Below are 55826 nucleotides of genomic sequence, written 5' to 3'. Positions count from 1 at the left end.
TCGAGGGTGAACGTGTCCCCCATGATCTTCTCGGCGATCTTGCGCGCCTCGTCCTCGTCGAACGCGGACTGGGCCTGCTCGATGAGCGTCAGCACGTCGCCGAGGTCGAGGATGCGGCTCGCCATGCGGTCGGGGTGGAACTGCTCGAAGTCGTCGAGCGACTCGCCCGTGGAGGCGAAGAGGATCGGGCGGCCGGTGAGCGAGGCGACCGAGAGCGCCGCGCCTCCGCGGGCGTCGCCGTCGAGCTTGGAGAGGACGACGCCGGTGAAGTCGACGCCCTCCTGGAAGGCCTTGGCGGTCGCGACCGCGTCCTGGCCGATCATCGCGTCGATGACGAACAGGACCTCGTCGGGGTTCGTGACGCGGCGGATGTCGGCGGCCTGCTTCATCATGTCGGCGTCGACGCCGAGGCGTCCGGCCGTGTCGATGATGACCGTGTCGTACTGCTTGTCGGTCGCGAAGCGGATCGCGTTCTGGGCGACCTTGACCGGGTTGCCGACGCCGTTGCCCGGCTCGGGCGCGTAGACCGCGACTCCGGCCTGCTCGCCGACGACCTGCAGCTGCTGCACCGCGTTGGGGCGCTGGAGGTCGGCCGCGACGAGCAGCGGGGTGTGGCCGTCCTTGCCGAGGTACTTGCCGAGCTTGCCCGCGAGCGTCGTCTTGCCCGCGCCCTGGAGGCCGGCGAGCATGATGACGGTCGGCGGGCGCTTGGCGAACTCGAGGCGGCGGGACTGCCCGCCGAGGATCGCGACGAGCTCCTCGTTGACGATCTGGACGACCTGCTGGGCCGGGTTGAGCGCCTTGTTGACCTCGTCGCCGAGGGCGCGCTCGCGCACCTTGCCGGTGAACTCCTTCACGACCTCCAGCGCGACGTCGGCGTCGAGGAGGGCCCGCCGGATCTCGCGGACGGTGCCGTCGACGTCCGACGCGGAGAGCTTGCCCTTCGTGCGGAGGTTCTTGAAGGTCTCGACGAGTCGATCGGAGAGGGTGCCGAAAGTAGCCATGATGCCCGGAATTCTACCGGAGGCCGGGAGGGTCGGCGGGCGGGGCCGCCGATCCGGTCGCGATCGGCGCGATCACCGCGAACCGGATTAACTGGTCCGGGTCCAAGAACAGGGTTAGGGTGGCCCGGTGATCGAGACACTGGTGGCGGGCGACTCCGCGGACCCCCTGGACTACGCCGACGGCTGGGAGCTGCAGCGCCGCCTGCACGCCGAGGTGGTGGCGGGCTCGAGGCCGGACACCCTCGTGCTCTGCGAGCACTCCTCCGTCTACACCGCAGGCAAGCGCACCGAGGCGCACGAGCGCCCGGACGACGGCTCGCCCGTGGTCGACGTCGACCGCGGAGGGCGGATCACCTGGCACGGTCCGGGCCAGCTCGTCGGCTACCCGATCGTGCGGCTCGGCGAGCCCGTCGACGTGGTCGCCTACGTCCGCTCGCTGGAGGGCGTGCTGATCGCCGCTCTCGACGACCTGGGGGTGCAGGGGCGGCGCGTCGACGGGCGCTCGGGAGTGTGGATCCCGAGAGACGGCGGCGCCGACAAGATCGCCGCGATCGGCATCCGCGTCGCCTCGGGCGTGACGATGCACGGATTCGCCCTCAACGTCTCGAACAGCCTCGAGCCCTACGCCCGCATCGTCGCCTGCGGCATCGCCGACGCCGGAGTGACCACGCTCGAGCGCGAGCGCGGCGAGGCTCCGCTGATGGAGGCGGTGCGAGCGCGGGTGGCGGCGCGCTTCTCGGAGGCGGCCCCCGCCTTCTCCGCCCGCATCGAGGAGGTCGCCGCGTGAGCGCCGAGGCCGGCGGCCGCAAGCTCCTGCGGCTGGAGATCCGCAACGCCGAGACGCCGATCGAGCGCAAGCCCGAGTGGATCCGCACGAAGGCCTCGATGGGCCCGGAGTACCGGCAGCTGCAGTCGCTGGTGAAGAGCGAGGAGCTGCACACCGTCTGCCAGGAGGCGGGCTGCCCCAACATCTTCGAGTGCTGGGAGGACCGCGAGGCGACCTTCCTCATCGGGGGCGCCCAGTGCACCCGCCGCTGCGACTTCTGCCAGATCGACACCGGGAAGCCCGCGGACTACGACGCGGACGAGCCCCGGCGCGTCGGCGAGTCCGTGGCGCGGATGAAGCTCCGCTACGCGACCGTCACCGGAGTCGCCCGCGACGACCTGCCGGACGAGGGCTCCTGGCTCTACGCCGAGACCATCCGCCAGATCCACGCCCAGGCTCCGGGCACGGGGGTCGAGATCCTGGTCCCGGACTTCACGGGCCGCGCCGAGCACCTGCAGCGGGTGTTCGACGCGGAGCCGGAGGTGTTCGCCCACAACGTCGAGACGGTGCCGCGGATCTTCAAGCGCATCCGGCCGGCCTTCCGCTACGAGCGCTCGCTCGACGTGCTCACCCAGGGCCGGGAGGCGGGGCTGATCACGAAGTCGAACCTCATCCTCGGCATGGGCGAGGAGCGGGAGGAGATCTCGCAGGCGCTGCAGGACCTCTACGACGCCGGCACCGACATCGTGACCATCACGCAGTACCTCCGCCCGACGCCGCGGCATCTGCCGGTGGACCGCTGGGTGCACCCGGAGGAGTTCGTGGCGATCAAGGAAGAGGCCGAGGACATCGGCTTCCTCGGCGTCCTCGCCGGGCCCCTGGTCCGCTCCTCCTACCGGGCCGGCCGGCTCTGGGCGCGCTCGATGGAGTCGAAGGGGCTGCCGGTCCCGGAGCACCTGCGCCACCTCGCCGACGCGGCACTGGGCTTCTCGCAGGCCGTGTAGCCCGCCACCGGGACGGCGCCGGCGCGTCGTCCCGGGCGGGGCCGCTCAGCTGACGAGCTGCTGGGCGAAGACGTGGGGGGTGAAGCCGGTGAGGTCGCCGATGCCCTCGCCCTGGCCGACGAGCTTGATCGGGATGCCGGTGCGCTCCTGGACCGCGAGGACGAAGCCGCCCTTCGCGGAGCCGTCGAGCTTGGTGATGACAAGGCCGGTGACGCCCGCGTGCTCGATGAACGCCTCGGCCTGGCTCAGCCCGTTCTGACCGGTCGTCGCGTCGAGCACGAGCAGGATCTCGGAGATCGGGGCCTGCTTCTCGATGACGCGCTTGATCTTCGTGAGCTCGTCCATCAGCCCGCCCTTGGTGTGCAGGCGGCCGGCCGTGTCGATGATGACCATCTCGACGCCGGTGTCCTTCGCGAACTGCACGGTCTGGAAGGCGACGGACGCCGGATCCTGGCGCTCCTGCTGAGGGCGGACGATCTGGGCGTCGGCGCGCTGCGCCCAGGTGGCGAGCTGGTCGACCGCCGCCGCGCGGAAGGTGTCGGCCGCGCCGACCACGACGCTCCGGCCATAGTTGCGGAGGAACTTGGCGAACTTGCCGATGGTCGTGGTCTTGCCGACGCCGTTCACGCCGACCACGAGGATCACGGCGGGGCGCTCGCTGAGCTTGAGGGTCGTGTCGTACTTCGACAGGCGCTCCTCGAGGGACTCGCGGAGCATCCGCTGCAGGTCGCGCGGGTCGGTGGTGGAGTAGCGGGCGACCTTGGCGCGGAGGTCGTCGACGATCTCCTCGGTGATGTCGGGGCCGAAGTCGGCGGTGATCAGCGCCGTCTCGAGGTCGTCCCAGGTCTGGTCGTCGATCGTGCGCTTCTCGAACAGGCCGCGCAGTGCGCGGCCGAGCGACCAGGAGGTGCGTTCTGCCATGGGTCCAGGCTACCGGCGGGCGCGCCTCCGAGCGGTCGGGGAGGCGGGTTCAGGCCGGGGGCGCGGCGACGCGCTGGCCGACGACGGCCGAGACGCCGTCCTGCCGCATCGAGACGCCGTAGAGGGCGTCCGCGATCTCCATGGTCCGCTTCTGGTGGGTGATGACGATCAGCTGGCTCGAGGTGCGCAGGTCCTCGAAGATGCTGAGCAGTCGGCCGAGATTCGCGTCGTCGAGGGCGGCCTCCACCTCGTCCATGATGTAGAAGGGGCTCGGCCGCGACTTGAAGATGGCGACCATGAACGCCACGGCCGCGAGCGAGCGCTCCCCTCCGGAGAGGAGCGACAGCCGCTCGATCTTCTTGCCGGCCGGCCGCACCGCGACCTCGATGCCAGTGGTGAGCAGGTTCTCCGGGTCGGTCAGGCGGATGCTGCCGGTGCCGCCGGGGAAGAGGACGGGGAACACGTCCGCGAACGCCGCCTGCGTGTCGTCGAATGCGGAGGCGAACACGGTCTGCATCGTCTCGTCGAGCTCCTCGATGATGGTGAGCAGGTCCCGCCGGGTCCCGGTGAGGTCGGCCAGCTGCTCGGTCAGGAACGCGTGCCGCTGCTCCAGCGCGGCGAACTCCTCCAGCGCGAGCGGATTGACGCGGCCCAGCTGCCCCAGCTGCTTCTCGGCCTTCTCGAGGCGGCGGCGCTGCTCCTCGCGGACGTAGGGCCGCGGCTCCTGCTCCTCGTCCGTCTCGTCGGGGACGCCGACTCCGGGACCGTACTCCTCCACCAGCACGTCCTCGGCGAGCCCGAGCTCGGACGCGGCGCGCTCGAGCAGACCGGTGAGCTGCAGCCTCTTCTCGTAGATCTGCAGCTCGAGGCCGTGGACGCTCTCGGTGACGGACTGGAGCCGGTCGCGCACGCTCGCCTCCTCGCGGCGGAGCCCCTGCAGCTCGGCGTTCTGCTGCGAGCGCGCCGCCTCGGCCGCGACGAGCTCGGCCCGGGCCTGCTGGACGGAGCGGTCGACGGAGGCGAGGACGGCGGGGAGCGCGGCGGTCACCTCGGCCGCGGCGTCGCGCTGGCGACGGCGGATCACGGCGCGGCGCGCGGCCTCGTCGGCCGCGGCGCGGTCGGCGGCCAGCTGGCGGGCAAGCGCCTCCCCGCGGGACTGCTCCGCCCGCACCCGCTCCTTGGCGGTCTCGACGCCGAGTCGCGCCTCGATCTCGCGCTCGCGTGCGGTGTCGACGTCGCTCTGCAGACCGTCGCGCGCGCTCGCGTCGAGCACCGGCCGGGGCCTGGCGCGCGCGGCGTCGAGCGCCGACCTCGCCTCCTGGGCCGCGCGCTCGGCGTCGCCGACCCGATCCGAGGCGACGGCCAGCGCCCTCGAGCCCCGGCCGTGCTCGGCGGTGGCCGCCTCGAGCTGGGCGCGCACGCCGCCGAGCCGCTCGGTGTGGGCGGCACGGGCGGCGTCGTGCTCGCGGAGGGCCGAGAGCGCGCTCGCGGCCTGCTCCTTCGCGCCGCGGAGCGCACCGGTCTGCTCGGCGAGCTCGAAGCGGAGCCGGTCGATCCCGCCCTCGACCTCCTCCAGCCGGGCGGCGGCCGAGTCGCGCTCGGAGACGAGCTCGATCCGGCTGCGCTGCCCGCCGGAGCCGGCGCTCTGCACGGCGTCGGAGACGGTCGCGCCGTCGCGGGTGACCAGGACGGTGCCCGGATCGATGCGCTCCCTCAGGCGCCGCGCCGCGGCGAGGTCCTCGACCACGAGGAAACGCTCGAGGAGCGAGAGGACCCCGGCCGGCGCCGTGACGAGGTCACCCGCGCGTTCCGCCCCCTCGGGAACGGTGAGAGCGACGTGCGGCCGGGCGGCGTCGGCGACCAGCAGCTCGACGCGTCCGAGATCGCGCTCCAGCGCGGCGTCCAGAGCCGCGTCGGCTCGGGCTGTCGACTCGACCAGCACGGCGTCGGCGACCGCGCCGAGGGCGGCGGCGATCGCGGCCTCGGAGCCCGGCCGCACCTGGATCCGCTCGGCGACCCGGCCGAGCACCCCCTCGATCCGGGCGGCGATCAGCTCGGCCGAGCCGTCCGAGACGTCGAGGGCCAGCGACAGGGCACCCGTGCGGGCGGCCAGCGCCTCACGCTCGCGCTCCAGGGCGTGCAGCTCCTCGCGCAGCCGCTCGATCCCGGCCTCGGCGGCCGAGACCGCGGACTGGGCGAGCTCGTAGCCCTCGTCGAGGCCGCCGTCGGGGCCGCGGCCCGCGTCGTCCAGCTCGGCCTCCAGAGCGTCGAGCGCCCGCCGCGCCGCCTCCTTCCGCCGGTCGGCCGCGTCGAGGGTGTTCTGCGCGCGCAGGACCTCGCCCCGGACGGACGCGAGACGGGAGGCGGCGGTGTCGGCCTGCCCCGAGAGGGTGGAGAGCTCGAGGTCGTAGCGCGAGACGAGGGCCGCCTGCGCGGCGATCTCCTCGTCGACCGCGTCGAGGGCGGAGCGGGCGGCGACGGTCGTGCGCTGCGCCTGGACCCACGCCGTCTCCGCGTCGAGGACGGCCTGCCGCAGGCGTTCCAGCTCGACCCGCGCCTCCTCCACCTGCGCCGGCGTCACGCGCGGTTGGATCTGCGGCTGCTCGGACTCGAGCTCGAGCATCGCGAGCCGCTGCCCGGCGAGGGCCGAGAGGTTGCGCAGCCGCTCCTGCACCGACTCCAGCTCGAACGAGGTGCGCCGGGCGTCGTCGACCGCGTCGCCGACCGCCTCCGCCTCGATCCGCGCTCGCCGGAGCGTCGCCTGCTCGAGCCGCTGCTGCAGGACCACCCGCTCGCTGTGCCGCTCGCTCTCGGTGCGGGCGAAGCCGTCCAGGGCGGTCCGGAGCGCGACCACGTCGTCCGCGAGCAGGCGCGCCCGGGCGTCGCGCACCACGGCGGCGATCGTCTGCGCCTGCCGTGCGACCTCGGCCTGGCGCCCGAGGGGCTTGAGCTGGCGCCGGATCTCGCCCGCGAGGTCGGAGAGGCGGGTCAGGTTCGCCTGCATCGCCTCGAGCTTGCGGAGCGTCTTCTCCTTGCGGCGGCGGTGCTTGAGGATCCCGGCGGCCTCCTCGATGAACCCGCGCCGCTCCTCGGGGGTCGCGTGCAGCACGGCGTCGAGCTGTCCCTGCCCCACGATGACGTGCATCTCGCGCCCGAGACCGGAGTCGCTCAGAAGCTCCTGCACGTCGAGCAGCCGGCAGCCGCGTCCGTTGATCGCGTACTCGCTGCCGCCGTTGCGGAAGAGGGTCCGGGTGATCGTCACCTCGGTGTACTCGATCGGCAGGGCGCCGTCCGAGTTGTCGATGGTGAGCGCGACCTCGGCGCGGCCGAGGGGTCCGCGGGTGGAGGTGCCCGCGAAGATGACGTCCTCCATCTTGCCGCCGCGGAGCGTCTTCGCCCCCTGCTCCCCCATCACCCAGGCGAGCGCGTCGACGACGTTGCTCTTGCCCGAGCCGTTGGGGCCGACGACGCAGGTGACCCCCGGCTCGAAGGCGAACGTGGTCGGCTGAGCGAAGGACTTGAACCCCTTGAGGGTCAGGCTCTTCAGGTACACCCGGCCGCCTCGCTCCCGTCCACAACGCCTCCACGGTAGCCGACGGCCGCGGCCGGGCCGGGAGGCGGAGCCCCGACCGGCCGACGGACCGCCGCGATCCCGCACCGGAACAGGCGCAGGAGGCCGCCGCGGGCGCCGGGACGTGCACACTGGGGTGGTGAACCGCACCTCCGACCCGGCGCTCCGGATCCGCGAGCTCGCGATCCCCGAGGCCGTGGGCGCCGACGGCTGGAGCGACTTCCTCGCCCTGACCGCGATCGGCGATGCGGTGGGGACCGCCCCGGACTGCCGGGCCGTCTACACCTGGAACGCCGAGGAGAACCGACCGATGCTCGCTGTGAACGAGGCCGTCGGCTTCACCCCCGTCGCCCACGAGGGCCAGTGGAGGAAGGAGCTCTCATGACCCCGCTCGTCGAGCCCGGACCGCCGCTGACCGCCGCCGAGCGCGAGCGGTTCGCCCGGCAGATCCGCCTGGCGCCCCTCGGGGAGCTCGGACAGCGGCGCCTCCGGAACGCGCGCGTGCTGATCCTCGGCGCGGGCGGCATCGGCTCGCCGGTGATCACGGCGCTCGCCGCGGCCGGGATCGGGCGGCTCGGCATCGTGGACGGCGACGTCGTCGAGCTCTCGAACCTGGCGCGGCAGACGGCGCACGACGACTCCTCGGTGGGCCGGTCGAAGGCGGAGTCGGCGGCGGCGACCGCGCGGCGGCTCTCCCCCGGCATCGACGCCCGGGCCTTCCCGGTGTCGCTGACCTCGGCCAACGTCGACGCCCTGGTGGCGGGCTGGGACGTCGTGGTCGACGGCTTCGACACCTTCGGCGCGCGCTACCTCGCCTCGGACGCGACGACGCGCGCCGGGATCCCGCACGTGTGGGGGTCGGCGCTCGGCTTCGACGGGCAGCTCTCGACCTTCTGGGCCGGCGCTCCGGGCGGAGGGGTGACCCTGCGCGCGCTGCACCCCGAGGCCGAGGACGCGGGCGACAGCTGCTCGACGGTGGGCGTGCTGGGCGCGCTCTGCGCGCTGATCGGCTCGGCCATGGCGGCCGAGGTCGTGAAGCTCGTGACCGGGGCGGGCGAGCCGCTGTTCGGTCGCGTCCTCGTGCACGACGCCCTCGACTCCTCCTGGGCCGAGCTCCCTCTCGAGCGGCGGGTGCCGCCGGTCCCGGAGCGGCGGGCCGCGGCGGGCTCGATCACGGCGGCCGAGCTGCGGGAGCGGCTGGCCGGGCCGACGCCCCCGACCGTCGTCGACCTCCGCGAGGACGACGAGGACCGGTCCGTCGCGGTGCCCGGTGCCGTGCGGATGCCGATGTCGCGCTTCGACCCCGCCGCTCTGCCGGCCGGTCCGCTCGTGCTGCACTGCGCCTCCGGGGTCCGGTCGCGTCTCGCGGCGGAGCGCGCGGCGGCGGCGGGCGTGGCGTCCGACTCGCTCGACGGCGGGATGGCGTCGTGGCGGGAGCGGTGACCCGCGCCGCGGCCTCGTGCGCCGCGGAACGGGAGGGGTGAGGCGCACCCAGCGCCCTGCCGATCGGCGACCCGGGATGTTCGGTGCTCGCAGCGGAGAGGATCCGTCCTTCTCCGCGGATCAGGGCGGAGCAGTGTCCGAAGCTGATCGGCGGTGGCGTGCTCGCGGCCACCGTTCCGAGGAGAGCACCCATGCCGACGCCTTCACCGCACTCCGCGCGGCAGGCGGCGCTGCTCGATCCTCCCGACCCGCTCGACCCCGGCGCGGAGGCGTGATGCCCGAGGTCTGGAGTCCCGCCGAGAGGCGGCTGCGTCGGCTCGGCTGGATTCCGCGGCGCCCCCTGCCGCGAGGTGCCGTCTGCGACGCGATCGTCTCGCCGCGCCTCAGCCTCAGCCGCGCCTGGCTGCAGACCGGGGAGTTCGAGGTCCTCCCCCATCCCGGAAGGCTCCGCGTGCTCTTCAGCCTCGACGGGACCGGCCGCCTCTCCGCCCGGGGCCGCGACCACCGGCTCCCGGCCGGCAGCGCTCTCGTGACCCGCGCCTCGACGGTGCAGTACGCGGCGGCGCTCAGTCCGTGGGCGCGCTTCGAGTGGCAGCTGCGCCCCTCGGTGCTCCGCGCGAGCGAGTTCGCCTCGCTCACGGACCGGGTCCTCGCCCTCCCCGAGGCCTACTGGCGCGCACTCACCGGTGCGGCGAACACCGTCCTCACTTTCGGCGTCGAGCCCTCGGACGCGGCCTTCGAGCACTTCGAGATCGCGAGCGAGCACCTCCTGGCCTCGGCCTTCTCGGCGCTGCTGCCCTCCTCCGACCGGGAGGACCGGTCCCCCGCCGCCGTGTATGCGAACGGCACGCGCCTGATCGAGCGGCACTACCGCGACCGCTCCTTCACGGTGGAGACGCTCGCGGAGAGTCTCGGCGTGTCGGTCAGCCACCTGCACCGGGCGTTCTCGGCCGCCGGCACCACCCCTCGTCAGCGGATCGAGCGCGCGCGGGCCTTCGAGGCGCAGCGCCTCCTCGACGAGCTCGGCCCGCGGGCGGCGACGGACCTGGACCGCGTGGCGCGGTCGGCCGGCTTCAGCTCGCGGATCCACATGCAGCGGACCCTCCGCCGGATCGACGACGCGGGCTGACGTGCGCCGCCGCGTCCCCCGCGCCGGACGGGCTCCCGGCGAGGAGGCGCCCTGAGCGGCTCCCCCGGCCCGGCGGCGCGACGGAACGTCCACGGTCGGGCATGGAATCTCGTCGCGGCCCGTTCCGCGTCGACCGGAGGCCGGACGTTCGGCAGGATCGGCGCGTCCACCACCCCTCGCAGGAAAGAAAGAAAAGGAACACCATGACGGACACCAACTCCCTGGACCCGACGGCAGCGCACTCGCGCTCCCTCCCCCCGCGGATCGACTCGACCCGCGGGGGGCCCGCCCGGCGGACGATCATGTCGGGTGCGGCCTGGTCCGTCCCCGTCGTCGCCGCGGCGGTCGCGACCCCCGCGGCCGCCGCGTCCACCGGCCTCACCCTCGCCTTCGACGCCCCGGCGTACTCCTTCCCCGCCTGCACCACGAGAACGGTCTCCGTCCTCGCCACGACCAACGGTGCTCCCGCTGCCGGCGACACGGTCACCGTCACTCTCCCCGCCGGCCTGACCAGCGGCGGCGCGCAGACCGTCAGGGCGACGACCGGCGCGGACGGACGCGTGAGCATCCCGGTCACGGCCGGGAACGTGGCGCAGAACGGCATCACCCTCTCCGCCGTCTCCGGCGCCGCGGGCGCGACGGCGACCGCGAGCACCACCGCGACCACGGGGACCGCCGTCCGGTACGTCACCGACGGCGGAGGGACGACGCCGGAGTCGAACGGCAACGTGCCCTCGGGAGCCAAGACCGTCGGACCCCGGTACTACCTGACGGAGTCGGGCGAGCTCTACCACGGCGGGGGGCGGATCGCGCGCGGCGTCACCAGCGTCCAGGGCTTCCGCGACGAGCAGAACCGCGACGTCGCCGACTTCGTGGTCGACGGCGTCTTCTACCGCTTCGTCACCGGAGACGCCGCGCCGAAGGCCATCGGGAGCGGCGTGCCGGCCGGATCGACGGTCCATGCGCCCGCCTTCTACGTCACACCGAACGGCGAGCTGCGGCGCGCCGGCGGAGCCCTCGTGACCACCGGAGTGACGAGCGCGGACTCCTTCCGCGACCAGAGCAACAACGACGTCATCGACGTGATCGTCGGCTCGGAGCTCGTCCGCTACATCAACTCCACGAAGAACCAGGTCTACGCCAGGAACGTTCCGGCAGGATCGACGGCCTTGGCGCCCTCGTACCACCTGACGCCGGACGGGCGCCTCTTCAACAGCAGCATCCTGGTCGCCACCGGGGTGACCAGTGCCGACGCCTACCGCGATCGACAGAACCGTGACGTCGTGGACGTGATCCAGAACGGCGCTCTCGTCCGGTACGGGGCGTTCGCGGACAGGACGCAGCCGCAGATCCGCGTCGCCTCCGGTGTGCCCTCCGACGCCACCATCTACGCGCCGGACGCCTACGTGACCCGGGACGGCCGGGCCTTCGTCAGCGGCGTGCTGGTCGCCACCGGAGTCTCCTCGGCGTTCGGATTCCGCGACGTGCAGAATCGCAACGTGCTCGACACGATGACCAACGTCCTGTGCCCGTGACGCACGGGATCGGCCACTGATCCGGTCCTGCCCCGCCGCACGCGGGTCCGAGGGAGGCGTCCCGCGGGTCCCTGTGCGGCGGGACAGGACCAGTGCGTCCTCGGGATGCTTCGTCCTCCAGAAGCGCGGACGCACCTGCTGCGGACCGCGCGGAGCGGACGCACCGGTCCGGTCGAGGACGGCTCGTCACGGAGGGCTCTTCGGGGTCAGCCGCCGGCGAACGGCGGCAGGACGTCGACCGCGGCATCGGGACGCAGCGGCGTGGCCCTGTCCGCGGTCGACACGCCGTCGACCAGGTAGGTGCACCGTGCGAGCACGTCGGCGGCCGAGGGCGCGGAGGCGACGAGTCTCTCCTCGAGAGCGCCCAGGTCGGGCACCTCGTCGAGCTCGTCGGAACCACGGCCGAGGGCGGCCTTGGCCGCCGCGAAGTAGCGGACCCGCATGCTCATCCGCCGATCGCGCTCATCGTGCGCTCGGGCTGCACGAAGCCCGCCCGGTTCATCTCGTGTCCCGCGGGCTTGGCCCACATCGCCCCGCGCCAGAGCTGGGCGACCTCGTGGTCGTCCGCGCCCGCGCGCATCGGGCCGAGCAGGTCCGTCTCCTCGTTCGAGAAGAGGCAGCTGCGGACACCGCCCTCGGCGGTGAGCCGGGTGCGGCGGCAGTCGTCGCAGAAGTTCTCGGTGACGGACGCGATGATCCCCACCTGGCCGAGCACCTCGGACCCCCCGGCCTCGCGGACGTCGAAGAGCTCGGCGGGGGCGCCGTCACGGGGGGCCGCGTGCGGGCTGAGCGAGAAGCGCTCCGAGAGCAGCGCCCGGATGTCCGCGGCGGTGATCATGGTCGCGCGGTCCCAGCCGTGGTCGGCGTCGAGCGCCATCTGCTCGATGAAGCGGAGCTGGTGGCCCCCCGCGAGGGCCCAGGCGAGCAGCTCCGGGGCCTCGTGGTCGTTGATCCCGGGCAGGAGCACCGCGTTGATCTTGGTCTGGTCCAGGCCGGCGGGACCGAGCGCGTCGATGCCCGCGAGCACGCGGTCGAGGAACGGGCGACGGGTGACCTTCGCGAAGGTCTCGGCGCAGATCGAGTCGAGCGAGACGTTGACGCGGTTCAGACCCGCGTCGGCGAGCGCCGCCGCCCGACCCGACAGGCCGATCGCGTTCGTGGTGAGCGAGATCTCGGGGCGCGGGTCGAGGGAGGCGACGTCGCGGATGATGTCGACGAGGTCCTTGCGCAGGAGCGGCTCGCCGCCGGTGAAGCGGATCTGGCGGACGCCGAACTGCTCCACGGCGATGCGCGCGAGGCGGAGGATCTCCTCACGGCTGAGGAGGGACGCGGGCGGCTGGAACGGCAGGCCCTCCGCCGGCATGCAGTAGGTGCAGCGCAGATTGCACTTGTCCGTCAGCGAGATCCGCAGATCGTCTGCGACGCGCCCGTAGGTGTCCAGGAGGAGCGGGGTGGCGGGGCGGTCGGCCGGGAGGACCGCGCTGCGCTGTCGGGGCCGGAAGCCCGGGATCCCCAGTGCTGTGCTCATCCGCTCACACTACGCCGCGGAACCGGGCGCGACCCGGCAAGATGGACTCGGTCCCGCCGCCGGTCGGGCTCCGCCGCTCGCGAGAGGACACGATGACCTCGATCGACCTGCACGCCGCCCGGGTGCGGGCGCTGCTCGCGCCGCTGGCCACGCGGGGTGCCCGCGAGACGCTGAGCCTGGAGCCGGCCGCCGTCGCCGCCGATCCGGGCGCGTACGACCGGCGGGTCCTCGCCCGCTCCGTCGACTCCCCGCTCGACCTGCCGCGCTTCGACAACTCGCAGATGGACGGCTTCGCGGTGCGGGCGGCCGACCTCGACGCGGCGGCGCCGGAGCATCCCGTCGCCCTGCCCGTCTCGGCGCCGATCCCCGCGGGCGACCGGGCGCCGCGGCACGAGCCCGGCACGGCGACACCGATCATGACCGGCTCGCCGCTGCCTGAGGGGGCCGACGCCGTCGTCCCGGTCGAGCGCGTCGATCCTCCGCGCTTCCCCGCGGCGGGCAGCGTCGCCTTCGCGCACCCGGTGGTGCCGGCGACCTTCGTCCGAGCCCGGGGCAGCGACGCCCGCCGCGGCGAGCTCGCCCTCCCGGCCGGCACGGTCCTCCGCGCGGCCCACTACGGACTCCTCGCCTCCCTCGGGCTGACCGAGGCGGAGGTGCTGCCGCGACTCCGGGTGCTCGTCGTCCCCACCGGCAACGAGATCCGTCCCGCAGGCGCCGTCCTCGAGGAGGCGCAGATCCACGACGCGAACGGCGCCCTGCTGGCCGAGGCCGTCCGCGAGGCGGGCGCGCTGCCCGTCGTCGCCGCCTGCACGAGCGATCGGGCCGAGGACCTCCTGTCGCTGCTCGAAGAGCACGCGGGCGCGGCCGACCTGGTGATCACGGTCGGCGGTGTCAGCGCGGGCGCCTACGAGGTCGTCCGCGACGCGCTCGGCCCGGCGGGCTCGGAGTTCGGCCACGTCGAGATGCAGCCGGGCGGCCCACAGGGCCTCGGTCTCGTGCGCGTGGCCGAGGGGCTGCACCTGCCGGTGGTCTCGCTTCCCGGGAACCCGGTGAGCGCCCTGGTCTCGTTCGAGGTGTTCCTCCGGCCCGTGCTGCGCTCGCTCGCGGGACGGACGCCCGCCGAGCGGCCGCGGCGCCGTGCGCGCCTCGGCACGGCGCTCGACTCGCCCGCGCACCTGCACCAGATCCGCCGCGGAGTCCTCGACGACGAGGGCCTCGTGCACCCGGTGGGCGGGCCCGGCTCGCACCTGCTGGCGTCCTACGCCCGCTCCACCGTGCTCATCCACGTCCCCGTCGGGACGGACCACGCAGCGACCGGCGACACGGTCGAGATCTGGAGGATCGATGACTGAGAGCGATCGGCTCACCCATGTGCGCGGCGACGGAGCCGTGCACATGGTCGATGTGAGCGCGAAGGAGGTCACGGCGCGCACCGCCGTCGCCGAGGGCTACGTCGAGACCTCGCCCTACGTGGTGCGGCTCCTCAAGCAGGGCGAGCTGCCCAAGGGCGAAGCGCTCGGCGTGGCGCGGATCGCCGGGATCCTCGGCGCGAAGGCGACCTCGACCCTCATCCCGCTCTGCCACCCGCTGGCGCTGGACGGCGTCGACGTGGACCTTGAGCCGCAGGACAGCCGCGTCCGGATCGAGGCGCGCGTGCGCACGACCGGGCGCACCGGCGTCGAGATGGAGGCGCTGACCGCGGTCAGCGTGGCAGCCCTCACGGTCTACGACATGATCAAGGCGGTCGATCGCGGTGCCGCGATCACCGGTATCCGTGTGCTCGCGAAGGCGGGCGGGAGGAGCGGCTCGTGGACGAGCGGAGGAACCCCGTGACGCGGCGGGCGGTGGCGGTCGTCGCCTCCACCCGTGCCGCCTCCGGCGTGTACGAGGACCGGACGGGACCGGCGCTGGAGGCCTGGTTCACCACCCGCGGCTGGGAGTCCCGGGTGGTCGTCGTGGCCGACGGCGACGCGGTGGGCGAGGCGATCGCCGACGCGATCGGCAGCGGAGTCGACGTGGTCGTGACCACCGGCGGGACGGGCGTCGCCCCGAGCGACGTCACCCCGGAGCAGACCGCCCCCCTCCTGGAGAGGCCCCTGCCCGGCCTCGCCGAGGCGGTGCGCGCCAAGGGCGCCGCCCACGTCCCGACCGCCGTGCTCAGCCGCGGGCTCGCCGGCGTCAGCGGCCGCACCGTCGTGGTGAACCTCCCCGGCTCCCCCGGCGGCGTCCGCGACGGGATCGACGTGCTCGACCCGGTGATCGGGCACCTCCTCGATCAGCTCGGAGGCGGCGACCATGCCCGCTGAGCCGGTCGCCCTCGCCCGGCTCGCGGCCGAGGCCATCACCGTCGACGAGTGCGAGCAGGCGGTCGACTCCCCGACGCACGGCGCCGTCGTGACCTTCGCGGGCGTCGTCCGCGACCACGACGAGGGCCGCGGCGTGCTCCGGCTGTCCTACGAGGCGCACCCGGACGCCCCCGCCGCACTCCTCGCCTCCGCCCGCCGCATCGCCGAGCGCTGGCCCGACGTCCGGATCGCCGCCGTGCACCGGGTCGGCGACCTCGTGGTCGGCGACCTCGCCCTCGCCTGCGCCGTGGCCTCGGCCCACCGCGCAGCGGCCTTCGAAGCCTGCGCGGCACTGGTCGACGACATCAAGGCGTCGGTGCCGATCTGGAAGGAGCAGTCCTTCGTCGACGGCAGCTCGGAGTGGGTCGCGAGCCTCGGCTGATCTTCCTTCGAGCCCGTCCCCGCCGGGCTCGACGCGGTCGGCCGGAGAGGGTGGTCACGTTTCGCAGAGCGGGGAGCGACCGCCTAGACCGATCCGCTGGCACGCGGATCGATCGTTCGGCTCGACCTTCCTGATCTCCGAGCCCGTCCCCGCCGGGCTCGGCGCAGTCGGCTTTCCGGCGTGGATGCGATTCGCAGAGCGGGGAGCGAGCGCCTAGACCGATCCGCTGGCACGCGGATCGATCGTTCGGCTCGGGGGGAGAGCGAGGGGGTGGCGGGTCGACATCGGGAGGTCGCCCACTGATCCGCAAGGTCGGGGCCCGGGGTGCGGCGCAGCGGATGGCGGATCCGCCGGAGGGACGGGGAGCGGAGCCGCCGGAGGACGGGGTGGGGAAACACGGGCGTCACACGGGTGGGGTTCACTGGGGGGAGACGCCCGACGGGCGCGGGACGGAGGCGCGGCATGGACCTGAACACGATCCAGCGCGTCCGGGTGGTGCGCGAGCGCTCCGAGCTGGCGGGCCGCGGGCCGCGCTCAGCGGTCATCGGAGGCGGCTCCTGGGTGTTCTCCCTCCCCCACGACCACCTCGACGAGCTCCTCGACCTGCAGGGATTCGCCTGGGAGCCGATCGTGCGCACGGACGCCGGGCTCTCGATCGCGGCGACCTGCACGCTCAGCGAGCTCGCCGCGATGCCCGACGCGGGCGACACCGCCCATCCGCTCTTCTTCCAGTGCTGCACGGCACTGCTGGGCTCCTTCAAGATCTGGAACGTCGCCACTGTCGGCGGCAACATCGCCAACGCCCTGCCCGCAGGACCGATGATCAGCCTCGCCGCCGCGCTCGACGCCACCGCCCTCGTCTGGCGGGCCGACGGCTCGGACGTCGCCGTGCCGGTCGCCGAGCTCGTGACCGGCAACACGACCACTTCCCTGGCCCAGGACGACGTCATCCGCTCGATCGAGATCCCGCTCTCCTCCCTCCGGGCGCGCACCGCGTTCCGCAAGACGGCGCTCTCCCCTCTCGGACGCTCCGGCGCCGTCGTCATCGGCCGCCTCGACACCGACGGCGCGTTCGTGCTCACGATCACCGCGGCGACCGTCCGGCCGGAGCGGCTCCGCTTCGCCGCCGTTCCCTCCTCGGCCGAGCTCGCCGCGGCCGTCGACGGCGTCGCGACCTGGTTCACCGACCCGCACGGAGCCGCCGACTGGCGCCACGCCGTCGTCCGCGTGCTCGCCGAGGAGATCCGCACCGAGCTGACCGGAGGCGCCCGATGAGGTTCACCGTCAACGGGGAGCCGGTCGACGCCTCCCCCCGCCCCGGCCAGGTGCTGCGCACCCTCCTCCGCGACCACGAGCACTTCGAGGTGAAGAAGGGGTGCGACGCCGGCGACTGCGGCGCCTGCTCCGTCCTCGTCGACGGGACGCCGTTCCACTCCTGCCTCTACCCCGCCCACCGCGTCGAGGGGCGGGAGGTGACGACCGCGGCCGGCCTCGGCACGCCCGAGGAGCCGAGCGCGGTGCAGGAGGCGTTCGTCGAGGCCGGCGCGTTCCAGTGCGGCTTCTGCACGGCCGGCATGGTGGTCACGGCCACGGCGCTCGACGGAATCCGCGCCGAGGACGTGCCGCGGCTGATGAAGGGCAACCTCTGCCGGTGCACGGGCTACCGCCCCATCCGCGAGGCCCTGACGGGCGCCTGCGCGTCCGGGCACGGCGCGCACGCGGCCGAGCCGTCCGGCGCGGATCGCACGGAGGCCCCGGCCCGCGGACGGCACGCGACCCCGCCGTCGGGTCTCACCCCCGTCCGCCGCACCGGTCGCCCGTCGGCCGAGGAGTCCCGGGTCGGCCGCTCGCTCGGCGCGCCCGCCGGCCGGCGGATCGTCCAGGGCCGCGAGCCGTTCACCCTCGACGTCGCCGTGCCCGGCCTGCTGCACCTGAAGGTCGTCCAGAGCCCGCACGCCCACGCGCGCATCCGCTCGATCGACACGACCGCCGCCCGCGCGATGCGGGGCGTCGTCGCGGTCCTCACCGCCGAGGACGTCCCCGACGTCCTCTACTCCACCGCCCGCCACGAGTCCCGGCTCGACGACCCGGACGACACTCGCATGCTCGACACCGTCGTCCGGTTCCGCGGGCAGCGCGTGGCCGTGGTGGTCGCGGAGTCGGTGGCCGAGGCGGAGGCGGCCTGCCGCGCCGTCGAGGTCGACTACGAGGTGCTGCCCGCCGTCTTCGACCCGGAGGAGGCGCGCTCGGCCGGCGCGCCGCTCCTGCACGCCGACAAGGATCCGATCGCCTCGCGCATCGCCCGGCCGGAGGCGAACGTCGTCGCGGAGCTCCACGGAGAGTACGGGGACGTGGCCGCCGGACTCGCGGAGGCCGACGTGGTCGTCGAGGGCCGGTACTCGACCTCCCGGGTCGCGCACACGGCGCTCGAGACCCACGGCACCATCGGCTGGCTCGAGGGCGGAGAGCTGGTGCTGCGGACCTCGACGCAGGTGCCCTTCCTCGTGCGCGACGAGATCGCGCGCCTGTTCGACCGCGATCCGTCGACCGTCCGCGTCTTCACGGCACGGGTGGGCGGCGGCTTCGGCGGCAAGCAGGAGATCCTGACGGAGGACGTCGTCGCCCTCGCCGTGCTCGCCACCGGCCGGCCCGTGCAGTTCGAGTTCACCCGGAGCGACGAGTTCACGATGGCCCCATGCCGACACCCGATGCGGGTCGGCGTCACGCTCGGCGCCCGGCGCGACGGACGGCTGACCGCCCTCGCCGTGGACGTGCTCTCGGACACCGGCGCCTACGGCAATCACGGACCCGGCGTGATGTTCCACGGCACCTCGGAGTCGGTCGCCGTCTACAGCGCGCCCAGCAAGCGCGTCGACGCGCAGGCCGTCTACACGAACAACCTCCCCTCGGGAGCGTTCCGCGGCTACGGCCTCGGGCAGGTGATCTTCGGCATCGAGTCGGCGATGGACGATCTCGCCCGCGAGCTCGGGATCGACCCGTTCGAGCTGCGGCGGATCAACGCGGTGCGCCCGGGCGAGCCGCTGGTGGTCACGCACGTCGAGGGCGACGACATCGGCTTCGCCTCCTACGGGCTCGACCAGTGCCTCGACCTCACCGAGGCGGCACTGGCCGGCGGCGGCGGCTCCCCCGCCCCCGACGGACCGGGGTGGCGGACAGGGCAGGGCACGGCACTGGCGATGATCGCCACCATCCCACCGCGGGGCCACTTCTCGGAGGCGACCGTCACCGTCGACGCCGCGGGCGTGCTGACCATCGGCGTCGGCACGGCCGAGTTCGGCAACGGGACCACCACCGTGCACACGCAGCTGGTCGCGAGCGCCTTCCGCGCCTCGGCCGACCGGGTGCGGATCCGCCAGTCCGACACGGACGCGGCCCGCTACGACACCGGAGCGTTCGGCAGCGCCGGCACGGTCGTCGCGGGCAAGGCCGTCCACTCGGCCGCGACGCGCCTCCTCGCCGAGCTGCAGGCGCTCGCCAAGCGGCTGACCGGGCACGACGAGACCTTCGAGCCCGACGACGAGGGCCTGCTCGCTCCGGACGGCACCCGGGTCGCGTTCGCCGATCTGGTCCGCGCGGCCGGCGGACCGGTCACCGCGACCGGGAGCGAGGACGGCGCTCAGCGCTCGCTCGCGTTCAACGTCCAGGGGTTCCGCGTCGCGGTGCACGAGCCGACGGGCGAGGTGCGGATCCTGCAGTCGGTCCAGGCGGCCGACGCCGGCTTCGTGATCAACCCGGCGCAGTGCCGCGGGCAGGTCGAGGGCGGAGTGGCGCAGGCGATCGGCTCGGCGCTGTACGAGGAGGTGATCCTCGACGGCGAGGGCACCGTGACCACGGCGATCCTCCGGAACTACCACATCCCGCAGATGGCGGACGTGCCCGAGACCGAGGTGCTCTTCGCGGACACCGCCGACGAGCTCGGGCCGTTCGGCGCGAAGTCGATGAGCGAGGCGCCCTACAACCCGGTCGCCCCCGCACTCGCCAACGCCGTCCGCGACGCGATCGGCGTGCGGCCGACCGAGCTGCCGCTCTCCCGCGACCGGATCTGGCGGCTCCTGCACCCGGACGCCGCCCCGGTCGCGACCGTCGCGGCGGAGGCGCCGCCCGGCTGAACGACGACGGGCTGAGCGCCGATCGGCCGCCGCAGCTCAGACGCGCGACGCGAGCTCCGTGCTCGCCCGGGCGACCTCGCGGGCGATCGCGTCCTCGTCCGCGTTCACCAGCCGTCCCTCCCGCACCGTCGGGCGACCCTGCACCAGGAGCAGGCTCAGCGGGGGCTGCGCTCCGAGTGCGAGGGCCGCGACCGGGTCGGCGATGCCCGCGTGCTCGATCCCGTCGATCCGCCAGAGCGCGAGGTCGGCGAGCTTGCCGACCTCGATCGAGCCGATCTCGTCCTGCCGGCCGAGCACCCGGGCCCCGCCGATGGTGGCGACCGAGAGCGCCTGCCGGGCGCTCATCCGGTCGGCGCCGGCGCGCAGGCGGTTCATCAGGACCGCGGCGCGGATCTCGGAGCCGAGCTGCCCGGACTCGTTCGACGCCGCGCCGTCCACCCCGAGGCCGACCGGTGCTCCTGCCGCCAGCAGCTGCGGGATCGGCGCGATGCCCGCGGCGAGCCGGCCGTTCGAGGACGGGCAGTGCGCGACTCCGGTGCCCGTGGCCGCGAACTTCGCGATCGCGTCGGCGTCGAGGTGGACGCAGTGCGCCATCCAGACGTCGTCGCCGAGCCAGCCGAGCGACTCCAGGTGGTCGGTGGGCGAGAGGCCGAACGCCTCCCGCGTGTAGGCGTCCTCCTCCACGGTCTCGGAGCCGTGGGTGTGCAGCCGGACCCCGAGCTGACGGGCGAGGACGGCCGACTCGCGCAGCAGGTCGGTGGTCACCGAGAAGGGCGAGCACGGGGCGATCGCGACCCGCACCATCGCGTCGGCGGAGGCGTCGTGGTACCGCTGGACCGCCTCTCCACTGGCCTGGAGCGCGGCCGCCGTGGTCTCGACGGCGAAGTCCGGCGGGAGGCCGCCCCGGGACTCGCCGAGGTCCATCGACCCGCGGGTCGCGTGCAGCCGGAGGCCGAGGGTGCCGGCCGCGTCGACGATGCCGCCGACGATGTCGCCGGAGCCCCGCGGGAAGACGTAGTGGTGGTCGGCGACGGTGCTGCAGCCGGACCGGGCGAGGACGCCCATCGCGCCGAGGGCGGCGGAGCGGGTCAGGTCGGCGTCGATGCGGGACCAGGCGGGGTAGAGCGCGACCAGCCAGTCGAAGAGGATCGAGTCCTGCGCCCAGCCGCGGGTGAGCCACTGGTAGAGGTGGTGGTGCGTGTTGACGAGCCCGGGTGTGAGCAGGTGGCCTCGGCCGTCGACCCGCGTGAGCGTGATCGCCTCCTGCGCCGGCAGACCCGTCGGCGACCGTCCGTCGAGGGCCCATGCCGGAGGGTCGCCGGCCCCGACGGCGACGATGCGGGAGTCGTCGACGACGACGTGGCCGACGGGGTGCTCGGTCCCGTGCGCGTCGACGGTGGCGACGTGGGCTCCGGTGAGGACGTGGCGCTGCATGCCCCGAGCATGGCAGCGCGGTGTTTCGCGGCCGTTTCCCGCCGGAGTGCGATCAGGCCGGCGCGATCACGACGGCGCGTGGTCAGGGAAGGACGTGCGGCTCAGCGCGCCGCGTGGATCGGGCCCGAGCGCCCCGCGAGCGGCTCCCCGGACGTCCCCGTGCGCGCGGCGAGGACCTCCGCGAGGATCGACACGGCCGTCTCCTCCGGCGTCGACGCGCCGATATCCAGGCCGATCGGCGAGTGCAGCCGGGCGAGCGCCTCCTCCGTCACTCCCGCCTCGCGCAGCAGCCGCAGCCGCCGCTCGTGGGTGCGCCGCGATCCCATCGCGCCGACGTAGGCGACCGGGAGCGCGAGCGCGGTCTCGAGCAGCGGGATGTCGAACTTCTCGTCGTGCGTGAGCACCGCGATCACGGTGCGCGAGTCGACCTCGGCGCGGGCGAGGTGGTCGGACGGCCACTCGACGAGGACCTCGTCCGCGCCCGGGAAGCGCTCGGCGGTCGCGAACACCGGACGCGCGTCGCAGACGGTCACGCGGTAGCCGAGCAGGGAGCCTGCGGAGCAGAGCGCGGCGGAGAAGTCGACGGCGCCGTAGATCAGCAGGCGCGGCCGCTCCGCGTGCACGACGTAGGCGACCTCGAGCTCGGCGCCCCGGCAGGCGGTCTCGACCGTGGCCGAGCGGCCGGAGGCCAGGCGCGCCTCGCGCTCGGCGAGGATGCGGCGGGCGGTGTCCTCGTCCAGGTGCGGGCCGACGACGTCCTGAAGGCGCGTCGCTCCGGTGAGGACGAGGCCGACCAGCTCCTCCGGGCCGCCGACGACGATCGCCAGCGCGGCCGAGCGGCCGGCGCGGGCGGCGCGCAGCTCGGCGAGGACCGCGGTGCAGCCGGAGTCGACGACCTGGCCGAACACGCGCAGCTGCCCCCCGCAGGACAGGCCCGCGGCGAAGGCCGCCTCGTCGTCGAAGCCGAAGTGCTCGGACGCGCTGCCCGAGGTGCCGAGCACCTCCTGGGCCAGCGCGTACGCCTGCGCCTCGACGCAGCCGCCGGAGATCGAGCCGATCGCGCGTCCCTCCGCGTCCACCGCCATCGAGGAGCCGAGAGCGCGGGGAGCCGAGCCGAAGACATGCGTGACCGTGACGACGGCGACGCTCCCGCCCGTCTCGACGCGCTCGAGTAGGGCGGCGGCGATGTCGAGCACGACGGCCTCCTCCTCTCGGACGGGAGGCGACGGCGCCGGGGCTGCGGGGAGGCCGGGCGGAGCCGCCGACGGGCGCTCACACGCAGGAAACATGCCGAGTATAGGGTCGATCCATGCCTGACGACGCTCCCTTCCTCGACCTCGTGATCCGCGCCTCGGACGTGCTGACCGAGAACGGCCGGCGTCCGGCCAGCATCGCGATCGCCGAGGGCCTGATCGTCGCGGTCGGCGAGCGGGACGCCCCCTGGCGGACCACGGAGGAGATCGTCCTCCCCGAGGGCCAGGTCCTGATCCCGGGGATCGTCGACACCCACGTGCACGTCAACGAGCCGGGCCGCACGGAGTGGGAGGGCTTCGCCTCCGCCACCCGTGCGGCCGCCGCCGGGGGCGTCACCACGATCATCGACATGCCGCTGAACTCGATCCCGCCGACCACCACGGTGGCGGGGCTCGAGGCCAAGCGCGCGGCCGCCGGGCCGCAGGCGCAGGTGGACGTCGGATTCTGGGGCGGGGCGATCCCCTCGAACCTCGGCACGCTGCGTGAGCTCCACGACGCGGGCGTCTTCGGCTTCAAGTGCTTCCTCTCGCCGAGCGGCGTGGACGAGTTCCCGCACCTGAGCCGGGAGCAGCTCGTCGAGGCGATGCGCGAGATCGCCGCCTTCGACGGACTGCTGATCGTGCACGCCGAGGACCCGGCCGAGCTGGAGGCGAGCGCGCTGGAGCCCGGCGCCTCCTACGGCGCGTTCGTCGACTCCCGCCCGCCCGCTTCCGAGCGCAGCGCGATCCTGCACGTGATCGAGGCCGTCCGCGAGACCGGCTGCCGCGCGCACATCCTGCACCTCTCCTCCGCCGACGCGCTGCCGCTCCTGCGCGAGGCCAAGGCCGAGGGGCTGCCGATCACCGCCGAGACCTGCCCGCACTACCTCACCTTCGACGCCGGCTCGATCCCCGACGGCGGCACGCAGTTCAAGTGCTGCCCGCCGATCCGCGACGAGCGCAACCGCGAGCTGCTCTGGAAGGGGCTGCTCGACGGGACGATCGACATCATCGCCTCGGACCACTCCCCCGCCACCGCCGAGCTGAAGCTCCCCGCCGGCGGCGACTTCGGCGTCGCCTGGGGCGGGATCTCGGGACTCGAGCTGAGCTTCCGCGCGGTCTGGACCGGGGCCCGCGAGCGGGGCATCCCGCTCGAGCAGGTCGTCGCCTGGATGTCCACGGCGACCGCCGCGTTCGCCGGGCTCGGCCAGAAGGGCCTGCTGCACGCGGGGTCCGACGCCGACCTGGTCGCGTTCGACCCGGAGGCGCAGTGGCGCGTGGACGTCGATGCCCTCTCGCACCGGAACCCCGTCTCGGCCTACGAGGGCCGCGTCCTCCGCGGCGCCGTCGCCGCCACCTGGGTGGGCGGCCGCCGCGTCACCGCCGCGACGGTCCCGCCCGCCGGGCGCCTCCTCACCCGCCCCTGACCTCGACCCGCCGATCCCCCGCCTCCCTGACGACACCTCGGGGAGCTCGACCGCTCACGCCGAGCGCCGCCGTGTCATCGGCAGGTTTCGAGCGTGTGAACGGAGGCGGGTCGGAGCCGCGGAGCGGGCGGATCGCACAAGACTCGGAGTCCCGGCGGCGGCTCCTCGGGATGCTCCGCCGGTGCGCGGAGCCCCCGGCAGGCGCGAGGCTGGCAGACGGGCTCGCAGGAGCCGCGAGCAGGACGGTCACCACCGCGTGACCGGGCCCGGCCGCACGGAACGGACAGGAGCGGACATGTCGATCATCCTCGGGGACCACCAGTACGGGAAGGCCGAGAACCGCGTCGTGCGGATCTACCGCGAGACCCCGCGGCACGAGATCCACGACGTCAACGTCTCCACGGCCCTCCGCGGCGACTTCGAGGCCGCGCACCGAGAGGGCGACCAGTCGGCCGTCCTGCCCACGGACACGCAGAAGCAGACGGCGTACGCCTTCGCCAAGGAGAAGGGCCTGCGCTCGATCGAGCCCTACGGCCTCGAGCTGGCCCGCCACTTCGTCGACGGCTACGAGCCCGTCCACGGCGCCCGCATCGAGATCGAGGAGTTCGCCTGGGAGCGCGTGCTGGTGGACGGGCGCGAGCACGACCACACCTGGGTCCGGAAGGGCCAGGAGACGCGGATCGCGTCGGTCACGGTCGAGGGCTCGGGCGACGAGCGGCGGATCTGGATCACCGGCGGCTTCAAGGACCTCACGATCCTGAAGTCCACGGGGAGCGAGTTCCACGGCTTCCTCACCGACCCGTACACGGTCCTGCAGCCGACGAACGACCGGGTGATGGCGACCTCGCTGGTCGCGAGGTGGCGCTTCGCCCTGAGCGAGGACGAGATCGCGGCGATGGACTGGGAGGCGGTCTACACGGGCGTCAAGGCGCTCATGACGAGCCGCTTCGCGACCGTGCACTCCCTCGCCCTCCAGCAGACGCTCTTCGAGATGGGGAAGGCGGTCCTGGAGGAGTACCCGCAGATCGTCGAGATCCGTCTCTCCGCGCCGAACAAGCACCACTTCGTCTACGACCTCTCGCCCTTCGGCGTCGAGAACGACAACGAGGTCTTCCACGCCGCCGACCGCCCCTACGGGCTGATCCAGGCGAGCGTCACCCGCGACGACGCGCCGCCCGCAGGATCCGCCTGGACCGCCTACACGAGCCTGGTGTGACCGGCGCCGGGGGCGTCCACCGGGGGCACGTGCTGCACGTCGCCGGGGGTGCGACGCTCGCGACCGCGCAGGAGTCGCTGGTGTCGATCCCGGACGGCGCTCTCGCTGTGGACGACGACGGCACGATCGCCTGGGTCGGTCCGTACCGCGAGCTGCCGGACCGCTTCGCGCTCCTGCCGGTCTCCGGCGACGCCGCGTCGATCCTGCTGCCCGGCTTCGTCGACGCGCACGTGCACTTCCCCCAGACGTTCTCGACCGACGGCTTCGGCGGCGGCCAGCTGCTCGAGTGGCTCGACCGGACGGTGTTCCCCGCGGAGGCGCGGCTCGCCGACCCGGAGTTCGCCGACGTCGTCGCGCGCGCCTTCACCCGGCGGCGGGTGGCCGCGGGCACGACCGCCGCGATGGTCTTCGGCTCCGCGTTCCCGGCCGCGCAGGACGCCCTCTTCGAGCGCACCCGCGAGGCGGGGCTGCGGATCGTGTCGGGGCGAGGGATCCAGACCACGGGCCCGGCCTCGGCGGCGCCCCTGATCACCTCCGAGGAGGAGGCGCTGACGCTCGCGTCGGAGGAGATCGACCGCTGGCACGGGAGGGACCCGCTCCTGCAGGTCGCGATCGTCCCGCGGTTCTCGCTGTCCGTCACTCCCCGGACCCTCGGAGCGCTCGGCGACCTCTACGACGACGTCCGCGGACGCGGCGTCTACGTGCACAGCCACCTCAACGAGAACGACCGGCCCGGCGACGGCGAGATCGCCGCCGTGCTCGGCTCGTACGGCACCCGCAGCTACCTCGACACCTACGACGGGCTCTTCCTGCCCGGCTCCGCGCGCGGCGGCTCCTCCCTCCTCGGGCCGCGCACGATCCTCGCCCACGCCGTGCACTGCCAGGACGCGGAGCTGCACCGGATGGAGGAGACCGGCACCTCGATCGCCCACTGCCCGACCTCGCAGCAGTTCCTCGGCTCCGGCACCATGCCCTGGCGCCGGACCGCCGCCTCGGGGGTCACCGTCGCCCTCGGCACGGACGTGGGCGCGGGCGACGAGTGGCTGCTGGCGCGAGTGGCGAACGACGCCTTCAAGGTGCACCTCTCGGAGCCCGGCGACGCGGCCGTCGCCCTGCATCCGGCCGAGCTCCTGTTCACGGCGACGCTCGCCGGCGCGCGGGCGCTCGACCAGGAGGAGCGGTTCGGCAGCCTCGACCCCGGGAAGGACGCGGACTTCCTCCGCATCGAGCCCGACCGGTGGGAGCCGCTCGCCGACGTCCTCGCCCACGGGATCCGCGCGGACGACGAGGAGGAGGCGACGGCCCAGCTGCTCTTCGCCCTGCTGATGACCCTGCGCGAGCCGGCGATCGCCGCGGTGCACGTCCGGGGCAGGCGGATCGCGCCTCCGGAGTGACGGGGCCGGCCCGGGCGGCGCGGTGCGGACCGCGCGCACCCGGCCGTCAGCGCAGGCGCAGCGCCAGGAACAGGTCGGCGCGGTCCGCGGTGTCCGACAGGTCGCGCTGCGTCAGCTCCTCCACCCGCGCGATGCGGTACCGCACCGTGTTCAGGTGCAGGTGCGTCTGCTCCGCCGTGCGCACCCACGAGCCGCCGCAGTCGAGGAACGCCGCGAGCGTGGCGACCAGCTGCGAGCCGTAGCGCGCGTCGTGCTCGACGAGCCGCCCGAGCACCAGCTCGACGAACACCGAGCGCAGGTGGTCGGGGACCGCGCTCAGCAGCTGCACGGCGGAGGTGACCTCCCCGGAGTCGCTGACCCGCACCGGAGCGTCGTCGCCCGGAGAGCCCGGCAGCAGCATCCCGTAGCGTGCCGAGCGGACGGCGCCGCCGAGCGCGGGCAGCGGAGTCGCGGCGCTCGTCCCGACGCGCAGCACGGCGCCCGGCCACGCGGCTCCCGCTCGTCGCAGCGCCGAGGTGACGACGGCGAGCGGATCCGCGCCGGTGGGGATCGCATCGGTCGCCTCGGTGGGCAGCACCGCCACCGCGCAGCCCTGGGCGTCGCGTCCGACCACGGCGCGGCCCAGGTGCGCGGCGGCGTCGACCAGGACACGGCGCGCCAGGTCCGGGGGCGCGTCGCCCTCGAACTCGGCGGCGACCACGGCGCACCGCCCGGCGCCGCCGAGTCCGAGCTGCCGCAGGTACACCGCGGCCTCGGGCTGCTCGCTGTCCTCCTCCACGAGCTCGAGCAGGCGGTCGGCGAGAGCGGAGTCGGCCGAGAGCGCCGCCTCCCGCTGCAGCCGGTAGACCCCCACGACTCCGGCGAGCTCCGTCACGGCGTCGAGTACTGCGGCGGGCCAGTCATTCCAGTCGCCCCCGACGACGACCAGCCAGGAGGTGGCGCGGTGCTCGCCCGCTCCGGCGACGGTGAGGACCGACAGGGCGCCGCCGCGGGCGTCCGCGACCACGACCGGGCTGCGCCGGGCCGTGAGCGCCGCGTGCACGACCCGCTCGATCTCCCCCAGGCCCAGGGGCGAGGCGGAGGCCGCGGTCCGGCCGGTGGCGGTCAGCACCGACACGGGGAGTCCGAGCTCGCGCGAGGTGCGCGTGACGAGCTCGTCGAGCTGCTGCCCCCGGTAGACCTCGGTCAGCAGCTCCCGCTGGCGGGCGAGGGCGGCCGTCAGCCGGGCCACGCGGTCGCCTGCGAGGGCGTTCGACAGGTGCGCCGTGATCGCGCCGAACGACACATCGGCCGGCACGGCGATCAGCGGGACGTCGTGCTCGCGGCAGGCGACGACGAGGTCGTCCGGCACGAAGCCCAGCAGCCCCTCGCCGGCGAGCAGAGCGCTGGCACCCGAGTCCGCGACCGCGGCGACGAAGGCCGCGCTGTCCTGGGCGTCCCGACGCCAGACCAGACCGGTCAGCACCAGCTGATCGCGTGAGATGTAGCGGCGCGGATCGAGGAGATCGGTCGTGAAGATGCCGTCGACCGGCCGCGCGAGCGCTCCGTCGCCGGCGACCAGCACGCGCAGCCGCAGCTGCGGCGCGTCGAGGACGTCCTGCAGCTGCATCAGCTGCCCCGGTAGGTCGAGTAGGCGAAGGGGCTGAGCAGCAGCGGGATGTGGAAGTGCGCCTCCTCGTCGTCGAGGCGGAAGGCGACGACGACCTCGGGGTAGAACGACTCGGTGCCCGAGGCGGCGAACCAGGCGCCGGTGTCGAAGACGACCCGGTGCACCCCGGCGGCCAGGCGCTCCGGCCCGAAGGCCGCCACGCGGCCGTCGTCGTCGGTGCGGGCCTCGGCGAGGCGCTCCCAGCCGGAGCCGACACGGGCGTCGAGAGCCACCGGGACCCCGCGCGCGGGGCGGCCGCGGACGGCGTCGAGCACGTGGGTGGTGACGCGGCTGGCGTGCCCGCTCATCGTGCGGTCTCCGCCCGGACGAGGCGCCCGTCGTCGAGGCCGCGGACGCGCAGCACCGTGATCTCCCGCAGCTGCTCCGCGACGATGCGGGCCTCCGTCTCGTCGTCGAGCCCGAGCCTCCGCTCCAGCTCCGCGACGACCTCGGCCCGGTCGCGGCCGGCCGCGCGGAGGAGGAACACGCGCCCGAACCGCTCCTCGTAGGCGCGGTTGCCGGCCAGCAGCCGCCGGGTCAGCTCCTCGTCGCCCGTGCGGCTCGCAGCCTGCTCCGCGGCCGAGAACGCGGAGGAGCGCCCCGCGCCCGCGTGCCGCTCGCCGATCCGGGGGTGGTCGGCCAGCGCCGCCTCCACCTCCTCCTCGGTGAGCGTGCGCGCGGCCCGCTCGGCCGCGTCGGCCAGCGCGTCGGCCGACGGGTAGGGCGCGCCGGAGGCGACCTCGTCGGCCCAGCGCGGGACGGCGAGGCACGCGAGCAGCACGTCGCGGGCGGTCTCGGATCGGATGTCTGTCATGCGGTCTCCTTCGTCCGGCGGAGCAGGGGCTCGGCCTGCGGCACGATGGTCGGATGGATCTGGTCGGGAGTCGGGACCTCGTCGGGCTGGTGCTCGCGGCGGGTGCGGGGCGACGGGCGGGCGGCCCGAAGGCGCTGCGGTGCGACGCGGCGGGAGTTCCCTGGGTGGAGCGAGCCGTCGAGAGGCTCCGCGCGGTGGGCTGCGGGCGGGTGCTCGTGGTCCTGGGCGCGGAGGCCGGACGGGCGCGCCTCCTGGTGCCGCCGTCCGCGGACGTGGTCGTCGCGGCGGAGTGGGAGACCGGCCTCTCGGCGTCGCTCCGCGCGGGTCTCGCCGCGGCCGAGGGCGTCGCCGCGCTGGTCGCCCTGGTCGACCTGCCCGAGGAGCCGCCGAGCGTGGGGGCCCGGCTGCTCGCGGAGGCGCCGGTCGCGCCGGACGTGCTCGCCCGCGCGGTCTTCCGCGGTCGGCCCGGTCATCCGGTGCTGCTGGGACGGGACCACTGGCCGGAGCTCCTCGAGGGCGTGCACGGCGATTCCGGCGCGCGCGACCTGCTCCGCGCGAGGGGCGCGCGCGGGGTGGAGTGCGGCGATCTGTGGTCGGGAGCCGACCGCGACGGGCCGGACTGAGCGGTTCACGCCAGGCCTGCGTCGTCGAGGGCGGCGGCCAGCGCCCGCCAGGCCAGCGTCGCGCAGACGGAGCGGACGGGGTTGCCCGCCACCGCGAGCAGCGCCTGCTCCTCGCCGGCGAGTGCACCCTCCCGGTGCGCCATCGCCGCGAGGAACGCGTCGATCCGCTCCCGCACGTCCGACGCCGGCAGCCCGTCGAGACCGTCCACGAGCAGCGACGCGGATCCCCGCGAGACCTCGCACCCCCGCCCGCTCCAGGCGAGGCGCACCTGCTCCGCACCGCCGTCGACGCGCAGCTCGATCCGGTCGCCGCAGGTGGGGGTGATCAGCTCGGCACGGCCGAGGGCCGGAGTCGGATCGGCCTGGCCGACGGGGTCCTTGGCGTGCGCGCGGATCAGCTCCGCCGCCTCGCTCACGGCCGGTCCTCCAGCTCGGCGAGCTCCGCGTAGGCCGTGCTGATCCCGGCGATCCGCTCGCGCGACTCCCTCGGGGACGCGCCGAGCACTCCGGACGCCACGAGCGCGACCGCGCTCATCGCCGCCGCGTAGCTGTCCAGCGCCGTGCCGCTGTCGACCGGGCACTCCAGCCAGACCGCCGCGTGCTCCGCGTAGCGCCGGGCGGGCGGATCCGCGAGGAGCACCACGGGCACCTCGCGCGCGGCGAGCGTCCCGATCAGGGCGGCGAAGGAGGCGGGGCGGCGGCGGAAGCCGACCAGCACCACGACGTCCTCGGCCCCGAGCCCCTCGAGCTCCTCACTGAGCGACTGGCCGGGCTGCGGGGCGATCCGGACGCGTCCGCGCGCCTGCGCGAGCTGCTGGCGCAGGTGCAGCGCCACCGGGTAGCTGTTGCGCAGTCCGATCACGACGACCTCGCGCGCTCCCGCGATCAGCCGCACCGCCTCCTCCAGCCGCCCGTCGCCGAACGCGGCGGCCAGCCGGGCCAGGTTCGCCCGCTCGCTCTCGAGGTGCGCGGCGAGCGGATCCCCCTGTCCCTGCGCGGGACCGACCGGCACACCGGAGGACCGCAGCGCCCGGGCGTGCTCGCGCACCTCCTGCGAGTTCGAGAACCCCAGGCGGCGGAACAGCCGCGAGACCGTGGCCTTGGACACTCCGCTGTGCTGGGCGAGCTCGGTCGCCGTGTAGACGGCCAGGTCGCCGAGGTGGTCGAGGATGAAGTCGGCCGCCCGCTGCTCCTGCCGCGACAGCGCGGCGTAGCCGGCATCGATGCGGTGGCCGATGCTCGGCGAGGGGGCCGGGGCGGGAGTCACGCGGTCGGCGTCCCGTCGGCGAGCGCCAGCACGGCCGCTTCGAACGCGTCGAGCGCGGTCGCGACGTCGGCCTCGGTCACGTTCTCGTCCGGGTGGTGGCTGACGCCGCCCTCGCAGCGGAGGAAGAGCATCGCGTACTCGGCGAGGTCGGCGACCGCCATCGCGTCGTGGCCGGCCTTGGAGAACAGCACCATCGGCTCCGCGTCCCCGGTCGCGCGGATGCCCGCCCGCACGACGTCCTGCAGCCGAGAGGAGGCGACGACCGCGGGGGCCGAATGGGTCTCCTCCACCGTCAGCGCGAGACGGCGGCGCGACGCCGACTCCGACATCGCGTGCTCGATGGCGTCCCACGCCGCGTCGCGCTGGGCGTCGGTCTCGGCGCGGAGGTCGAGGCTGAACTCGACCCGGCCGGGGATGACGTTGACCGCGCCCGGGAAGGTCTCGAGCCGGCCGACCGTGGCGATCACGCCCTGCTCCCGCGCGATGCGCTCCACCGCGAGCACGGCCTCGGCCGCCCCGGTGAGCGCGTCGCGGCGGCGGTCGAGCGGGACCCCGCCCGCGTGCCCGGCCTTGCCGGTGAGGGTGAGTGCGAAGCGGCGGGCGCCCGCGATCGAGGAGACCACGGCGAGGGCGCGGTCAGCCTCCTCCAGGTAGGGGCCCTGCTCGATGTGTGCCTCGAGGTAGGCGAGAACGTCCTGCGCGTCGCGCGCGGCGGTGCGGATGCGCGAGGGGTCCAGCCCGAACTCGTGGAACGCCTCGACGAGCGTCGTCCCGTCGGCGTCCTCGAGCTCCCACCAGTGCTCGTCCCAGGTGCCGGCGAGGGCGCGGGAGCCGAGGAGCGCCGTGCCGAAGCGGGTGCCCTCCTCGTCGCCGAACGCGACGACCTCGACGGCGAACGGCAGGCGCCGGCCCGCCCCGTGCAGGCGCGACACCACGGCGATCGCGAGCATCACGCCGAGGATCCCGTCGTAGCGGCCAGCGTCGGGGACCGTGTCGAGGTGGGAGCCGAGCAGGAGCGCCGGGAGTCCCGGAGTCGCGCCCTCGTAGCGGCCGCACTGGTTGCCGGCCGCGTCCTGCCAGGTGCGCATGCCGGCCTCGGTCATCCAGCGCGCGGCCATCGCGTTCACCCGGGCGTGCTCGGGCGAGAGGTAGACCCGCTCGATGCCGTCGCGGCTGGAGGAGACCGCGGCGAGCTCGTCGCAGCGGGCCATGATCGCGGCGGCGTCGAGGGCGGGGGCGGCGGTGGCGGCGGGGGGCGCGGTCGTGGTGGCGGGGTCCGTGGTGGTGCCGGTCATGCGCGTGCCGCCCCGTAGACCTCGTAGGCCCCCGCGACTCCGCCGCCCACCGGCACGGAGGCGCCCGCGCGGCGCAGCACCGCCTCCAGCGCCGCCAGGGTGGTCAGCACCGCGTCCGTCCGGGCGTTGTAGCCCATCGTGCCGATGCGCCAGACCTTCCCGTGCAGCGGCCCGAAGGACGTGCCGATCTCGATGCCGAAGTCGGCGAGCATCTCCCCGCGCACCGCGTCACCGTTCACGCCCTGCGGGATGCGCACCGCGACGACGTTCGTCATCTTGTGCCCGACGTCGCCGAACACCTCGAGGTCGAGGCCGCGGACTCCGGCGAGCATCGCCGACCCGTGCAGCGCGTGGCGGGCGACCGTCTCGTCCAGGCCCTCCTCGACGACGATGCGGGCGCACTCGCGCGCGCCATAGAGCATCGTGGTCGCCTCGGTGTGGTGGTTGAGGCGGCGCGGCCCCCAGTAGTCGAAGACCATGCCGAGATCGAAGTAGTTGGAGCGGACGCGGCGGGCGCTGACGGTGTCGCCCTCGTCGCGGATCCCCGCCTCGATGCTTTTGCGCGACTCGATCACCGCGACGGCCTTCTCCGAGAAGGTGACGGGAGCCGATCCGGACGGGCCGCCCAGGCACTTCTGGAGCCCCGCGGTGACCGCGTCGAGCCCGAGCTCGTCGGTCGCGAAGGCGTTGCCCGCGAGGGAGGCGGTGACGTCGGTGTAGAAGAGGGCGCCGTGCTTCTCGCAGAGGGCGCCGAGCTCCTCCAGCGGCTGCGCCATGGTGGTCGACGTGTCGCCGTGGACCACGGCCAGCATCTTCGGCTTCACCCGGGCCAGGGCCTCGGCGATCGCCGAGACGGGGAAGACCTGCCCCCACTCGGCCTCGATCACGTGCACCTCCGCGCCGCAGCGCTCCGCGATCTCCCGGAGGAGGTGCCCGAACCGCCCGAAGACCGGCACGAGCACGCGGTCGCCCGGCTCCAGCATCGAGACCAGCGCCGCCTCGATGCCCGCACGGCTCGTGCCGTCGACGAGCATCGTCTTCTCGTTGCGGGTGCGGAATACCTGCCGGTACAGCTCCTGCGTCTCCGTCATCGTCGCCGTCATGAACGGGTCGTACTGCCCGACCAGCTGCGCCGACATCGCACGCAGGACGCGCGGATCCGCGTTGATCGGGCCCGGCCCCATCAGCAGGCGCGGCGGCGGATCGACGGGGAGGAACGGTGCGGGCGCGGTCATGGGCCACCTCTTCACGAGCGGGAGAGAAACAGTCGTTTCACCCGGAGAGCCTATGCGACGGACGTTTCGCCGGTGTTTCGCGGTGTGGCGGGGGTCGTCGGGGAGGGTCGCGAGACGCTGGTCGGCAGGAGGGCCGTGATGGAGGGAAGGGCCTCCGGACGGTGATCGAGGACCGGATCGTCGCCCTCACCTAGGCGTCGATCGCGATCATCTTCGGTGTGGTGTTCATCACTCAGAGCGAGCGGATCTCTGCGCGGGCCCGAGATCAGCTGCGGAAGCACGGGCAACGGGCCCGGCCTTCGGGGCAGTCGCCGTTCCTGACGGCCGCGGGCGGAGCTCTCCTCGTCGTCATCGGCGTCCTCGTGGTCCTGCTGACGGCGACGTCGGTCCTGTGCGGATCGTCCTGATCCGGTTGATCGGAACCGGCTCGACGTCCGCTGGTGCGGCGAGCCTCCTCCACAGGGCCGTCCGGCGAGCGGGTCCTCCCGATCGGACGCACCTGCGGCCCGCGTGTCGGTGGTCACTGGTTCAATACGGGTATGGCGGTCGGGATGCGGCAGGGACTCGAGGAGGTCCGCGCCCTCGGCGACCGCGCGGCGCTGCTCGCCCGCTCGGCGGCTCCGCTCCACCTCGCCTCCGCCGAGGCGCTGCACGAGGCGTACACGGCTGCTCTGCGTCGCCCGGAGGGGTTCGCCCGCGGCGGGTCTCCCGCCGAGTCGCGCGACCTCGTGGAGCGCTCCGTCCGGGCCGAGCTCGCCGTCGCACTCGCCGTGTCCGAGCGTGTGGCCGCGCGCGAGCTCGAGCACGCCCGCCTGCTGGTCGACCACCTGCCCTGCACGCGCGCCGCGCTGGCCGAGGCGCGGTTGCGCTGGGAGGCGGGGCAGATCATCTGCGGAGTCGCGGCCACCCTGCCGCCGGCCACCCTCCCGGAGTTCGACGAGCGCGCCGCGGGACTGGCCGCCTCGATGACGCCGACCCAGCTGCGGCGATGCCTCGCCCGGCTGCGGGACGAACTCCACGAGAGTCCTCTGGCCGACCGGCACGCCCGCGCTCGGGAGGACCGGTCTGTCCGGGTCTCGCCCGAGCAGGACGGCATGGCCACGCTCTGCGCGACCCTCCCCGCTCCGGCCGCTTTCGGTGCGCTCGCGCGGCTCGACCGGATCGCCCGCACCCTCCGCGACGGGAACGGCGACGGGAGCGGTGCAGCGGAGGAGCGCACGCTCGCGCAGCTGCGGGCCGACGCCCTGGTCGACCTGCTCTGCGACGGCGACGTGTCCGGCACGGCGCCGGGCGACGAGCGTCCGCGCACGTCCGCTCGCGGCATCCGGGCCGAGGTGCGTCTGACCCTCGCCGCGAGCACCGCGGCCGGGCAGGACGAGACCCCCGCGGAACTGGACGGCTACGGCCTCATCCCGGCCGGCGTCGCGCGCGAGCTCCTTGGAGCCGACTCGGCCGTCACCCCGGTGCTCACCCATCCGAGCACGGGCGCCGTGGTCTCCGTCGGACGCACGCACCGCCTCCCTCCCCCGCGGATGCGCCTCGCCCTCCAGCTGCGCGACCGGACATGCCGCTTCCCCGGCTGCACCCGGCCCGCGGCGACCGCCGAGGCCGACCACACGCTCGAGTGGCGTCACGGAGGCGCCACCGCCCTCGACAACCTGGCGTCGCTCTGCGTCGCCCACCACCACGTCCGCCACGGCGACCGCTGGACCTACACGCTCCACCCCGACGGATCGGCCGACTGGACCACCCCCACGGGCCGCCGCGTGGTCACCCGTCCACCCGATCCGCCCGCGCCGCCAGCCCCGCCGCGGCGCAGGCCGAGCTTCAGCGATGCGCCGCCACCGTTCTGACGGCGGAAGGAGCCGCGCTCCTGCGGGCATGCTCCAGCGCGTGCTCCAGCGGGCGTGCTCGTGCACGCCCGCTCGCGCCGCGCGGGTCCGATCCACCGGCCTGTCTCAGCCGAGGGCCGAGCCGTGGAAGACGGTCGTCCGACGCGCCCGCCGACGAACCGGTCGACCGAGCCCGCACTCGCTGCACCCGGGCTCGTTCCACCCTCCGGGCTCGGCGCCCCTGCTCACCGCTGAGATCGCACTCGAGGACAGCGGTCAGCGCAGCGACTCGGCCACGACGGCGCAGCTTCCGCCTCGGATCCACGACGAGGGACGGAGGGACGGAGGGACGGAGGGACGGAGGGAGAGAAAAAGAAAAAGAAAGAGAAAGAGAAAGAGAAAGAGAAAGAGAGAGGCGGCGAGCGGGAGAGCGGGTCACGGCGTCCGCCTCGATTCACGACGAGGGAGAGAACGAGCTCCGGGCGTGGCCCCCCTCAGAGCGTGCCGGCCAGCTCCAGCAGCGCGAGATCCGACCCCCGCGGTCCCACCAGGCAGAGCCCCACCGGAGCGCCGCCGACACTCGATCGCGGCACCGACAGCGCCGGATACCCGCCGATCCCGGCGACGCAGGTCAGGCCGAGCGTCGCCGTCCGCGCCGCGTCGATCGCCTCGGCCGACGCATCGAGGGCCGGCGCCACCGACGACGTCGAAGGCAGGAGGAGCACTCGCCCCTCGAGCGCACGGTCGAGCGCCTCCCGGAACCCCGCGACCCGCGCCCGCGCGGCCGTCTCCTCCTGCTCGTCGACGAGCGAGGCCGCGTCGAAGCGCGCCTGCACGTCCGCCGCCAGCACTCCCGGATGCGCCGCGACCCACGAGCCGCTCGACCGCCACGCCTCCGCCGCCTGCACGAGCCGGAACGCCTCGAGCATCTCCGCCACGGGGGGCAGCTCGACCTCGTCGGTGCTCATCCTCTCGACGGCCGATCCGAACGCCGCCCGGACGGCCGCGTCCACTCCGCCCAGCAGTGCCGGCGCCACCGCGAGACTCCGCACCGGCGAGCCGGACGGCAGGCAGACCTCGGCCACCCGCCTCAGCGTGCCGAGGTCCCGCGTCAGCCACCCGACGGTGTCGAAGCTCGGCGCCAGCGGCAGCAGCCCCTCGACGGGCACCGCACCGTGGGTCGTCCTCAGCCCCCACAGGCCCTGATAGGAGGCGGGTACCCGGATCGATCCCGCGGTGTCGGTCGCCAGCCCGACGGCGGCCTGCCCGAGCGACACGGCAGTCGCCGGTCCGCTCGACGATCCGCCCGGGATCGCTCCGGGCACGGCTGGATTGGGCGGCGTCCCGTAGCCGGAGTTCCGGCCGGCGATGCTGTACGCGAACTCGTCGGTCTGAGCGATCCCGCGCACCGACGCTCCCGCTGCGAGCAGCTGCGCGACGGCCGGAGCGGTCGCCGCCTCGATCGGCGCGGAAGCGAGGCGGGCCGGCACTCCCGCGCCGATCCGCTGGCCCTCGATCGCGAAGAGGTCCTTGACCGCGACGTCCAGTCCGTCGAGGGTCCCGGAGCCGGCGGCCGGCACGAGCGGCGCGCCGACGGCCCGCCAGACACGGGGGTCCAGCGCGGGCGAGGGCGCCTGCACCTGCGCGGCGCGCACCCGCCAGGTCCCGCCCTCGCGCGACCACAGCTGCGTGACGAGCCCGCGCCCGCCACGGGCCGGAGCGTTCACGCTCACCACGAGCGCCGTGCCCGCATCGACCGCCCTGACGTGCAGCTCCACCAGCTCCCGCACCGGCGCCCCGCCGCGACGACCCCGGAAGCCGGTGATCACCGCGTGGCCGACGAGCAGTCCGGAGGCGTCGCCCCGGAGCGTCGTCGGCGCGTCCACGAACGCGTCGGCGAGCGCCGCGACGTCGTCAGCCCCGAGCGCCGCCTCGTACGCCAGGACCGCGTCCACCAGCCCGTCCGGCAGGTCGCCCTCGAGCGTCGTCACCCGCGGGTCAGTCATCGAAGTCGGCCGTCCGGACGCGGGCGTGCACGCCCTTCACCAGGTCGACGACCTGCGAGATGTCGAAGTCGGTCGCCGCGCTGAGGTAGGCGTAGGCGTGAGCCGGGTCCATCCCGTAGCGGGCCGCCAGCAGCGCGATGGCCGCGCGAACGCACTTCTGCACGGCGACGTCCAGGTCCTCGTCCATCCCGGTGGGCACGAGGAACTCGCCGGTCTCCCCCATCGGCCCGAGCAGCTTCCCGAACGCCGCGAGCGCCTCGGCGCGCGGGACGACCTCCAGGCGCACCCGGACGCGCAGGCTCGCCTCCATCGCCGTCAGCGCCACCTCGCCGTCGCCCTGCGCGAAGTGGGGATCGCCGACGTACGCGAGCGCGCCCGGGACCTGCACGGGAAGGTAGAGGCTGGTTCCGGCGGTCAGCAGTGCGATGTCGATGTTGCCCCCGTGCGCACCGGGCGGCACCGAGTGCGGGCGCTCTTCCCCTGCGACGGCGACGCCCATGATCCCGAGGAACGGCCGGAGCGGGAACCGGGCGGCCCGCTCTCCTCCCGGCACCAGCGGGATGACGCCGCGGAGACCGCCCTGCGCGTCCTCGTCGACGCGCGCGAAGACGCTGAACGGCCCCTCCTGCAGCGGGTACTCGCCCGGCAGCGCCCCGCGGCCGTGCCGGTTCGAGACGACTCCGTACGGCACGCGCGGCTCGGCCTCGAGGAGGGTCATCCGGAGCAGGTCCCCCGGCAGCGCTCCCCGGACGGCGATCGGCCCCGTGACCACGTGCGGCCCGTCCGTCTCGCCGTCGCGGAACGGCCCGTCCGCGGCGAGCGCGACCGCGTCGCGCAGCACCCCCTCCGGAGCGACTCCGTGGCGGCCGAAGTAGGCGACCGGATCGCGGCCCTGATCCTCCAGCACGCCCTCGTGGCTGAGCGTGTCGATGACGACCTCGGCCCCCGAGTCGACGGTGAGCACGGGCGCGTCCGCCGCGCACGGCAGGCGCCCCCACAGCACCGACCCCGGCTCGGCCGGCAGGTAGTCGACCCCCGGCGGCACTCCCTCACCGGGCTGCACCGCCCACTCCGTCCACCGCATGCGCGTCCGCCTCCCGCGCGGCCCGTCCGCGCCGTCCGACCCTAACCGCGCCGTGTTTCGAGCATGTGCACGCGTGTGCCACGATTCTCCAGACCCGCCCCCGACGACAGGACTCCCGTGTTCCGACGCCTGCGCACCCGCTCCGAGGGCGCGACCCTCGGCCTGATGCTCGCCCTCACCTTCTCGACCGGCATCATCGACGCCGTCGGGTACCTCGGGCTCGACCGCGTCTTCGCCGGCAACATGACCGGCAACGTCGTCATCCTCGGCATGGCCCTCTCCGGCGCGGCCGACCTGCCCGTGGTCGGGCCCCTGATCGCGCTGGGCGCCTTCATGATCGGCGCCGTGATCGGCGGCCGGGTGCTCCGCCCGGTGAAGAAGGGCTGGACCTCGCGCTCGACCTGGCTCTTCGCGGTGGTCGGCATCCTGCTCGGCGTCCTGGCGATCGTGCTCGCGGTCGTGCCTGAGCACCCCGAGCCGCTCGCCTTCACCGTCACCGGCGTGCTGGGCGGGGCGATGGGCCTCCAGGCCGCGACCGCCCGCCACCTCGCCGTCAAGGACGTCACGACGGTCGTCGTGACCTCGACGATCACCGGCCTCGCCGCGGACTCCCGCCTGGCGGGAGGCTCCGGTCAGCCGTGGTTCCGCCGCGCGGCGGCGATCGTCCTGATCGCCGCGGGTGCCGGAGTCGGCGCGCTCGCCCTGCTGGTCGGACTCTGGCTCGGCCTGGCGATCGCCGCGGTCATCACGCTCGTCGCGACGCTGCTGGGCGAGCTCGTCGTCCACTCCCGGTACGCTCCGGCGCCCGCCGACGCCGCCGCCTGAGGCGGCGCCTCCCGGCGCGTCAGCGCGGCAGTTGCTGGCAGTGCGGGCAGAGGTGCGAGGAGCGGTTCATGAACGGCACCCGCACGATCGCCGCGCCGCACCGGGCGCACGGCTTCCCCGTCTGCCCGTAGGCGTGCAGGCTGTGCGAGAAGTAGCCGGAGGCACCGTTCACGTTCACGTACTGCGCATCGAAGCTGGTGCCGCCCTCGGCCAGCGCCCGCTCGAGCACCGAGCGGACCTCGGCGAAGAGGCGGCGGATGCGCGCCTCGCCGAGCGACGAGCTCGGCCGCTCCGGGTGCAGCTCCGCCGCCCACAGCGACTCGTCCGCGTAGATGTTCCCGATGCCGCTCACGAGCGTCTGGTCGAGCAGCGCCCGCTTGATCCCGCTGCTCCTCCTCGCCAGCGATGCGACGACCGAGCCCAGGTCGAAGGAGGGGTCGAGCGGATCGCGGGCGATGTGCGCGACCTGCGAGGGCACGGCGCGCAGCCAGCCGCCTCCGCGGGCCTCCTCGCCCGCGTAGCCGCCCGGCGCTCCGTCCGGGGTCGGCACCAGAGCGTCGACCGCCATCGAGCCGAAGATCCGCTGGTCGACGAAGTGCAGGGCGAGCTCGCCGTGCTCGGGGTGCTCGATCCCGATCCGGATGCGCGCCAGCCGCGGCAGCGCCGCATCCGCCGTGCGCAGCAGCACCTGACCGCTCATGCCGAGGTGCACCAGCAGCGCTTCGTCGCGGCCCGCGGGCAGCCAGAGGAACTTCCCGCGCCGCACCGCCGCTTCGAGCCGGCGCCCGACGAGCAGGCGCTCGAAGGTCCCGTGCGGATGCACGTGCCGCTTCAGCGAGCGCTCGTCGACGATCTCGACGCCGGTCACCAGCGAGCCGGTGACCGCGGGAGCGAGACCCGCCCGCACCACCTCGACCTCGGGCAGCTCGGGCACGGTCAGTCCGAGACCGCGGGAGCGGCGGGTGCGCCGGGGGCCGCCAGACGCGTCCACGCGTCGAGCGCGGCGGCCATCTCGGCCGCCTTCTTGCTCGTCCCCTCGCCGCGGGCCGTGACGAGTCCGCCGACGATCACGGTGGCGACGAACACCTTGTTGTGGTCGGGGCCGGTGGCGGCGATCTCGTAGCGCGGGGCCGGCGCACCGCGCTCGGCGGCCGCCTCCTGCAAGCTCGTCTTCGGATCCATCGAGACGCCGAAGCGGAGCGGATCGGCCCGCAGAGGGGCGATCAGGCGCAGCACCAGGTCGCGGGCCGCGTCGGGACCGGTGCCCAGGTAGACGGCGCCGATGATGGCCTCGACGGTGTCGGCGAGGATCGACGCCTTGTCGCGGCCGCCGGTCAGCTCCTCGCCGCGTCCGAGGCGGAGGAACTCGCCCAGGCCGATGCCGCGGGCGATCTCGGCGAGCGCGACGGTCGAGACGAGGCTCGCCCGGCGCTTGGCCAGGTCGCCCTCGCTGAGGGCGGGGTACTCGGTGTAGAGCATGACGGTCACGGCCTGCCCGAGGATCGAGTCGCCGAGGAACTCGAGGCGCTCGTTGTGCGGGATGCCGCCGTGCTCGAAAGCGAACGACCGGTGCGTCAGGGCGAGCTCGAAGAGCTCACCGTCGAGGCTCACGCCGAGCGTGGCCTCCAGACGCGACCGGTCGTCGCTGGAGGGTCGTGCGGAGGTCTGGTTCACGATGGACCGCGGTCCGTTCGTCGAGGGGCGGTGCGCCCCGCGCCGTGCGGACCAGGAGCGGGATCAGACGTCGGCGACCTTGCGGCCCTTGTACTCGAGGAACAGCGCGGTGCCCGCGGAGTCCTCGACGACCTTGGCGCGGTGGGGAAGGCTGTAGACGACCTTGCCGTTCTCGATGGTCTTGACGAGGGTGGGGACCTCGGCCTTCCACTGCGAACGACGGGCGTGGGTGTTCGCGCGGGACTTCTTCCTCTTGGGAACAGCCATGATTCTCTCTTCTCTACCTCTAGTCGGATTCGGTGCGGGCGGTCGCGCCCTCACCGCTGTCTGCGGAAGCTCTGTCGGTGGAAGCTCCGGGCGCTGCGGCCCCGCCGTCCCCCTCGCTCAACCCTGCGAGCGCGGCCCACCGGGAGTCGCGCGGCGCCTCGGGTTCGGGCGTGGAGGAATCGGCCAGCCGCTCCCCCGTGACGGGGTCGAGGCCCGGACAGTCCGGCCGGCAGACCGGCTGGAACGGCAGCGACAGAACCACCGCATCCCTGACCAGAGGTTCAAGATCCACGTGGTCGTCGTGAACCTCATAGTCGAAAGCTTCGTCAGAAGAGTACGCGAAAAGTTCCTGGAACTCGACATCGACAGGCAGGGAGATGTCGGTCAGGCACCGGCTGCACTCGCCGTCGGCCCTCGCCGACACCTCGACACTGGCCAGGATCCCCTCGTGCACGGACTCGAGCCGGACGTCGAGATCGACGGCCGATCCCTTGCGGACCGCGACGATCCCCTCGCCGAACTGCTCCGGCGCCTCGAGCTCGAGGCGGTGCTCGCGCATCTCGCCCGGTCGCCTCACGAGGTCGCGCACGTTCACGGTGAACGGCGTCTTCTTGAAAGTAGTCACGAGGGTCCAGCCTACCCCTCCCGGCCCCCTCCGGGGCCGGAGGGGCCGGGAGAAGCCGGGAGGGGCGGAGTCCGGGCTCAGGCGCCGCCGGCCTCCAGCGTCACGTCGATCGGCGCGTAGTCGGCACCGCTCGTGTCCACTCCCTCGTCGGCGAGCTCCGCGAGCGCCTTCTCGACGTACTCGTTCGAGTAGGCGGTGGCGGGCGGGTCCGCGCTGATGATCGTCGCGCCCGTCTCGTTCTCCGTCTCCTTCGCGATGTCGACCGTCTGCTGCCACGCGGCCTCGTCGATCATCCCGACGCCGCTCGTCGAGGGCCAGATCAGCTTGTTGACCTCGTTGGTCATCCAGAGCTGGTGGCTGGTGCCGAGCGTGGATCCGGCCGCGGTGACGATGTCGGCCGCCGCCTGCGGGTCGTCCTTCGCGAAGATCCAGCCCTTGATCGAGGCCTTGATGAAGGCGACCGTCTGCTCGGCGTACGCGTCGTCGTCGGCGAGCCTGCCCGCGTCCGCCCAGATCGCGTCCTGGAGCATCGCGGTCCCGATGTCGTTCCAGCTGATGACGTTCAGGTCGTCCGGCTGGTACAGCTCGCCTGTGGCGGGGTTCACGGTCTCGAGGACCTGGGCGTACTCGTTGTAGGTCATCGCCTGGGCCGCGTCGATGTCGCCCGCGAGGAAGCCGTTCATGTCGAACTGCTGCTGCACCAGCGAGATGTCGTCGAGGGAGACGCCGTCCTTCTGCATGCCGGCGAACAGCTCCCACTCGTTGCCGTAGCCCCAGCTGCCCACGCTCTTCCCGGCGAGGTCGGCGGGCGAGGTGATCCCCTTGTCCTTGAAGGAGATCTGCGTGGTGGCGCTGCGCTCGAAGATCTGCGCGACGTCGGTGATCCCGGCCCCCTGCTCGATCGAGCCGAGGACCTTGGGCACCCAGGAGATGGCGTAGTCCGCGTCGCCCGAGGCGAGCACGTCCTGGGGGACGATGTCGCCGCCTCCCTCGGCGATCGTCACGTCGAGGCCCTCGTCCTCGTAGTAGCCCTGGTCGAGCGCGGCGTAGTACCCGGCGAACTGCGCCTGGGCCACCCACTGCAGCTGCAGGGTGACCGGCGTGAGGCCGCCGGAGCCGGAGTCCGACCCCGGGTCGGAGCCGCCGGAGGCGCTGCAGCCGGTGAGCGCGAGGCCCACGGCCGCGAAGGCGGCGGTCGTCGTCAGGGTGATGCGGGTGCGTCTGGTCACGGGTCCTCCTGGTGCGGTCTGCGGGGTCGCCGGTGCGGCGCGCCCCGTGGTGCGGCGGTGCAGGTGGTGCTGTGGTGCAGGTGGCGCTGATGATGCGGGCGGTGCGGATGGTGCGTCGGGTGGAGTCGGGAATCGGGAATCGGGAGGATCGAGGAGGGTGCGGGGACGCGCGGCGCCGCGCTCAGCGCAGCCGGCCGCGGCGCAGCGCGAACGCCTCGAGCGCGGCCGTCACGCAGTAGAACGCGAGGCCGACGAGCACAGCGCCCAGGACGTAGGCGTAGGCGAGCGCGTAGTCGCTGCCCGAGGCCGCCGTCGTGATCGACTTGCCGAGCCCGCCCACGGGTCCGCCGAAGTACTCGGCGACCAGCGCCGAGATCACCGCGAGCGAGGAGGCGATGCGCAGCCCTGTGAAGACGTAGGGCACTGCTCCCGGCAGCGTGATCGTGCGGGCGGTCTGCCAGGGGGTCGCCGCGTAGGCCTTCAGCAGGTCGCGGTGCACCGGAGCGGCCTGCCGCAGCCCGCGCAGCGTCGTCACGTACACCGGCACGAACACGGCGAGCGCCGCGACGAGCTGCCTCGCGGTCTCGGCGTTCGCTCCGAACATCGTGTAGAGCACCGGAGCGAGGGCGACGATCGGCACGACGGCGGCCGCGGCCACGATCGGCGCGACCAGTCCGTCGAAGACCCGCGCGAGCGCCGAGAGCCCGGCGACCACGACCGCCAGCACCGCGCCGACCAGCAGGCCGACCAGCGCGTTGCGGCCGGTCACCGCGCTGCCCTCGGCGACGGAGCCGAGGTTCGCGGCGAACTCCTGTCCGATCGCCAGCGGCGACGGGAGCACGAACGGCTGGATCGCCAGAGCGGTGACCCCGGCCTGCCAGAGCAGGACCGCGGCGATCCCGAGCACGAGCGGCGCGAGCACGCTGCGCGCCAGCGCCGTCGTGCTCACCGGTTCTCCACTCCGCGCGGCACGGCGGCGGGATCGCCGTGCAGCAGCTCGCGCACGGCGCTCACGTCGCGGAAGAACGCCGTGTCCTCCCTGACCGCCGCGTCGCGCTCGGATGCTCCGGGGAGTCCGACCGGGAGGACGTCGCGGATCCTGCCCGGCCGCGGCGACATCACCACGACGCGGTCCGAGAGGAACACCGCCTCCGGGATCGAGTGGGTGACGAAGACAACGGCGGCGCCGGTCTCGCGCCGGATCCGCAGCAGCTCCGTCTGCATCCGCTCGCGGGTCATCTCGTCGAGCGCCCCGAACGGCTCGTCCATGAGGAGCAGGCGCGGGCTCTCGGCGAGCGCCCGCGCGATGGCGACGCGCTGCTGCATCCCGCCGGAGAGCTGGTCCGGGTAGGAGTCGGCGAAGTCGCCGAGCCCGACCAGCGCCAGCAGCTCGTCGACGCGCGAGCGCCGGGCGGTCGCGGCGACGCCGTGCAGCTCCAGCGGCAGGGCGATGTTCGCCCGGATCGTGCGCCACGGCAGGAGGCCTGCCTGCTGGAACGCGATCCCGTAGTCCTGGTCGAGCCTCGCCTGCCGGGCCGTCTTGCCGAACACGGCGATCGAGCCGGAGTCCGGCTCGTCGAGGTCGGCGATCAGCCGCAGCAGCGTCGACTTGCCGCAGCCGGACGGGCCGATCAGCGAGACGAACTCCCCCGCGGCCACCTCGAGCGAGACGTCCTGGAGCGCCGTGACGCTCGCGGCGCGGGCGGTGGTGAAGGTCCTCGTGACGGAGTCGACGACGACCGCGGATCCTGCAGGGCTCATGCGGGCTGCTCCCCTCGGCGGTACGGACGGAGGAGGGTGCCGAGCAGAGCGACGGCGCCGGCGGCCGCGAGGCCCACCAGCACCGCCCCGAGGATCGGCGCCCAGGGCTTGGCGGGGTCGCCTCCGGCAGCGGAGGCGAACTCGATGATCATGCGGCCGATCCCGCCGCGCAGGCCGATCGAGACCTCGGCGACGATCGTGCCGACGACGGCGCTGACCGCTCCGAGCCGGAGGGCCGGCAGCAGGTAGGGCACGCTCGCCGGGAGCCTCAGGCGCACCAGCGTCTTCCACCAGCCGACGCCGTAGACGTGCATCAGCTCGACCTGGTGGGCCGTCGGCGAGCCGAGCCCGCGGAGCGCCCCGATCGAGACGGGGAAGAACGCGAGGTAGGAGGCGATCAGGGCCACCGACATCCAGTTCTCCCAGGTCACCGGTCCGAGCTCGAGCTGCGACCCCCAGCGCCGCACCAGTGGGGCGATCGCGATCAGGGGCACCGTCTGGCTCAGCACGATCCAGGGCAGCACCGCCGACTCCGCCGTGCGGAACCGCTGCATCAGGAGAGCCAGGAGCAGTCCGACGACGGTGCCGACGACCCAGCCGACCGCGGCGATCCCGAGCGAGAAGGCACTCGCCCCCAGGACGGCCGACCAGAGCGCCGGGGCGTTCCGCGCTCCGGTGACCGGCTCGCCGAGCCGGGCCGCGATCTCCCAGAGGTGGGGCATCGCGATGGCGCTCGTGCGCGGGAGCACCGTGACTCCTCCGACGACCACCCCGGCCTCGGGCCCGAGCGCCTTCCAGCCCTCCCACACGAGCGCGAGCAGGAGGAGCCCGCCGGCGCCGAGCACGAGCCCGCGCGCGAGGGCCGGTCTCATGCGCGGGCCACGATGTGCTCGCGCAGCTCCGGGATGACCCGCTCGCCGTACACGCGCAGCGTCTCCTCCTTGTTGTCGTGCTGGAGGTATCCCGCGAACTGCGTCACGCCGATGTCGGCGAGCGCCCGGAGCTTCTCGATGTGCTCGTCCGCCGTGCCCAGCACGCAGAAGCGCTCCACGATCTCGTCCGGCACGAAGGCGGTGTGGCTGTTGCCCGCGCGGCCGTGCTCGTTGTAGTCGTAGCCCTCGCGCCCGGCGATGTAGTCCGTCAGCGCCTGCGGCACCGCTCCGGAGGCACCGTAGCGGCCCACGATGTCGGCCACGTGGTTGCCGACCATCCCACCGAACCAGCGGCACTGGTCGCGCATGTGCTCCCGGTCGGTGCCGATGTACATCGGCGCCGCGACGCAGAACTGCAGCGACTCGGGATCCCGGCCGGCGTTCGCCGCCGCCTCCTTGACGGCGCCGATCATCCAGCGCGCGATGTCCACGTCGGCCAGCTGCAGGATGAAGCCGTCGCCGACCTCGCCCGCGAGCTTCAGGGCGAGCGGGCCGTAGGCGGCCACCCACATCTCCAGGGACGAGCCCCGGCTCCACGGGAACTGCAGCGTCTGGCCGTTGTACTCGACCGGACGGCTGTTGGCGAGCTCGCGGATGACGTGGATCGACTCCCGCAGCGTCTTGAGCGTCGTCGGAGCTCCTCCGGTCACCCTCACCGCGGAGTCGCCGCGGCCGATGCCGCACACCGTGCGGTTCCCGTACATCTCGTTGAGCGTCGCGTGCAGCGAGGCGATGACCGTCCAGTCGCGCGTGGCGGGGTTGGTGACCATCGGGCCGACCGTGATCCGGTGCGTCCTCTCGAGGATCTGCGAGTAGATCACGTAGGGCTCCTGCCAGAGCAGGTGCGAGTCGAAGGTCCACGCGTAGTCGAAGCCGTGCGTCTCCGCGAGGACGGCGAGCGCGACGGTGCGCGAGGCGGGCGGGTTGGTCTGGAGGACGACTCCGAAGTCCATGGGGTTCCTTCTGCTCGATCAGGTGCTGGCTCGGATCGGGTGCCGGCTCAGATCAGGTACTGGCTCAGACCGCGCGGGATGTACGCACCGTCGCCCTTCGTGCCGACGTAGGAGCCGTCGTCGACGACGACCCTGCCGCGGGAGATCACCGTGTCGACGTGGCCGTCGATCTCGAAGCCCTCCCAGGCCGAGTAGTCCATGTTCATGTGGTGGCTGCGGCCCTCGCCGATCCCGATCGAGGTGTGCCCGCTCGGGTCGTACACGACGACGTCGCCGTCGGCGCCGGGCTGGATGACGCCCTTCCTCCCGTACATCCCGAACATCCGCGCCGGGGTGGTCGAGGTGAGCTCGACCCAGCGCGGCAGGGAGATCTGCCCCGACACCACGCCCTGGTACATCAGGTCCATCCGGTGCTCCACCGAGCCGATGCCGTTGGGGATCTTCGAGAAGTCGCCGATCCCCATGTCCTTCTGGCCCTTCATGCAGAAGGGGCAGTGGTCGGTCGAGACCATCTGGATGTCGTTGGTGCGCAGCGACTGCCACATGTGGTGCTGATGCCCCTCCGCCTTCGAGCGCAGCGGCGTCGAGCACACCCATTTCGCGCCCTCGAAGCCGCCCCACTGCTCACTGGACGCGCCGAGCTGGTCCTCCAGCGAGAGGTACAGGTACTGCGGGCAGGTCTCGCCGAACACGTTCATCCCGCGGTCGCGGGCCTGCGCGATCTGCTCCACCGCCTGCTTCGCCGACACGTGCACCACGTAGAGCGGCGCGCCGGTGAGGTCCGCGATCATGATCGCCCGGTGCGTCGCCTCCTCCTCCGCCTGCCACGGCCGCGAGGTGCCGTGGAAGTACGGCGCGGTGTTCCCGGCGGCGAGGGTCTGCTTCACCAGTTCGTCGATGAGGGCGCCGTTCTCGGCGTGCATCATCATCATCGCGCCGTTCTCCGCGCCCTTCTGGAACGCCCGGAGGATCTGCCCGTCGTCCGAGAGGAACACGCCCTTGTAGGCCATGAACAGCTTGAAGCTGGTCACCCCCTCGCGCATCAGCTCGTCCATCGCGACGAGCGAGGAGTCCTGCACGTCCGAGAGGATCTGGTGGAAGCCGTAGTCGATCGCGCAGTTGCCGGCCGCCTTCTCCTGCCACGCCTGGAACCGGTCGACGACGCTCTCGCCCGGGTACTGCACCACGAAGTCGACGATCGACGTCGTGCCGCCCCAGGCCGCTGCGCGCGTGCCGGTCTCGAAGGTGTCCGAGGCGGAGGTGCCGCCGAACGGCATCTCCATGTGCGTGTGCGCGTCGATCCCGCCCGGGATGACGTACTTGCCGCTCGCGTCGATCACCCGGTCGACGCGGGCCGCCAGGTCGAAGCCCAGCAGCGTGGAGCCGGGGGCGAGGACGGCGGCGATGGTCTCGCCGTCGATCAGGACGTCTGCTGCTCCGGTGCCGGTCGCGTTGACGACCGTCCCGCCTGTGATGAGGGTCTTCATCGGTCTTCCCCGTCTCGGTCTGCGGTCACGGCTTCGGGATGCTGGTGTACGACTCCGGCCGGCGGTCCCGGTAGAACTGCCAGTCGTCGCGCATCTCCTGCACCATGTCCATCTCGAGGTCGCGGATCAGGATCTCCTCGGCCTCGCCCGAGCCCCGCTCGCCGACGAACTCCCCCCGCGGATCGATGATCTGGCTGGTGCCGTAGAAGTCGACCGCGAGGTCGCCGTACTCGTTGTCCTCCCGGCCGACGCGGTTGGGCTGCAGCACGAAGTAGCCGTTCGCCACCGCGGCCGCCGGGCCCTCGACCTCCCAGAGGCGGTTCGACAGGCCGGGCTTGGTGGCGTTGGGGTTGAAGACGAGGTGGGCGCCGTTCAGGCCCAGCTCCCGCCAGCCCTCCGGGAAGTGGCGGTCGTAGCAGATGTGGACGCCGATCTTGCCGACGGCGGTGTCGAAGACCGGGTAGCCGAGGTTCCCGGGCCGGAAGTAGAACTTCTCCCAGAAGCGGTCCAGGTGCGGGATGTGGTGCTTGCGGTACTTGCCGAGGATCGTCCCGTCGGCGTCGACCACGACCGCGGTGTTGTAGTAGACGCCGGTCTGCTCCTCCTCGTAGATCGGGAGGATCATCACCACGCCCAGCTCCTTCGCGAGGGCCGCGAAGCGCTGCACGATCGGCCCGTCGGCGGGCTCGGCGTAGCGGTAGTACTTCTTGTCCTGGGTGATGCCGAAGTACGGGCCGTAGAACAGCTCCTGGAAGCAGACGATCTGCGCGCCGTCGGCTGCGGCGTCCCGGGCCATCTGCTCGTGCTTGTCGAGCATCGACTCCTTGTCGCCGGTCCAGGTCGTCTGGGTGATCGCTGCGCGGACGATGGTCATCGGTACCTCCATGCTCGGGCGTCCCTGTCCGGCTCCGGTGTGCTCCGCCGGGCGGTGCGGAGCCGGGGACGTGGACCCACTGTGGTCCCCGCCGGGCCCGAAGGCAATGACGGACCGTCCGGCTCCGGGGACAGGGCTTCATCGTCGGGGTTCGACGTTTCCCCGGTGTTTCCGGCGCGGATCCGCAGCATTAAGGCTCGCCGGGGGAGGAATCCGTCGGTGCCGCTAGCGTGGGCGGATGCGCATCACGATCCTGGCCGGAGGCGTCGGCGGCGCCCGCTTCACCTCGGCGGTCCGCGAGCACCTCAGCGATCTCGAGGCCGCCGGCGGCGAGGCGAGCGAGATCACCGTCGTCGTCAACACCGGCGACGACATGTGGCTCACCGGCCTCAAGGTCTGCCCCGACCTCGACTCGATCACCTACGCGCTCGGCGGAGTGAACGACACGGAGCGCGGCTGGGGGCGGGCCGGCGAGAGCGAGCGGGTCTCGGCCGAGCTCACCGCCTTCGGCGTCGGCTGGCCGTGGTTCACCCTGGGCGACCTCGACCTCGGCACCCACATCGCCCGCAGCTCGATGCTGCGCGACGGCCTCACCCTCTCGGAGGCGACCGCGCGGATCACCGCCCGCTGGCCGCTGGGGGTCCGCCTGCTGCCGATGTCGGACCAGGACGTCGAGACCCACGTCGAGGTCGACCTTCCCGGCGAGGGCGTGCGGCTCCTCCACTTCGAGGAGTGGTGGGTGCGGCTTCGGGCGTCCGCGCCCGCGCGCCGCTTCGTCCAGCAGGGGGTGGAGAGCGCCCGCCCCGCCCCGGGCGTGCTGGAGGCGATCGCCGACACCGACGCGGTACTCGTCGCCCCCTCCAATCCCGTCGTCTCGATCGGCACGATCCTCGGAGTGCCCGGGATCGCGGACGCCCTCCGCCGGACCTCCGCACCCGTCGTGGGCGTCTCCCCCGTCATCGGAGGCGCGGTGGTGCGCGGCATGGCCGACGCCTGCCTCGCCGCGATCGGCGTCGAGACCTCCGCCGAGGCCGTCGGCCGGCACTACGGAGCCCGGAGCGGGGGCGGCCTCCTCGACGCCTGGCTCGTCGGCGAGGAGGACGCGGACGCGGTCCCGGCGCTCGAGTCGGCGGGCCTCCGCGCCCGCTCCGTGCCGCTCTGGCTGACCGGCCGGGACGCCTCCGTGCGGCTCGCCGCCGACGCTCTCGCCGCCGCGAGGGGCTGAGCGGGGCCTCCTCCCCGGGGCCGCCCACCGCCTGTCGCAGCGCGGATGCGGTCACGCCTCCCACGGGGCGCCCCGTTCCCTTGTACGGTCGGAGGCGGACGAACTCCCCGATTCACCCCCGCATCGGATCCGGAGCCCCTCGGTCGCGCGCCCGACCGCGTCCTCACCACGTCTCCGAGCCCTGCGGAACCGCGTGCCGTCCCGTCAGGAGGACACCATGGAGCCCACCTCGAGGATCAGCACCGAGCGGATCGAGCCCGACATCGTGGTGATCCGCCCCGTCGGCAGGCTCGACCTGTCCACGGCGTGGGAGCTCGAAGCGGTCCTCCAGCGCGCGCTCGAGGCGGGAGAGGTCCGCGTGGTCGTCGACCTGGCGGCCGTCGAGTTCCTCGACTCGTCCGGGCTCGGCGTCCTCGTCGCCGGACTCAAGGAGGCGCGGAAGGCGGGCGGCGAGCTGCGCGTGGCCGCCGCCGGCGAGCAGCCCGCCATGGTGCTCGGCCTGTCCAACCTCGACCGCCTGCTCGGGAGCGCCGAGACCGTCGAGGAGGCCTACCGTGCCTGAGCGCTCCTTCGTCGTGCGCACGCCGCCCGAGGACGGCGTCACCGCCGTCCACGAGGCGCTCGAGGAGCTGTGGCTCGAGGAGCCGGGCGTCGCGCCGGTCGACCGGATGTCGTTCGAGACCGCGCTGGTCGAGCTGACCTCGAACATCGTCCAGCACGCCCGGTCGTACCGGCACATCATCTGCCTGGTCGAGATCCGCGTCGACGCGACCGAGCTGCGCGCCTCGCTCAACGACTCCGCCGAGGAGGCGCCCGCCGAGGTCGCCGACCCCCGCGACATGCCGGACGAGTGGGACGAGGCAGGCCGCGGGATCCCGTTCATCCACGCCCTCGTCACCGAGTTCTCCTACCGCCGTGTCGACGGGCAGAACCTCTGGGCACTCGCCCGGACCCGCACGTGAGCGAGCCGACCGAGCGCGCCCGCCTCGCCGCGATCGCCGAGCTCGGGATCGGCCTGAGCACCCCCCAGGAGCGCTTCGACAGGATCACCCGCGTCGCCCGCCGACTCCTGCGCGTCCCCCTCGCCGAGATCAACATCCTCGAGGAGTCGACGCAGTTCACGAAGTCGCCCCAGCGCTCGGCGCGGGCGAGCAGGATGCTGCGCGCCGACTCGATGTGCGACGTCACGGTCCAGCAGGGCGACATCCTCGTCGTCGAGGACGCCACCGCCGATCCGCGGTTCGCCGACCGCGGAGTCGTCACCGGATCCCCTCACGTGCGCTTCTACGCGGGCCGTCCGCTCGTCGTCGGGGACGGCCTCCGCGTCGGCACGATCTGCATCATCGACAGCGAGGTGCGCGGCTTCTCGGAGGAGGAGCGCGAGATCCTCGAGGACCTCGGCCGGTGGGCCGAGCGGGAGCTGCGCGAGATCGCCTTCTCCGGACGCGCGAGCGAGACGCAGGAGCGGCTCCGGCCCCAGCGCCTCGACCTCGGCGAGTGGAGCCTCGACTCGCTGACCACGCCGCTGCACGACGTCGCCGGCGACTACACGGCGTGGCGCCGCAGCGGGGACGACCTCTCCCTCGAGCTGGTCGACGTGATGGGCAAGGGCGTGTCGGCGGCGATCGTCGCCTCCGCGATCCGCTCCGCGTTCCAGGCGCGGCCGGAGCTCCCTCCCGCGGCAGCCGTCGAGGCCGTCAACCGCCAGCTCCTGCCCGACCTGACCGCGACCGGCATGTTCGCGACCGCGCTGATCGCCCGGGTCGACCTCGCGAGCGGCGCCGTCTCGTTCGTGGACAGCGGCCACGGCCTCACCCTCCTGCTGCGCGCCGACGGCACCACGGAGAGGCTCGCCTCCACGGGCGTCCCGCTCGGCATCGCCGCCGACGTCTCCTGGGAGGAGGAGCAGCGCGTGCTCGCCCCCGGCGATGCGCTCTTCTCCTGCAGCGACGGCCTGCTCGACGTCTTCGGCGGGCGCCTCGACGCGCTCGACCGTCTCGCCGAGCTGGTGCGGAGCAACGACGACCCCGCTCTCTTCGAGCGTCTGCATGCTCTCGCAGACGACGCTCACGACGATGTGACAGCGTTGGTGCTGCGGCGCTCCGCAGCGCCCGCCCCCTCCTGATCCTGATCGAAAGGACCTCCCCCATGCCTGGTGCACTCGTCCTCGCCGGCGGCGGCCTAGCCGGAATCGCCTGGGAGCTCGGCGTCCTCCGCGGCCTCGCCGACGCCTCCCCCGAGGCGGCCCGCCTCCTGCTCGATCCGTCGACGACCTTCATCGGCACCTCCGCGGGCTCCGCGGTCGCCGCGCAGCTGAGCACCGGCACCAGCCTCGACGAGTCGTACGAGGCCCAGCTCCAGGAGGAGTCCGCCGAGATCGGAGCGGACGTCGACGGTGAGCGCCTCCAGGCCCTCTTCGCCGCGGCCGTCGAGGGCGCGACCTCGCCCCAGGACGCGCGGCGCCGCATCGGCACCCTCGCGCTCGAGGCCGAGACGCTCCCCGAGGACACGCGCCGGGCCGTCATCTCGGCCCGCGTGGGCGACGCCGACTGGCCCGAGCAGCGTCTGCTCATCACCGCGGTCGACACGGCCACCGGTGAGCTGCGCGTGTTCGACCGCGAGAGCGGTGTCGGCCTCGTCGACGCGATCTCCGCCAGCTGCGCCGTCCCCGGGGTCTGGCCTCCCGTCAGTATCGACGGCGTCCGCTACATGGACGGCGGCGTGCGCTCCGGCAGCAACGCCGACCTCGCCGCGGGAGCCGACTGGGTCCTGATCGTCACTCCGCTGCCGGGAGTCGGCACGCCCGGCGCGGGCCTGATCCCGACCGGCGAGCTCGACGCCCTCGCGGACTCGCGGGTCGAGGTGCTCTACGCCGACGAGGAGTCGGTGCGCGCCTTCGGCCCGAACTCGCTCGACCCGGCCGTCCGCGCCGCCTCCGCCCGCGCCGGACGTGCTCAGGGCGCCCGGCTCGCCTCGCGGATCGCCGCGCTGGTCGGCGCCGAGTAGCCGGTCTCAGCGCCGCACGCTGTAGCGCGTGAAGACCGTGCCGTCGGCGAAGCGGTGCTCCTCGCGCAAGTCGAGGCGCGCGTGGAACCCGCACGGGAGGAAGTGGGTCCCGCCGCCCACCGCCACCGGCACCGTGTAGACCTGCACCTCGTCGACGATCCCGGCGAGCAGCGCGTGCCGGGCGAGGGTCGGCCCGCCGATCGAGACGTCGTGGTCGGCGGCGCTGACCTGCGCGGCGACGACGACCGGGTCGAACCCGCCCTCGACGCGGGTGCGGCGGGTCTCGGCCGACTCCAGCGTCGTCGAGTACACGACCTTGTCGGCCGCTCGCCACATCTCCTGGAAGTCGCGGATGAACGCGAACTCCTCCGCGAGGGCCCAGGTCTGCTCCCACGCGCGCATGACCTCGTACATGCGCCGCCCGTACAGGTACGTGCGCACTCGCCCCTCCCGCTCCGTGATGAAGCGGTGCACGGCGGGTCGCGGCTCCGCCCAGGCGAATCCGCCGTCCGCGTCGTTCACGTAGCCGTCGAGCGACGCGATCGAGCTGTAGATGAGCGCGCCCACGTCGGCCTCTCTCCGTGGCCGGCTTCGGGACCGCCCACGGGCGCGACCGTAGGCCTCCCGCCTCCGTCCGGCAATGTCCGCCGGGTCCTCTGGCGCGGATCGACGGGTCGATGCCGCTCCCGCCGGCGCTCCCGGCGGTCGGCGCCCCCTTCCGGACCGCGTACCGTGGTCGTGCCGCAGGGAGCGGCCGTGAAGGGTTCGGGATGAAGATCAGCCAGCTGCGCCACTTCGTGGCGGTCGCCGAGGAGCTGCACTTCGTGCGCGCCGCCGAGCGCCTCGGCATCTCGCGGCAGAAGCTCGACTCCTCCGTCGCCGCCGTCGAGCTCGACCTCGGCAAGCCGCTCTTCGAGCCCGGTGCCGCCGCCACGACCCTCACCGCGGCCGGGCGGCAGCACCTCGCCTCGGCCCGCGAGGAGCTCGCCGCGCTCGGCGACGAGCCGGAGGCGGCCCCGAAGTCGGGAGGCAAGGCCAAGGCCTCCAAGGGGACCGGGCGCGCCCCGATCGTCAAGGGCCAGCCGAAGCCCTACAAGCGCCGCCAGTCCCGCTGACGCGCAGTGTCCGATCGTCGGAGGTGGTGGGCCCTACCGGGCTCGAACCGATGACATCCACGGTGTAAACGTGGCGCTCTACCAACTGAGCTAAAGGCCCCCGTCGCGGGAGCACCCGCGGACGATCGACTCGATCCTACGGCAGGCGGAGCGGCCCCCTGCGGGCACTAGCCTCGGCACATGACCGCCGACAGCGACTCCCGGGCGAGGCGGCGCGCCGAGAGCCGCTGGCCCGCCTCCGCCGCGATCCTGGTGGCCGTCGCCCTGAACGTGGCCGGCCACAGCGCCGACACCTCGGTGGTCCGCCTCGTCGCCGCCGGCATCACGCTCGCACTGCTCGTGCCGCTGTTCGTCGTCAACCCGCACCGGCTCGACAGCGAGACGCGCTGGTCGCGCGGGGTCTCCATCGCCCTGGCGGTCGTGCTCGCCGTGGCGAACCAGGTGAACGTGGTCGCCGTGGTGATCGACCTCGTCGACGGGACGGCCGACGGCCCGCCGCTGCTGCTCACCGCACTCCAGGTCTGGGTCACCAACGTCGTCGCGTACGCGCTGCTGTTCTGGGAGCTCGACCGCGGCGGTCCGGTCGCCCGCGGAACGCTTCCCCGCACCGAGCTGCCGGCGGCCGACTTCGCCTTCCCGCAGGACACCTACCGCGACACCGCGCCCGAGGTCGCCGCGACCTCCTCCGAGCGCGCCGACTGGCGGCCCGGCTTCGTCGACTACCTCTCGGTCTCGACGACGAACACCATGGCGTTCAGCCCGACCGACACGATGCCGCTGTCGAGCCGGATGAAGCTCCTGATGATCGCCGAGGCGTTCACCGGATTCGTCCTGCTGGCTCTCGTGATCTCGCGGGCCGTCAACATCCTCAGCTGACGACCGGGGCGGTCCGCCTCCGGAGGGTCACACGTGCGCGGGGGCGAGCGCGTCGATCGCGGCGCGGTAGGCGTCGATCGAGCGCGGCTCGCCCGGGGCGGTCATGAACGTGTCCCGGATGACGCCGGCCTTGTCGATGAGGAAGGTCGCGCGGGTCGCGTAGCCCTTCGCCTCGGTGAACACGCCGTACTGCTTGGCGACGTCGCCGTGCGGCCAGAAGTCGGAGAGGAGCGTGAAGTCGTAGCCCTGCTTCTCGCCCCAGGCGCGCAGCGTGTGCTTGGAGTCGACCGAGATGCCGATCAGCTCCACGTCGGCGTGCTCGAAGAGGGAGAGGTTCTCGCGCAGCGCGCAGAACTCGCCCGTGCAGGTGCCGGAGAAGGCGAGGGGGAAGAACACCAGGGCGACATTGCGCCGCCCGTGGAAGTCGCCCAGCTGGATGCGCTCGCCGTACTGGTTCGCGAGTTCGAAGTCGGGAGCCAGGGTCAGCTTCTCGAGAGCCATCGGTCCGATGTCCTTCCGTGCGCACGAGAGTCGCGCGAGCACGAGGGGCAATGCTAGACCCGCTCCGCGCAGACTCCAAGGAACGGCCCGTCTCCCCCGATCACGGGCCGGTCGACGCGTCCCGTCTGGCGCTCTCCTACAGTCGTCGGCGCACATCCCTCGTGGATCACCACAGTGCGATTCCAGGTTCGGGGCACGGGAATCGCTAGGC

General features: G+C 73.6%; 54 protein-coding genes and 1 tRNA gene (1 of these 55 cut by a window edge). 25 read left to right on the top strand and 30 right to left on the bottom strand.

Features of this window, described 5'->3' with window-relative positions; genetic code table 11:
- A protein-coding gene (ffh, locus tag C5D66_RS00550) for a signal recognition particle protein (RefSeq protein WP_104226882.1) crosses the window boundary here: on the bottom strand, positions 1–1004 show its 5' portion. The gene continues 553 nt to the left of window position 1, outside the view; only the first 1004 of its 1557 coding nucleotides appear in the window; the start codon lies at positions 1002–1004; its stop codon lies beyond the left edge, outside the window.
- 127 nt (positions 1005–1131) lie between these two features.
- On the opposite strand from ffh, the gene lipB reads away from it, so the two are divergent.
- Together lipB and lipA are read left to right on the top strand one after the other, a co-directional pair.
- Positions 1132–1791 carry a lipoyl(octanoyl) transferase LipB gene (gene lipB / locus C5D66_RS00545; protein WP_104256305.1) on the top strand — a complete coding sequence of 220 codons (660 nt, stop codon included), beginning with the start codon at positions 1132–1134 and terminating at the stop codon, positions 1789–1791.
- Positions 1788–2774 (top strand): lipoyl synthase, encoded by a 987-nt coding sequence (gene lipA, locus C5D66_RS00540; protein WP_104256304.1) that lies wholly within the window; start codon positions 1788–1790, stop codon positions 2772–2774. The genes lipB and lipA overlap by 4 nt, the downstream gene beginning before the upstream one ends.
- 45 nt (positions 2775–2819) lie before the next feature.
- On the opposite strand, the gene ftsY is transcribed toward lipA, so the two are convergent.
- Positions 2820–3695 (bottom strand): signal recognition particle-docking protein FtsY, encoded by an 876-nt coding sequence (gene ftsY, locus C5D66_RS00535; RefSeq protein WP_104223920.1) that lies wholly within the window; start codon positions 3693–3695, stop codon positions 2820–2822.
- A gap of 49 nt (positions 3696–3744) precedes the next feature.
- Positions 3745–7248, bottom strand: coding sequence for a chromosome segregation protein SMC (gene smc / locus C5D66_RS00530; RefSeq protein ID WP_104256303.1), 3504 nt, complete (start codon positions 7246–7248; stop codon positions 3745–3747).
- 157 nt (positions 7249–7405) lie between these two features.
- Here smc and C5D66_RS17585 point away from each other — a divergent pair, with 157 nt between their 5' ends.
- The 4 genes from C5D66_RS17585 (at position 7406) to C5D66_RS00510 (ending at position 11373) form a co-directional block, all read left to right on the top strand.
- The gene (locus C5D66_RS17585; protein WP_181028756.1) at positions 7406–7651 is read left to right on the top strand and encodes a hypothetical protein; all 246 of its coding nucleotides are present in this window, start codon (positions 7406–7408) and stop codon (positions 7649–7651) included.
- Complete coding sequence (locus C5D66_RS00520) at positions 7648–8709, top strand: ThiF family adenylyltransferase (RefSeq protein ID WP_104232484.1); 1062 nt, start codon at positions 7648–7650, stop codon at positions 8707–8709. Before C5D66_RS17585 ends, C5D66_RS00520 begins: the two co-directional genes overlap by 4 nt.
- Positions 8710–8983: 274 nt before the next feature.
- A complete protein-coding gene (locus tag C5D66_RS00515; protein WP_104226887.1) occupies positions 8984–9838 on the top strand; it encodes an AraC family transcriptional regulator in 855 nt (284 codons plus the stop codon).
- 203 nt (positions 9839–10041) lie between these two features.
- Positions 10042–11373: a hypothetical protein gene (locus C5D66_RS00510; RefSeq protein WP_104256302.1), complete on the top strand. Its 1332-nt coding sequence runs from the start codon at positions 10042–10044 to the stop codon at positions 11371–11373.
- A gap of 206 nt (positions 11374–11579) precedes the next feature.
- On the opposite strand, the gene C5D66_RS00505 is transcribed toward C5D66_RS00510, so the two are convergent.
- Both C5D66_RS00505 and moaA read right to left on the bottom strand, forming a co-directional pair.
- Positions 11580–11822 (bottom strand): MoaD/ThiS family protein, encoded by a 243-nt coding sequence (locus tag C5D66_RS00505; protein WP_104223924.1) that lies wholly within the window; start codon positions 11820–11822, stop codon positions 11580–11582.
- Positions 11819–12901, bottom strand: a complete 1083-nt coding sequence (gene moaA, locus C5D66_RS00500; protein ID WP_104226889.1) for a GTP 3',8-cyclase MoaA — start codon at positions 12899–12901, stop codon at positions 11819–11821. Before moaA ends, C5D66_RS00505 begins: the two co-directional genes overlap by 4 nt.
- 92 nt (positions 12902–12993) lie before the next feature.
- On the opposite strand from moaA, the gene glp reads away from it, so the two are divergent.
- From glp to C5D66_RS00470, 6 genes are all read left to right on the top strand, one after another.
- Positions 12994–14253, top strand: a complete 1260-nt coding sequence (gene glp, locus C5D66_RS00495; RefSeq protein WP_104256316.1) for a gephyrin-like molybdotransferase Glp — start codon at positions 12994–12996, stop codon at positions 14251–14253.
- Positions 14246–14734, top strand: a complete 489-nt coding sequence (moaC, locus tag C5D66_RS00490; RefSeq protein WP_104256301.1) for a cyclic pyranopterin monophosphate synthase MoaC — start codon at positions 14246–14248, stop codon at positions 14732–14734. The genes glp and moaC overlap by 8 nt, the downstream gene beginning before the upstream one ends.
- Positions 14710–15207: a molybdenum cofactor biosynthesis protein B gene (locus C5D66_RS00485; RefSeq protein ID WP_244229433.1), complete on the top strand. Its 498-nt coding sequence runs from the start codon at positions 14710–14712 to the stop codon at positions 15205–15207. The genes moaC and C5D66_RS00485 overlap by 25 nt, the downstream gene beginning before the upstream one ends.
- On the top strand, positions 15197–15628 hold the full coding sequence (locus C5D66_RS00480) for a molybdenum cofactor biosynthesis protein MoaE (RefSeq protein WP_104226891.1): 432 nt from the start codon (positions 15197–15199) through the stop codon (positions 15626–15628). Before C5D66_RS00485 ends, C5D66_RS00480 begins: the two co-directional genes overlap by 11 nt.
- A gap of 462 nt (positions 15629–16090) precedes the next feature.
- Complete coding sequence (locus C5D66_RS00475; RefSeq protein ID WP_104256300.1) at positions 16091–16903, top strand: FAD binding domain-containing protein; 813 nt, start codon at positions 16091–16093, stop codon at positions 16901–16903.
- Positions 16900–19758, top strand: coding sequence for a molybdopterin cofactor-binding domain-containing protein (locus C5D66_RS00470; protein ID WP_104256299.1), 2859 nt, complete (start codon positions 16900–16902; stop codon positions 19756–19758). The genes C5D66_RS00475 and C5D66_RS00470 overlap by 4 nt, the downstream gene beginning before the upstream one ends.
- A gap of 36 nt (positions 19759–19794) precedes the next feature.
- Here C5D66_RS00470 and C5D66_RS00465 read toward each other — a convergent pair whose 3' ends face one another.
- Entirely contained in the window at positions 19795–21192 is a 1398-nt protein-coding gene (locus tag C5D66_RS00465; protein ID WP_104256298.1) for an 8-oxoguanine deaminase, read from the bottom strand.
- A gap of 101 nt (positions 21193–21293) precedes the next feature.
- On the bottom strand, positions 21294–22388 hold the full coding sequence (locus tag C5D66_RS00460) for an XdhC family protein (protein ID WP_258061288.1): 1095 nt from the start codon (positions 22386–22388) through the stop codon (positions 21294–21296).
- A 113-nt stretch (positions 22389–22501) separates the two neighbouring features.
- On the opposite strand from C5D66_RS00460, the gene allB reads away from it, so the two are divergent.
- The 3 genes from allB (at position 22502) to C5D66_RS00445 (ending at position 26461) form a co-directional block, all read left to right on the top strand.
- Entirely contained in the window at positions 22502–23851 is a 1350-nt protein-coding gene (gene allB / locus C5D66_RS00455) for an allantoinase AllB (protein WP_104248249.1), read from the top strand.
- Positions 23852–24146: 295 nt separating this feature from the next.
- Entirely contained in the window at positions 24147–25067 is a 921-nt protein-coding gene (gene pucL / locus C5D66_RS00450; protein ID WP_104256296.1) for a factor-independent urate hydroxylase, read from the top strand.
- Complete coding sequence (locus tag C5D66_RS00445; protein ID WP_104256295.1) at positions 25064–26461, top strand: amidohydrolase family protein; 1398 nt, start codon at positions 25064–25066, stop codon at positions 26459–26461. Before pucL ends, C5D66_RS00445 begins: the two co-directional genes overlap by 4 nt.
- Before the next feature lie 46 nt (positions 26462–26507).
- On the opposite strand, the gene C5D66_RS00440 is transcribed toward C5D66_RS00445, so the two are convergent.
- From C5D66_RS00440 to uraD, 3 genes are read right to left on the bottom strand one after another with little or no spacing between them, the layout of a single operon-like run.
- Positions 26508–28070: a PucR family transcriptional regulator gene (locus C5D66_RS00440; RefSeq protein ID WP_104256294.1), complete on the bottom strand. Its 1563-nt coding sequence runs from the start codon at positions 28068–28070 to the stop codon at positions 26508–26510.
- Positions 28070–28417 (bottom strand): hydroxyisourate hydrolase, encoded by a 348-nt coding sequence (uraH, locus tag C5D66_RS00435; RefSeq protein WP_104223494.1) that lies wholly within the window; start codon positions 28415–28417, stop codon positions 28070–28072. Before uraH ends, C5D66_RS00440 begins: the two co-directional genes overlap by 1 nt.
- Positions 28414–28923: a 2-oxo-4-hydroxy-4-carboxy-5-ureidoimidazoline decarboxylase gene (gene uraD / locus C5D66_RS00430; protein ID WP_104256293.1), complete on the bottom strand. Its 510-nt coding sequence runs from the start codon at positions 28921–28923 to the stop codon at positions 28414–28416. Before uraD ends, uraH begins: the two co-directional genes overlap by 4 nt.
- 53 nt (positions 28924–28976) lie before the next feature.
- On the opposite strand from uraD, the gene C5D66_RS00425 reads away from it, so the two are divergent.
- The gene (locus C5D66_RS00425; protein ID WP_104256292.1) at positions 28977–29546 is read left to right on the top strand and encodes an NTP transferase domain-containing protein; all 570 of its coding nucleotides are present in this window, start codon (positions 28977–28979) and stop codon (positions 29544–29546) included.
- Between the two features lie 5 nt (positions 29547–29551).
- Here C5D66_RS00425 and C5D66_RS00420 read toward each other — a convergent pair whose 3' ends face one another.
- The 4 genes from C5D66_RS00420 to C5D66_RS00405 are packed head-to-tail and all read right to left on the bottom strand — an operon-like array spanning position 29552 to position 33343.
- Positions 29552–29962, bottom strand: a complete 411-nt coding sequence (locus C5D66_RS00420; protein ID WP_104256291.1) for an iron-sulfur cluster assembly scaffold protein — start codon at positions 29960–29962, stop codon at positions 29552–29554.
- On the bottom strand, positions 29959–30813 hold the full coding sequence (locus C5D66_RS00415) for a MurR/RpiR family transcriptional regulator (protein WP_104256290.1): 855 nt from the start codon (positions 30811–30813) through the stop codon (positions 29959–29961). Before C5D66_RS00415 ends, C5D66_RS00420 begins: the two co-directional genes overlap by 4 nt.
- On the bottom strand, positions 30810–32108 hold the full coding sequence (locus C5D66_RS00410) for an allantoate amidohydrolase (protein ID WP_104326771.1): 1299 nt from the start codon (positions 32106–32108) through the stop codon (positions 30810–30812). Before C5D66_RS00410 ends, C5D66_RS00415 begins: the two co-directional genes overlap by 4 nt.
- On the bottom strand, positions 32105–33343 hold the full coding sequence (locus tag C5D66_RS00405; RefSeq protein ID WP_258061365.1) for an alanine--glyoxylate aminotransferase family protein: 1239 nt from the start codon (positions 33341–33343) through the stop codon (positions 32105–32107). The genes C5D66_RS00410 and C5D66_RS00405 overlap by 4 nt, the downstream gene beginning before the upstream one ends.
- Before the next feature lie 551 nt (positions 33344–33894).
- Here C5D66_RS00405 and C5D66_RS00395 point away from each other — a divergent pair.
- Complete coding sequence (locus tag C5D66_RS00395) at positions 33895–35196, top strand: HNH endonuclease signature motif containing protein (RefSeq protein WP_181028811.1); 1302 nt, start codon at positions 33895–33897, stop codon at positions 35194–35196.
- A 473-nt stretch (positions 35197–35669) separates the two neighbouring features.
- On the opposite strand, the gene C5D66_RS00390 is transcribed toward C5D66_RS00395, so the two are convergent.
- Together C5D66_RS00390 and C5D66_RS00385 are read right to left on the bottom strand one after the other, a co-directional pair.
- Complete coding sequence (locus C5D66_RS00390; protein WP_104255712.1) at positions 35670–37181, bottom strand: AtzH-like domain-containing protein; 1512 nt, start codon at positions 37179–37181, stop codon at positions 35670–35672.
- Entirely contained in the window at positions 37174–38265 is a 1092-nt protein-coding gene (locus tag C5D66_RS00385; RefSeq protein WP_104274275.1) for an acetamidase/formamidase family protein, read from the bottom strand. Before C5D66_RS00385 ends, C5D66_RS00390 begins: the two co-directional genes overlap by 8 nt.
- A 117-nt stretch (positions 38266–38382) precedes the next feature.
- On the opposite strand from C5D66_RS00385, the gene C5D66_RS00380 reads away from it, so the two are divergent.
- Positions 38383–39090, top strand: coding sequence for a YoaK family protein (locus C5D66_RS00380; RefSeq protein ID WP_308470741.1), 708 nt, complete (start codon positions 38383–38385; stop codon positions 39088–39090).
- A 19-nt stretch (positions 39091–39109) separates the two neighbouring features.
- On the opposite strand, the gene mutM is transcribed toward C5D66_RS00380, so the two are convergent.
- The 11 genes from mutM to C5D66_RS00325 all read right to left on the bottom strand — a co-directional run bounded on the left by mutM (position 39110) and on the right by C5D66_RS00325 (position 48892).
- Positions 39110–40024 (bottom strand): bifunctional DNA-formamidopyrimidine glycosylase/DNA-(apurinic or apyrimidinic site) lyase, encoded by a 915-nt coding sequence (gene mutM, locus C5D66_RS00375; protein ID WP_104255744.1) that lies wholly within the window; start codon positions 40022–40024, stop codon positions 39110–39112.
- A gap of 2 nt (positions 40025–40026) precedes the next feature.
- A complete protein-coding gene (gene rnc / locus C5D66_RS00370) occupies positions 40027–40719 on the bottom strand; it encodes a ribonuclease III (RefSeq protein ID WP_258061366.1) in 693 nt (230 codons plus the stop codon).
- 108 nt (positions 40720–40827) lie between these two features.
- Positions 40828–41031: a 50S ribosomal protein L32 gene (rpmF, locus tag C5D66_RS00365; RefSeq protein WP_104223482.1), complete on the bottom strand. Its 204-nt coding sequence runs from the start codon at positions 41029–41031 to the stop codon at positions 40828–40830.
- 19 nt (positions 41032–41050) lie between these two features.
- Positions 41051–41590, bottom strand: coding sequence for a DUF177 domain-containing protein (locus C5D66_RS00360; RefSeq protein WP_104226701.1), 540 nt, complete (start codon positions 41588–41590; stop codon positions 41051–41053).
- Positions 41591–41733: 143 nt separating this feature from the next.
- The gene (locus tag C5D66_RS00355; protein WP_258061364.1) at positions 41734–42885 is read right to left on the bottom strand and encodes an ABC transporter substrate-binding protein; all 1152 of its coding nucleotides are present in this window, start codon (positions 42883–42885) and stop codon (positions 41734–41736) included.
- 181 nt (positions 42886–43066) lie between these two features.
- On the bottom strand, positions 43067–43834 hold the full coding sequence (locus C5D66_RS00350; protein ID WP_104255715.1) for an ABC transporter permease: 768 nt from the start codon (positions 43832–43834) through the stop codon (positions 43067–43069).
- Entirely contained in the window at positions 43831–44646 is an 816-nt protein-coding gene (locus tag C5D66_RS00345) for an ABC transporter ATP-binding protein (protein WP_104226661.1), read from the bottom strand. The genes C5D66_RS00350 and C5D66_RS00345 overlap by 4 nt, the downstream gene beginning before the upstream one ends.
- Entirely contained in the window at positions 44643–45518 is an 876-nt protein-coding gene (locus tag C5D66_RS00340) for an ABC transporter permease (protein WP_104223479.1), read from the bottom strand. The genes C5D66_RS00345 and C5D66_RS00340 overlap by 4 nt, the downstream gene beginning before the upstream one ends.
- Positions 45515–46531 (bottom strand): TIGR03842 family LLM class F420-dependent oxidoreductase, encoded by a 1017-nt coding sequence (locus C5D66_RS00335; RefSeq protein WP_104238194.1) that lies wholly within the window; start codon positions 46529–46531, stop codon positions 45515–45517. Before C5D66_RS00335 ends, C5D66_RS00340 begins: the two co-directional genes overlap by 4 nt.
- A 47-nt stretch (positions 46532–46578) precedes the next feature.
- Positions 46579–48018 (bottom strand): dihydropyrimidinase, encoded by a 1440-nt coding sequence (gene hydA / locus C5D66_RS00330; RefSeq protein WP_104255716.1) that lies wholly within the window; start codon positions 48016–48018, stop codon positions 46579–46581.
- A 25-nt stretch (positions 48019–48043) separates the two neighbouring features.
- The gene (locus C5D66_RS00325; protein WP_104255717.1) at positions 48044–48892 is read right to left on the bottom strand and encodes a nitrilase-related carbon-nitrogen hydrolase; all 849 of its coding nucleotides are present in this window, start codon (positions 48890–48892) and stop codon (positions 48044–48046) included.
- Positions 48893–49130: 238 nt separating this feature from the next.
- Here C5D66_RS00325 and cofD point away from each other — a divergent pair, with 238 nt between their 5' ends.
- The 5 genes from cofD (at position 49131) to C5D66_RS00300 (ending at position 53123) form a co-directional block, all read left to right on the top strand.
- Entirely contained in the window at positions 49131–50117 is a 987-nt protein-coding gene (cofD, locus tag C5D66_RS00320) for a 2-phospho-L-lactate transferase (protein WP_104255718.1), read from the top strand.
- 217 nt (positions 50118–50334) lie between these two features.
- The gene (locus tag C5D66_RS00315) at positions 50335–50679 is read left to right on the top strand and encodes an STAS domain-containing protein (protein ID WP_104255719.1); all 345 of its coding nucleotides are present in this window, start codon (positions 50335–50337) and stop codon (positions 50677–50679) included.
- Positions 50672–51079, top strand: coding sequence for an ATP-binding protein (locus C5D66_RS00310; RefSeq protein WP_104223473.1), 408 nt, complete (start codon positions 50672–50674; stop codon positions 51077–51079). Before C5D66_RS00315 ends, C5D66_RS00310 begins: the two co-directional genes overlap by 8 nt.
- Positions 51076–52242 (top strand): PP2C family protein-serine/threonine phosphatase, encoded by a 1167-nt coding sequence (locus C5D66_RS00305; protein ID WP_181028810.1) that lies wholly within the window; start codon positions 51076–51078, stop codon positions 52240–52242. The genes C5D66_RS00310 and C5D66_RS00305 overlap by 4 nt, the downstream gene beginning before the upstream one ends.
- A 23-nt stretch (positions 52243–52265) precedes the next feature.
- Complete coding sequence (locus tag C5D66_RS00300) at positions 52266–53123, top strand: patatin-like phospholipase family protein (protein ID WP_104255721.1); 858 nt, start codon at positions 52266–52268, stop codon at positions 53121–53123.
- 6 nt (positions 53124–53129) lie between these two features.
- Here C5D66_RS00300 and C5D66_RS00295 read toward each other — a convergent pair whose 3' ends face one another.
- Positions 53130–53690 (bottom strand): dihydrofolate reductase family protein, encoded by a 561-nt coding sequence (locus C5D66_RS00295; protein WP_104226668.1) that lies wholly within the window; start codon positions 53688–53690, stop codon positions 53130–53132.
- A 203-nt stretch (positions 53691–53893) separates the two neighbouring features.
- Between C5D66_RS00295 and C5D66_RS00290 the strand changes: the two genes are divergently transcribed.
- Positions 53894–54238, top strand: coding sequence for a LysR family transcriptional regulator (locus C5D66_RS00290; protein WP_104255722.1), 345 nt, complete (start codon positions 53894–53896; stop codon positions 54236–54238).
- A 24-nt stretch (positions 54239–54262) separates the two neighbouring features.
- Here C5D66_RS00290 and C5D66_RS00285 read toward each other — a convergent pair.
- Positions 54263–54338, bottom strand: a tRNA-Val gene (locus tag C5D66_RS00285).
- 80 nt (positions 54339–54418) lie between these two features.
- On the opposite strand from C5D66_RS00285, the gene C5D66_RS00280 reads away from it, so the two are divergent.
- Positions 54419–55114, top strand: a complete 696-nt coding sequence (locus tag C5D66_RS00280) for a hypothetical protein (protein WP_104226669.1) — start codon at positions 54419–54421, stop codon at positions 55112–55114.
- A 27-nt stretch (positions 55115–55141) separates the two neighbouring features.
- Here the strand turns inward: C5D66_RS00280 and C5D66_RS00275 are convergent, their stop codons facing one another.
- The gene (locus C5D66_RS00275; RefSeq protein ID WP_104238203.1) at positions 55142–55615 is read right to left on the bottom strand and encodes a peroxiredoxin; all 474 of its coding nucleotides are present in this window, start codon (positions 55613–55615) and stop codon (positions 55142–55144) included.
- Positions 55616–55826: the final 211 nt, after the last annotated feature.

The sequence above is a fragment of the Rathayibacter sp. AY1B4 genome (genome assembly GCF_002932815.1).
In the GTDB taxonomy this organism is placed as follows: Bacteria; Actinomycetota; Actinomycetes; order Actinomycetales; family Microbacteriaceae; genus Rathayibacter.
The sequence above is the reverse complement of the archived record's forward strand: the minus strand, read 5'-3'. Positions and strand labels throughout refer to the sequence as shown.

Coding starts and splice junctions, on each gene's coding strand:
- ftsY (WP_104223920.1), bottom strand. CDS start 3,695: ATGGCAGAACGCACCTCCTGGTCGCTCGGCCGCGCACTGCGCGGCCTG.
- C5D66_RS00520 (WP_104232484.1), top strand. CDS start 7,648: ATGACCCCGCTCGTCGAGCCCGGACCGCCGCTGACCGCCGCCGAGCGC.
- C5D66_RS00515 (WP_104226887.1), top strand. CDS start 8,984: ATGCCCGAGGTCTGGAGTCCCGCCGAGAGGCGGCTGCGTCGGCTCGGC.
- C5D66_RS00510 (WP_104256302.1), top strand. CDS start 10,042: ATGACGGACACCAACTCCCTGGACCCGACGGCAGCGCACTCGCGCTCC.
- C5D66_RS00505 (WP_104223924.1), bottom strand. CDS start 11,822: ATGAGCATGCGGGTCCGCTACTTCGCGGCGGCCAAGGCCGCCCTCGGC.
- moaA (WP_104226889.1), bottom strand. CDS start 12,901: ATGAGCACAGCACTGGGGATCCCGGGCTTCCGGCCCCGACAGCGCAGC.
- glp (WP_104256316.1), top strand. CDS start 12,994: ATGACCTCGATCGACCTGCACGCCGCCCGGGTGCGGGCGCTGCTCGCG.
- moaC (WP_104256301.1), top strand. CDS start 14,246: ATGACTGAGAGCGATCGGCTCACCCATGTGCGCGGCGACGGAGCCGTG.
- C5D66_RS00480 (WP_104226891.1), top strand. CDS start 15,197: ATGCCCGCTGAGCCGGTCGCCCTCGCCCGGCTCGCGGCCGAGGCCATC.
- C5D66_RS00475 (WP_104256300.1), top strand. CDS start 16,091: ATGGACCTGAACACGATCCAGCGCGTCCGGGTGGTGCGCGAGCGCTCC.
- C5D66_RS00470 (WP_104256299.1), top strand. CDS start 16,900: ATGAGGTTCACCGTCAACGGGGAGCCGGTCGACGCCTCCCCCCGCCCC.
- C5D66_RS00465 (WP_104256298.1), bottom strand. CDS start 21,192: ATGCAGCGCCACGTCCTCACCGGAGCCCACGTCGCCACCGTCGACGCG.
- allB (WP_104248249.1), top strand. CDS start 22,502: ATGCCTGACGACGCTCCCTTCCTCGACCTCGTGATCCGCGCCTCGGAC.
- pucL (WP_104256296.1), top strand. CDS start 24,147: ATGTCGATCATCCTCGGGGACCACCAGTACGGGAAGGCCGAGAACCGC.
- C5D66_RS00440 (WP_104256294.1), bottom strand. CDS start 28,070: ATGCAGCTGCAGGACGTCCTCGACGCGCCGCAGCTGCGGCTGCGCGTG.
- uraH (WP_104223494.1), bottom strand. CDS start 28,417: ATGAGCGGGCACGCCAGCCGCGTCACCACCCACGTGCTCGACGCCGTC.
- uraD (WP_104256293.1), bottom strand. CDS start 28,923: ATGACAGACATCCGATCCGAGACCGCCCGCGACGTGCTGCTCGCGTGC.
- C5D66_RS00425 (WP_104256292.1), top strand. CDS start 28,977: ATGGATCTGGTCGGGAGTCGGGACCTCGTCGGGCTGGTGCTCGCGGCG.
- C5D66_RS00410 (WP_104326771.1), bottom strand. CDS start 32,108: ATGACCGGCACCACCACGGACCCCGCCACCACGACCGCGCCCCCCGCC.
- C5D66_RS00405 (WP_258061365.1), bottom strand. CDS start 33,343: ATGACCGCGCCCGCACCGTTCCTCCCCGTCGATCCGCCGCCGCGCCTG.
- C5D66_RS00395 (WP_181028811.1), top strand. CDS start 33,895: ATGCGGCAGGGACTCGAGGAGGTCCGCGCCCTCGGCGACCGCGCGGCG.
- C5D66_RS00390 (WP_104255712.1), bottom strand. CDS start 37,181: ATGACTGACCCGCGGGTGACGACGCTCGAGGGCGACCTGCCGGACGGG.
- C5D66_RS00385 (WP_104274275.1), bottom strand. CDS start 38,265: ATGCGGTGGACGGAGTGGGCGGTGCAGCCCGGTGAGGGAGTGCCGCCG.
- rpmF (WP_104223482.1), bottom strand. CDS start 41,031: ATGGCTGTTCCCAAGAGGAAGAAGTCCCGCGCGAACACCCACGCCCGT.
- C5D66_RS00360 (WP_104226701.1), bottom strand. CDS start 41,590: ATGCGCGAGCACCGCCTCGAGCTCGAGGCGCCGGAGCAGTTCGGCGAG.
- C5D66_RS00345 (WP_104226661.1), bottom strand. CDS start 44,646: ATGAGCCCTGCAGGATCCGCGGTCGTCGTCGACTCCGTCACGAGGACC.
- C5D66_RS00340 (WP_104223479.1), bottom strand. CDS start 45,518: ATGAGACCGGCCCTCGCGCGCGGGCTCGTGCTCGGCGCCGGCGGGCTC.
- C5D66_RS00335 (WP_104238194.1), bottom strand. CDS start 46,531: ATGGACTTCGGAGTCGTCCTCCAGACCAACCCGCCCGCCTCGCGCACC.
- hydA (WP_104255716.1), bottom strand. CDS start 48,018: ATGAAGACCCTCATCACAGGCGGGACGGTCGTCAACGCGACCGGCACC.
- C5D66_RS00325 (WP_104255717.1), bottom strand. CDS start 48,892: ATGACCATCGTCCGCGCAGCGATCACCCAGACGACCTGGACCGGCGAC.
- cofD (WP_104255718.1), top strand. CDS start 49,131: ATGCGCATCACGATCCTGGCCGGAGGCGTCGGCGGCGCCCGCTTCACC.
- C5D66_RS00315 (WP_104255719.1), top strand. CDS start 50,335: ATGGAGCCCACCTCGAGGATCAGCACCGAGCGGATCGAGCCCGACATC.
- C5D66_RS00300 (WP_104255721.1), top strand. CDS start 52,266: ATGCCTGGTGCACTCGTCCTCGCCGGCGGCGGCCTAGCCGGAATCGCC.
- C5D66_RS00290 (WP_104255722.1), top strand. CDS start 53,894: ATGAAGATCAGCCAGCTGCGCCACTTCGTGGCGGTCGCCGAGGAGCTG.
- C5D66_RS00280 (WP_104226669.1), top strand. CDS start 54,419: ATGACCGCCGACAGCGACTCCCGGGCGAGGCGGCGCGCCGAGAGCCGC.
- C5D66_RS00275 (WP_104238203.1), bottom strand. CDS start 55,615: ATGGCTCTCGAGAAGCTGACCCTGGCTCCCGACTTCGAACTCGCGAAC.